The sequence below is a fragment of the Burkholderia sp. SR8 genome, from assembly GCF_052851275.1.
The window spans coordinates 1-54,860 of sequence record NZ_JAULUC010000021.1 but is presented as its reverse complement, the minus strand read 5'-3'; the positions used below and the strand labels follow the sequence as shown (position 1 = coordinate 54,860).

At 64.4% G+C, this 54,860-nt stretch carries 63 protein-coding genes (1 of these 63 running past the window's edge); 10 read left to right on the top strand and 53 right to left on the bottom strand.

The annotated features are described in order from the left end of the window. Positions 1-384, top strand: partial view of a DUF2242 domain-containing protein gene (locus tag Q3A80_RS23685; protein WP_446331300.1) — the final stretch only. 774 nt of this gene lie to the left of the window's left edge; only the last 384 of its 1,158 coding nucleotides appear in the window; the start codon falls outside the window, past its left edge; the stop codon is at positions 382-384. Between the two features lie 355 nt (positions 385-739). Here Q3A80_RS23685 and Q3A80_RS23680 read toward each other — a convergent pair whose 3' ends face one another. Beyond that, positions 740-1,660 (bottom strand): pyridoxal-phosphate dependent enzyme, encoded by a 921-nt coding sequence (locus Q3A80_RS23680; RefSeq protein WP_446331299.1) that lies wholly within the window; start codon positions 1,658-1,660, stop codon positions 740-742. Between the two features lie 165 nt (positions 1,661-1,825). Between Q3A80_RS23680 and Q3A80_RS23675 the strand changes: the two genes are divergently transcribed. The 3 genes from Q3A80_RS23675 to Q3A80_RS23665 all read left to right on the top strand — a co-directional run bounded on the left by Q3A80_RS23675 (position 1,826) and on the right by Q3A80_RS23665 (position 4,667). After that, positions 1,826-2,737, top strand: a complete 912-nt coding sequence (locus Q3A80_RS23675) for a LysR family transcriptional regulator (protein WP_446331298.1) — start codon at positions 1,826-1,828, stop codon at positions 2,735-2,737. 283 nt (positions 2,738-3,020) lie between these two features. Further along, positions 3,021-3,359 (top strand): hypothetical protein, encoded by a 339-nt coding sequence (locus Q3A80_RS23670; RefSeq protein WP_446331297.1) that lies wholly within the window; start codon positions 3,021-3,023, stop codon positions 3,357-3,359. 102 nt (positions 3,360-3,461) lie between these two features. Beyond that, positions 3,462-4,667, top strand: coding sequence for an MFS transporter (locus Q3A80_RS23665; RefSeq protein ID WP_446331296.1), 1,206 nt, complete (start codon positions 3,462-3,464; stop codon positions 4,665-4,667). A gap of 140 nt (positions 4,668-4,807) precedes the next feature. Here Q3A80_RS23665 and Q3A80_RS23660 read toward each other — a convergent pair whose 3' ends face one another. The 3 genes from Q3A80_RS23660 to Q3A80_RS23650 are packed head-to-tail and all read right to left on the bottom strand — an operon-like array spanning position 4,808 to position 8,482. After that, positions 4,808-5,830, bottom strand: a complete 1,023-nt coding sequence (locus tag Q3A80_RS23660) for a histone deacetylase family protein (RefSeq protein ID WP_446331295.1) — start codon at positions 5,828-5,830, stop codon at positions 4,808-4,810. Positions 5,831-5,855: 25 nt separating this feature from the next. Further along, positions 5,856-7,139 carry a Zn-dependent hydrolase gene (locus Q3A80_RS23655; protein WP_446331294.1) on the bottom strand — a complete coding sequence of 428 codons (1,284 nt, stop codon included), beginning with the start codon at positions 7,137-7,139 and terminating at the stop codon, positions 5,856-5,858. Positions 7,140-7,171: 32 nt separating this feature from the next. Further along, positions 7,172-8,482: an MFS transporter gene (locus Q3A80_RS23650; protein ID WP_446331293.1), complete on the bottom strand. Its 1,311-nt coding sequence runs from the start codon at positions 8,480-8,482 to the stop codon at positions 7,172-7,174. A gap of 182 nt (positions 8,483-8,664) precedes the next feature. Between Q3A80_RS23650 and Q3A80_RS23645 the strand changes: the two genes are divergently transcribed. Then, on the top strand, positions 8,665-9,621 hold the full coding sequence (locus Q3A80_RS23645) for a LysR family transcriptional regulator (protein WP_446331292.1): 957 nt from the start codon (positions 8,665-8,667) through the stop codon (positions 9,619-9,621). Positions 9,622-9,734: 113 nt separating this feature from the next. Here Q3A80_RS23645 and Q3A80_RS23640 read toward each other — a convergent pair whose 3' ends face one another. The 4 genes from Q3A80_RS23640 to speB form a co-directional block, all read right to left on the bottom strand. Further along, positions 9,735-10,805, bottom strand: a complete 1,071-nt coding sequence (locus tag Q3A80_RS23640) for a porin (protein ID WP_446331291.1) — start codon at positions 10,803-10,805, stop codon at positions 9,735-9,737. Positions 10,806-10,970: 165 nt separating this feature from the next. Continuing rightward, positions 10,971-12,401: a purine-cytosine permease family protein gene (locus Q3A80_RS23635; RefSeq protein ID WP_446331290.1), complete on the bottom strand. Its 1,431-nt coding sequence runs from the start codon at positions 12,399-12,401 to the stop codon at positions 10,971-10,973. A 304-nt stretch (positions 12,402-12,705) separates the two neighbouring features. Beyond that, the gene (locus Q3A80_RS23630; RefSeq protein ID WP_446331289.1) at positions 12,706-13,389 is read right to left on the bottom strand and encodes an SOS response-associated peptidase family protein; all 684 of its coding nucleotides are present in this window, start codon (positions 13,387-13,389) and stop codon (positions 12,706-12,708) included. Between the two features lie 108 nt (positions 13,390-13,497). Beyond that, a complete protein-coding gene (gene speB / locus Q3A80_RS23625; RefSeq protein ID WP_446331288.1) occupies positions 13,498-14,448 on the bottom strand; it encodes an agmatinase in 951 nt (316 codons plus the stop codon). A gap of 135 nt (positions 14,449-14,583) precedes the next feature. Between speB and Q3A80_RS23620 the strand changes: the two genes are divergently transcribed. Further along, a complete protein-coding gene (locus Q3A80_RS23620) occupies positions 14,584-15,501 on the top strand; it encodes a LysR family transcriptional regulator (protein WP_446331287.1) in 918 nt (305 codons plus the stop codon). A 69-nt stretch (positions 15,502-15,570) separates the two neighbouring features. Here Q3A80_RS23620 and Q3A80_RS23615 read toward each other — a convergent pair whose 3' ends face one another. The 5 genes from Q3A80_RS23615 to Q3A80_RS23595 form a co-directional block, all read right to left on the bottom strand. Continuing rightward, positions 15,571-16,200 (bottom strand): NAD(P)H-binding protein, encoded by a 630-nt coding sequence (locus Q3A80_RS23615; protein ID WP_446331286.1) that lies wholly within the window; start codon positions 16,198-16,200, stop codon positions 15,571-15,573. Positions 16,201-16,665: 465 nt separating this feature from the next. Continuing rightward, on the bottom strand, positions 16,666-18,057 hold the full coding sequence (lpdA, locus tag Q3A80_RS23610; RefSeq protein WP_446331285.1) for a dihydrolipoyl dehydrogenase: 1,392 nt from the start codon (positions 18,055-18,057) through the stop codon (positions 16,666-16,668). A gap of 5 nt (positions 18,058-18,062) precedes the next feature. Continuing rightward, a complete protein-coding gene (locus tag Q3A80_RS23605) occupies positions 18,063-19,427 on the bottom strand; it encodes a dihydrolipoamide acetyltransferase family protein (RefSeq protein WP_446331284.1) in 1,365 nt (454 codons plus the stop codon). Between the two features lies 1 nt (position 19,428). Next, complete coding sequence (locus Q3A80_RS23600) at positions 19,429-20,472, bottom strand: alpha-ketoacid dehydrogenase subunit beta (protein ID WP_446331283.1); 1,044 nt, start codon at positions 20,470-20,472, stop codon at positions 19,429-19,431. 2 nt (positions 20,473-20,474) lie between these two features. Further along, complete coding sequence (locus tag Q3A80_RS23595) at positions 20,475-21,707, bottom strand: thiamine pyrophosphate-dependent enzyme (protein WP_446331282.1); 1,233 nt, start codon at positions 21,705-21,707, stop codon at positions 20,475-20,477. Between the two features lie 131 nt (positions 21,708-21,838). On the opposite strand from Q3A80_RS23595, the gene Q3A80_RS23590 reads away from it, so the two are divergent. Beyond that, positions 21,839-22,048 (top strand): hypothetical protein, encoded by a 210-nt coding sequence (locus tag Q3A80_RS23590; RefSeq protein ID WP_446331281.1) that lies wholly within the window; start codon positions 21,839-21,841, stop codon positions 22,046-22,048. A gap of 68 nt (positions 22,049-22,116) precedes the next feature. Here the strand turns inward: Q3A80_RS23590 and Q3A80_RS23585 are convergent, their stop codons facing one another. Beyond that, a complete protein-coding gene (locus Q3A80_RS23585) occupies positions 22,117-22,743 on the bottom strand; it encodes a flavin reductase family protein (protein WP_446331280.1) in 627 nt (208 codons plus the stop codon). A 626-nt stretch (positions 22,744-23,369) separates the two neighbouring features. Between Q3A80_RS23585 and Q3A80_RS23580 the strand changes: the two genes are divergently transcribed. Continuing rightward, a complete protein-coding gene (locus Q3A80_RS23580; protein WP_446331279.1) occupies positions 23,370-24,182 on the top strand; it encodes a hypothetical protein in 813 nt (270 codons plus the stop codon). Here the strand turns inward: Q3A80_RS23580 and Q3A80_RS23575 are convergent. The 28 genes from Q3A80_RS23575 to Q3A80_RS23440 form a co-directional block, all read right to left on the bottom strand. Beyond that, complete coding sequence (locus Q3A80_RS23575) at positions 24,118-24,627, bottom strand: hypothetical protein (protein ID WP_446331278.1); 510 nt, start codon at positions 24,625-24,627, stop codon at positions 24,118-24,120. The genes Q3A80_RS23580 and Q3A80_RS23575 overlap by 65 nt on opposite strands. Positions 24,628-24,647: 20 nt before the next feature. Beyond that, positions 24,648-24,806, bottom strand: coding sequence for a hypothetical protein (locus tag Q3A80_RS23570; protein WP_446331277.1), 159 nt, complete (start codon positions 24,804-24,806; stop codon positions 24,648-24,650). A gap of 9 nt (positions 24,807-24,815) precedes the next feature. Beyond that, a complete protein-coding gene (locus tag Q3A80_RS23565; protein ID WP_446331276.1) occupies positions 24,816-26,159 on the bottom strand; it encodes a phosphoribosylglycinamide synthetase C domain-containing protein in 1,344 nt (447 codons plus the stop codon). Next, on the bottom strand, positions 26,156-27,715 hold the full coding sequence (locus Q3A80_RS23560) for a hypothetical protein (protein ID WP_446331275.1): 1,560 nt from the start codon (positions 27,713-27,715) through the stop codon (positions 26,156-26,158). Before Q3A80_RS23560 ends, Q3A80_RS23565 begins: the two co-directional genes overlap by 4 nt. After that, complete coding sequence (locus tag Q3A80_RS23555; RefSeq protein ID WP_446331274.1) at positions 27,715-29,205, bottom strand: hypothetical protein; 1,491 nt, start codon at positions 29,203-29,205, stop codon at positions 27,715-27,717. The genes Q3A80_RS23560 and Q3A80_RS23555 overlap by 1 nt, the downstream gene beginning before the upstream one ends. A gap of 8 nt (positions 29,206-29,213) precedes the next feature. Then, positions 29,214-30,248, bottom strand: a complete 1,035-nt coding sequence (locus Q3A80_RS23550; protein WP_446331273.1) for a hypothetical protein — start codon at positions 30,246-30,248, stop codon at positions 29,214-29,216. Positions 30,249-30,251: 3 nt separating this feature from the next. Next, positions 30,252-30,539 (bottom strand): cupin domain-containing protein, encoded by a 288-nt coding sequence (locus Q3A80_RS23545; protein WP_446331272.1) that lies wholly within the window; start codon positions 30,537-30,539, stop codon positions 30,252-30,254. Beyond that, positions 30,536-31,099 (bottom strand): aspartyl/asparaginyl beta-hydroxylase domain-containing protein, encoded by a 564-nt coding sequence (locus tag Q3A80_RS23540; RefSeq protein ID WP_446331271.1) that lies wholly within the window; start codon positions 31,097-31,099, stop codon positions 30,536-30,538. The genes Q3A80_RS23545 and Q3A80_RS23540 overlap by 4 nt, the downstream gene beginning before the upstream one ends. Further along, positions 31,096-31,494 carry a 3TM-type holin gene (locus tag Q3A80_RS23535; protein ID WP_446331270.1) on the bottom strand — a complete coding sequence of 133 codons (399 nt, stop codon included), beginning with the start codon at positions 31,492-31,494 and terminating at the stop codon, positions 31,096-31,098. The genes Q3A80_RS23540 and Q3A80_RS23535 overlap by 4 nt, the downstream gene beginning before the upstream one ends. Further along, complete coding sequence (locus Q3A80_RS23530) at positions 31,494-31,976, bottom strand: glycoside hydrolase family 108 protein (RefSeq protein ID WP_446331269.1); 483 nt, start codon at positions 31,974-31,976, stop codon at positions 31,494-31,496. The genes Q3A80_RS23535 and Q3A80_RS23530 overlap by 1 nt, the downstream gene beginning before the upstream one ends. After that, a complete protein-coding gene (locus tag Q3A80_RS23525) occupies positions 31,973-32,191 on the bottom strand; it encodes a hypothetical protein (protein ID WP_446331268.1) in 219 nt (72 codons plus the stop codon). Before Q3A80_RS23525 ends, Q3A80_RS23530 begins: the two co-directional genes overlap by 4 nt. A 9-nt stretch (positions 32,192-32,200) precedes the next feature. Beyond that, positions 32,201-32,389: a hypothetical protein gene (locus Q3A80_RS23520; RefSeq protein ID WP_175018503.1), complete on the bottom strand. Its 189-nt coding sequence runs from the start codon at positions 32,387-32,389 to the stop codon at positions 32,201-32,203. A gap of 48 nt (positions 32,390-32,437) precedes the next feature. Further along, entirely contained in the window at positions 32,438-32,902 is a 465-nt protein-coding gene (locus tag Q3A80_RS23515) for a hypothetical protein (protein ID WP_446331267.1), read from the bottom strand. Next, entirely contained in the window at positions 32,899-33,576 is a 678-nt protein-coding gene (locus Q3A80_RS23510) for a tail fiber domain-containing protein (protein WP_446331266.1), read from the bottom strand. Before Q3A80_RS23510 ends, Q3A80_RS23515 begins: the two co-directional genes overlap by 4 nt. A 3-nt stretch (positions 33,577-33,579) precedes the next feature. Continuing rightward, the gene (locus Q3A80_RS23505) at positions 33,580-35,196 is read right to left on the bottom strand and encodes a hypothetical protein (RefSeq protein ID WP_446331265.1); all 1,617 of its coding nucleotides are present in this window, start codon (positions 35,194-35,196) and stop codon (positions 33,580-33,582) included. A 7-nt stretch (positions 35,197-35,203) separates the two neighbouring features. Further along, positions 35,204-35,908: a hypothetical protein gene (locus Q3A80_RS23500; protein WP_446331264.1), complete on the bottom strand. Its 705-nt coding sequence runs from the start codon at positions 35,906-35,908 to the stop codon at positions 35,204-35,206. Position 35,909: 1 nt separating this feature from the next. Next, positions 35,910-36,335 (bottom strand): hypothetical protein, encoded by a 426-nt coding sequence (locus Q3A80_RS23495; RefSeq protein ID WP_446331263.1) that lies wholly within the window; start codon positions 36,333-36,335, stop codon positions 35,910-35,912. Between the two features lie 23 nt (positions 36,336-36,358). Further along, positions 36,359-36,874, bottom strand: a complete 516-nt coding sequence (locus tag Q3A80_RS23490) for a hypothetical protein (protein WP_446331262.1) — start codon at positions 36,872-36,874, stop codon at positions 36,359-36,361. 10 nt (positions 36,875-36,884) lie between these two features. Continuing rightward, positions 36,885-38,300, bottom strand: a complete 1,416-nt coding sequence (locus Q3A80_RS23485; protein WP_446331261.1) for a N4-gp56 family major capsid protein — start codon at positions 38,298-38,300, stop codon at positions 36,885-36,887. A gap of 16 nt (positions 38,301-38,316) precedes the next feature. Next, positions 38,317-39,075: a hypothetical protein gene (locus Q3A80_RS23480; RefSeq protein ID WP_446331260.1), complete on the bottom strand. Its 759-nt coding sequence runs from the start codon at positions 39,073-39,075 to the stop codon at positions 38,317-38,319. A gap of 8 nt (positions 39,076-39,083) precedes the next feature. After that, positions 39,084-39,602 (bottom strand): hypothetical protein, encoded by a 519-nt coding sequence (locus tag Q3A80_RS23475; RefSeq protein WP_446331259.1) that lies wholly within the window; start codon positions 39,600-39,602, stop codon positions 39,084-39,086. Between the two features lie 243 nt (positions 39,603-39,845). Beyond that, positions 39,846-41,258, bottom strand: a complete 1,413-nt coding sequence (locus Q3A80_RS23470) for a glycine-rich domain-containing protein (RefSeq protein WP_446331258.1) — start codon at positions 41,256-41,258, stop codon at positions 39,846-39,848. Then, entirely contained in the window at positions 41,251-41,595 is a 345-nt protein-coding gene (locus tag Q3A80_RS23465; RefSeq protein WP_446331257.1) for a hypothetical protein, read from the bottom strand. The genes Q3A80_RS23470 and Q3A80_RS23465 overlap by 8 nt, the downstream gene beginning before the upstream one ends. 3 nt (positions 41,596-41,598) lie before the next feature. Next, positions 41,599-42,234, bottom strand: a complete 636-nt coding sequence (locus Q3A80_RS23460; protein ID WP_446331256.1) for a hypothetical protein — start codon at positions 42,232-42,234, stop codon at positions 41,599-41,601. A 3-nt stretch (positions 42,235-42,237) separates the two neighbouring features. After that, positions 42,238-44,427 (bottom strand): hypothetical protein, encoded by a 2,190-nt coding sequence (locus tag Q3A80_RS23455; RefSeq protein ID WP_446331255.1) that lies wholly within the window; start codon positions 44,425-44,427, stop codon positions 42,238-42,240. Positions 44,428-44,434: 7 nt separating this feature from the next. Then, entirely contained in the window at positions 44,435-44,617 is a 183-nt protein-coding gene (locus Q3A80_RS23450) for a hypothetical protein (protein ID WP_446331254.1), read from the bottom strand. Next, positions 44,614-44,775, bottom strand: coding sequence for a hypothetical protein (locus Q3A80_RS23445; RefSeq protein ID WP_155624950.1), 162 nt, complete (start codon positions 44,773-44,775; stop codon positions 44,614-44,616). The genes Q3A80_RS23450 and Q3A80_RS23445 overlap by 4 nt, the downstream gene beginning before the upstream one ends. A gap of 2 nt (positions 44,776-44,777) precedes the next feature. Then, positions 44,778-46,781, bottom strand: coding sequence for a hypothetical protein (locus tag Q3A80_RS23440; RefSeq protein ID WP_446331253.1), 2,004 nt, complete (start codon positions 46,779-46,781; stop codon positions 44,778-44,780). A gap of 536 nt (positions 46,782-47,317) precedes the next feature. Between Q3A80_RS23440 and Q3A80_RS23435 the strand changes: the two genes are divergently transcribed. Next, entirely contained in the window at positions 47,318-47,593 is a 276-nt protein-coding gene (locus Q3A80_RS23435; RefSeq protein WP_446331252.1) for a hypothetical protein, read from the top strand. A 67-nt stretch (positions 47,594-47,660) separates the two neighbouring features. After that, positions 47,661-47,840: a hypothetical protein gene (locus tag Q3A80_RS23430; RefSeq protein ID WP_060010973.1), complete on the top strand. Its 180-nt coding sequence runs from the start codon at positions 47,661-47,663 to the stop codon at positions 47,838-47,840. A gap of 7 nt (positions 47,841-47,847) precedes the next feature. On the opposite strand, the gene Q3A80_RS23425 is transcribed toward Q3A80_RS23430, so the two are convergent. From Q3A80_RS23425 to Q3A80_RS23375, 11 genes are all read right to left on the bottom strand, one after another. Beyond that, positions 47,848-48,252 carry a hypothetical protein gene (locus Q3A80_RS23425; protein ID WP_446331251.1) on the bottom strand — a complete coding sequence of 135 codons (405 nt, stop codon included), beginning with the start codon at positions 48,250-48,252 and terminating at the stop codon, positions 47,848-47,850. Between the two features lie 322 nt (positions 48,253-48,574). Next, entirely contained in the window at positions 48,575-48,928 is a 354-nt protein-coding gene (locus Q3A80_RS23420) for a hypothetical protein (protein ID WP_446331250.1), read from the bottom strand. Next, entirely contained in the window at positions 48,925-49,278 is a 354-nt protein-coding gene (locus Q3A80_RS23415; RefSeq protein WP_446331249.1) for a MarR family transcriptional regulator, read from the bottom strand. The genes Q3A80_RS23420 and Q3A80_RS23415 overlap by 4 nt, the downstream gene beginning before the upstream one ends. Continuing rightward, positions 49,275-51,062 carry a toprim domain-containing protein gene (locus tag Q3A80_RS23410; RefSeq protein WP_446331248.1) on the bottom strand — a complete coding sequence of 596 codons (1,788 nt, stop codon included), beginning with the start codon at positions 51,060-51,062 and terminating at the stop codon, positions 49,275-49,277. The genes Q3A80_RS23415 and Q3A80_RS23410 overlap by 4 nt, the downstream gene beginning before the upstream one ends. Next, complete coding sequence (locus tag Q3A80_RS23405; protein WP_446331247.1) at positions 51,059-51,889, bottom strand: helix-turn-helix domain-containing protein; 831 nt, start codon at positions 51,887-51,889, stop codon at positions 51,059-51,061. The genes Q3A80_RS23410 and Q3A80_RS23405 overlap by 4 nt, the downstream gene beginning before the upstream one ends. Continuing rightward, on the bottom strand, positions 51,886-52,209 hold the full coding sequence (locus Q3A80_RS23400; RefSeq protein ID WP_446331246.1) for a hypothetical protein: 324 nt from the start codon (positions 52,207-52,209) through the stop codon (positions 51,886-51,888). Before Q3A80_RS23400 ends, Q3A80_RS23405 begins: the two co-directional genes overlap by 4 nt. 472 nt (positions 52,210-52,681) lie before the next feature. Next, a complete protein-coding gene (locus Q3A80_RS23395) occupies positions 52,682-52,948 on the bottom strand; it encodes a helix-turn-helix transcriptional regulator (protein ID WP_446331245.1) in 267 nt (88 codons plus the stop codon). 125 nt (positions 52,949-53,073) lie between these two features. Further along, on the bottom strand, positions 53,074-53,769 hold the full coding sequence (locus Q3A80_RS23390; RefSeq protein WP_446331244.1) for a hypothetical protein: 696 nt from the start codon (positions 53,767-53,769) through the stop codon (positions 53,074-53,076). Between the two features lie 95 nt (positions 53,770-53,864). After that, positions 53,865-54,149: a hypothetical protein gene (locus Q3A80_RS23385; protein ID WP_446331243.1), complete on the bottom strand. Its 285-nt coding sequence runs from the start codon at positions 54,147-54,149 to the stop codon at positions 53,865-53,867. Next, positions 54,142-54,429: a hypothetical protein gene (locus Q3A80_RS23380; protein ID WP_446331242.1), complete on the bottom strand. Its 288-nt coding sequence runs from the start codon at positions 54,427-54,429 to the stop codon at positions 54,142-54,144. The genes Q3A80_RS23385 and Q3A80_RS23380 overlap by 8 nt, the downstream gene beginning before the upstream one ends. Then, positions 54,422-54,860, bottom strand: a 439-nt coding sequence (locus Q3A80_RS23375; protein WP_446331241.1) for a hypothetical protein, incomplete at its 5' end; no start/stop codon positions are given. The genes Q3A80_RS23380 and Q3A80_RS23375, both read right to left, overlap by 8 nt.

The window sequence follows — 54,860 nt, the reverse complement described above, 5'->3', positions numbered from 1 at the left end:
GGTGTCGTGCCGCCGGCCGCGCCTGGCGCGGGTTCTGCGCCTGCTTCGGGTCCGGCGCCGGCTTCGGCTTCGATTCCCACGCCCGCTTCGATGCCGGCTCCTGCTTCGGCGCCCGGTTCCGCACCCGCTACCGCCCCGGCGGCGGCTTCCGCATCGGTCGCTGCTTCGGCATCAGCCGGTGCTTCGGCGCCGGCCGCATCGGCGCCCGCCGTCGCGGCGCCCGCATCTGCCGTCCCCTCGCCTGCGCGTGCCGCATCCGTGCCCGCGGCGCCTTCGAGCGCTGCGCCGGCTCCTGCGCCGGCGGACAAGGCTTCCGCGCCTGCGGCCGCCGATCCCGTCGCGTCGTCTGCGCCGGCTGGAGCAAGCGCGCCGGGCACGAACTGACTGCCCGAACGCCGTTCCGTCCCGCTCGGCGCTCGTGGGGTTCGTTGCGCTCGGCGCGTGCGGCGCGTGCGGCGCGCAATGTATCCCGTTCCCGCCCCAGTCGCTCTCCCGCGAGCCGGGCCGCACCTCCCGCCATCGGCTGCATGCGTTCACCTTGAAGTAACAAGCACTCTGGGGCAACGCGCCGCGCCCGCGGACAGCGCCGATTCCCGATTTCGCTGCCTACCGCGCGCCGTTCCGGCGCTCTGCCGACACCCGGCCGTCCCGACTCAGGTCATCGTTCCACGACATCGCCGGACACCGACTCCGCAGTCGATCGCCGCCACCCGCGCTCCGCGTCGCGCGCGTTGCCGCGCTACCGCAACGTCGCGTTCAGCGTCTGCAGCTGCTCGACCGTCGCCGTCACGCCGCCGCATACGATCACCGCGATATCGGACGCCGAGGCGAGCACCGGCACCGGCTGTTCGAGCGCGGCCAGCGCGGCGCCGCACGCAGGCTCGACGAGGATCCGGTGTTCGTCCAGAAACCGCAGCGATGCAGCCACCGCCTGCGCATCGGACACGACGACCGGATGGATCGCATGCCGCGTCGCCCAGTCGAGCGCCGCGTCGCACGGCCGCTTCGCGCCGAGCGACGTCGCGATGCTGGTAATCGCCGGCAATTCGATCGCGTGGCCCTGCGCGATCGAGCGCGCGTAGCTGTCGGCACCTTCGGTCTCGACCGCGACGACCGGCACGTCGTGCCAGCCGTTGCGCTCGAGCCCTTCGAGCACGCCGCACAGCAGCCCGCCGCCGCCGACCGCGAGCACGATCGCGTCGGGCTTGGGGCCGGTCGCCGCCATCTCGTCGACCATCGTCGCGTGTCCTTGCCACAGCACCGGGTCGTCGAACGGGTGCACGAATGCATCGTCCGCGCCGACGGCGGCCAACGCGAACGCGTTCGCCTCGGCCCAGCTCGCGCCGTGCACGACGACCTCGGCGCCCTCGACGCGAATCAGCTCGCGCGCGCGGGCCGACGCGCTTTCCGGCACGACGACGAGCACCGGCACGCCGAGCTCGCGGCCGCAATACGCGACCGCGATGCCCGCATTGCCGCCCGACGACGACACGAACCGGCGCGCACCAGCCGCATGGCGCGCTTCGCACGCCGCGCCGATGCCGCGCAATTTGAACGAACCGGACGGCTGCAGCGCGTCGAGCTTCAGCCGGATGTTCGCGCCAAGACGGCGCGACGCGATCTGCGAACGGAGATACGGAGTCTGGATATGAAGCGGCATGGCGCGGGACACGGGTGGGGACGGACGGAACGCACGCGGCCTGCGAACAGGCCCGGCAACGGCGACCATCGTACGGCACGCCGGCCATGCTTTCCAATACCATCGAATGGCGTTTGCTATGCTTTCTCGGCATATCCATCGCATCAATACCGGGATCGACATCGCATGCGCCAGATCGAACTGCGTCACCTGCGTTACTTCGTCGCGGTCGCGCAAGCCGGCAGCGTGATGGCCGGCGCTCGCGCGGCCGGCATCGTGCAGCCCGCGCTGTCGCGCCAGATCCGCGAGCTGGAGGACGCGATCGGCACGCCGCTGCTGATCCGCCGCGCGACGGGCGTCGCGCTGACGGCGGCCGGCGCGAGCTTCCTGCAGGATGCGACCGGGCTGCTCGCCGCGTTGCAGGACAGCCGCGAACGCGCGCTGCGCTGCGCGGCCGGCCAGCTCGGCGAATTGCGGCTCGGCGCGCTGCCGAACTGTCTGCCGCTGCCGGTCGTCGCGAACGTGCTGAAGGCATTTCGCGATGCGTGTCCGGACGTGAAACTGTCGATCGCGCCGATGCTGTCGGCCGAACAGGCGGCGGCGCTGACGCGCGGCCAGCTCGATGGCGGCATCATGGCGTGGCGCCGCGACGAGGCGCCGCATCTGTCCGGCGTTCGGCTGTTGAGCGACCGCTTCGTGCTCGCGATGCCCGCACCGCCGGGCGGCCGCTTTCACGCGCCGCGCACGCTCGCCGACGTCGCGCACGAACCGTTCGTCTGGTTCGACGCGCAGCGCTCCGCCGCGCACCACCGCTTCCTGATGACGCAGTGCGAGCGGGCCGGCTTCACGCCGCGTATCGCGCAGGTCGGCAGCGACATCCCGACGCTGATCGGGCTCGTCGCGGCTGGCATGGGCTGCGCGTTCATCCCCGAAAGCGCGTCGCCGACGTGCCCGCGCACGGTGCGGCTCATCGCGCTCGACGAGCTCGCGAGCCGCTTCGACATCGAATTCGTGTTCGACGGTGCGGCGGCGCCGGCGTCGCCCGTCGTCGCGCGGTTTCTCGATGCCGTGCGCGGCGCGGCCGGCCGCGCGGACTGATCGGCCGCCTGGTGCGCTTGCCCGATCGGGCAACGCGAACCGCGTCACCGGCCGGCCGCCCGGCCGTTCGCCTTCCGGGCGCATCGCCGCACGGCCGGTTTCGCCGTCATCCCGTCCGAAACATCCGCTCGCACGGACGAAAGGCCTTTGCAGGCGATGCGCGCCGACGCCGTCGCGCCGGTATTTTTAAATTGGCACCAAAAACGGCCGTTTAACGCCAGTTCGAATTGCCATGCCGCGAAATATACTGCGCGCGCATCCACACCCTCGTGCCAAAGAGAGGATGCCTTTCCGCCCCGGTCACGGTCCCCCTGTGACCGGGGCTTTTTTTCGCGCGCGCGCCGCCGTCGTGCCGCTCGTGCCGCTCGTGCCGCTCGTGCCGCTCGTGCCGCTCGTGCCGCTCGTGCCGCTCGTGCCGCTCGCGCTGCTCGCGCTGCTCGCGCTGCGCCGCAAGCCGGGTCGGCCGGGCGCGGCGCGAAACCGGGCCGTGCTTCGGCACGCGGACGCCGCTATCATCCCGCCCCGCGCGGCCGGCGGGCCGCCGCCACGTCGCCGAACCCGTCGCCCGAGGCAGCGCACGCATGCCGACCCACCGCGCATTGTTGACATGAAATCAAGATAATTTCGTCCGCATGCGGCTTTTTCCGCAAAAGTAATGCGGGCACACTTCACGCTGTCCGCAACGGCTCGATGCCGTTGCCTCATGCTTACAGGAGCGCATCGCGTGAACACCACGACTTCTTCTCCTTCCCGTCCGGGCGGCAGCGCCACACTGCCGCTGCTGGCGCTCGCCGCCGGCGCATTCGGCATCGGCACGACCGAGTTCTCGCCGATGGGCCTGTTGCCGGTGATCGCCGACGGCGTGCACGTGTCGATTCCGCAGGCCGGCATGCTGATCAGCGCGTACGCGATCGGCGTGATGGCCGGCGCACCGCTGATGACGCTGCTGCTCGCGCGCTGGTCGCGCCGCTCGGCGCTGATCGCGCTGATGTCGATCTTCACGATCGGCAACCTGCTGTCGGCCGTCGCGCCCGACTACACGACGCTGCTGCTCGCCCGGCTCGTCACGAGCCTCAACCACGGCGCATTCTTCGGCCTCGGGTCGGTGGTCGCGGCCAGCCTCGTGCCGCGCGACAGGCAGGCGAGCGCGGTGGCGACGATGTTCATGGGGCTCACGATCGCGAACGTCGGCGGCGTGCCGGCCGCGACGTGGCTCGGCCAGATGATCGGCTGGCGCATGTCGTTCGCGGCGACCGCGACGCTCGGCGTGATCGCGATCGCCGGCCTGTTCGCCGCGCTGCCGAAGGGCGAGCCCGGCAAGATGCCGAACCTGCGCGCCGAACTGGCGGTGCTGACGCGCCCCGTCGTGCTCGGCGCGCTCGCGACCACGGTGCTCGGCGCCGGCGCGATGTTCACGCTGTACACGTATGTGGCGCCGACGCTCGAACACGTGACCGGCGCAACGCCCGGTTTCGTGACCGCGATGCTCGTGCTGATCGGCGTCGGCTTCTCGATCGGCAACATCGCCGGCGGCCGCCTCGCCGACCGCTCGCTCGACGGCACGCTGATCGGCTTCCTCGTGCTGCTGATCGTGACGATGGCCGCATTCCCGCTACTCGCCCGCACGCACGCCGGGGCCGCGATCACGCTGCTGGTCTGGGGCGTCGCGACGTTCGCGGTGGTCCCGCCGCTGCAGATGCGCGTGATGCGCGCCGCGCACGAAGCGCCGGGCCTCGCGTCGGCCGTCAACATCGGCGCGTTCAACCTCGGCAATGCGGTCGGTGCCGCTGCCGGCGGCGCCGCGATCTCGGCCGGCTTCGGCTACGCGGCGGTGCCGCTCGTCGGCGGGCTGATCGCCGCGGCCGGGCTTGCGCTGGTCGCGCTGCAGATCATGCAGCGCCGCCGCGCGCCGGTGGCCGCGAGCTCGTAAGCGCGGCCATCCGGTTGGTGCCGATGCGCGGCACCGCAATCGAAAACGCCCGCGTCGGCATCCCGTCGCGGGCGTTTTCGTCGGCGTGTCGCGCAGCGCCGCCGTTGCTTCGACGGATGACGGATCGACGGACCGGCAGATCAGCGCACGGCGGCGAACCCGCCGAAGAACGCGCGCGCGTTCGCATCGAGGCTCTCGAGGTGGTAACCGCCCTCCTGCACGATCACCGTCGGCAAGCCGAGCGCGCCGAGCGCGCCGCCGAGCCGCCCGAACCCGTCGGTCGTGACGGCCACCTGCGACTGCGGATCGTCCTTGTAGATGTCGAAGCCGAGCGCGAGCACGAGCGCATCGGGCTGGAACCGCGCGAGCGCGCGCAGCGCGTCGTCGAGCCGCTCGAAGAACGCCGACTCGGACGCGCCGTGCGGCATCGGCAGGTTCAGGTTGTAGCCGGCGCCGGCGCCCGCGCCGGTCTCATCCTCGTAACCGGCGACGACCGGATAGAAATTGGTCGGGTCGCCATGAATCGATACGTACAGCACGTCGTCGCGGCCGTAGAAGATCTCCTGCACGCCCTGCCCGTGATGCATGTCGGTGTCGAGGATCGCGACGCGGCGATGGCGGCCGAGCAATGCCTGCGCGGCGATCGCCGCATTGTTCAGATAGCAGAAGCCGCCGGCCGCATCGCGCCGCGCGTGATGGCCGGGCGGCCGGCACAGCGCGTATGCGTCGCGCGCGCCGTCGTTCACGTCCGCCGCGGCCGCGAGCGCGCTCTGCGCGGACCAGTACGCGGCGCGCCACGTGTTCGCGCCGACCGGGCAGCTGCCGTCCGCGAGATAGCGCGCGGCCTTCGCGAGCACGCCGCGCAGCGGATTCGGGTCGCGCACGAACACGTTCGACATCACTTCGTCGCCCCAGTCGTCGGGCATCCGCTTCCAGTCGCGGTGCGCTTCTTCCAGGAAGCGCAGGTAGTTCATGTCGTGCACGGCAACGATAGGCGCGGTGCCGCGGTCGGCCGGTTCGCGCACGTCGAAGTCGAGCGCACGTACGGCCGCGACCAGCCGCGCCGCGCGCTCGGGCACTTCCTGCGGCTCGCGCATCTTACCGCGCGACAGGTAGGTGCGCGGATGGTGCAGCAACTGTTCGGGGTGGAAATAGGTTTTCATCGTTCGTTCTCGTCGGTTTGCCGCGTCATGCATCGTGTGCTGCAGTCGCCGCTGCAGTCGCCGCGACCGTGCGCGCTGCGACACCTGCACGCGCGAGCACCGCGTTGAGCAGCACGTTCGTGCCGCACGTCACGTCGTCGGGTAGCGCGTCCTCTGCCTCGTTGTGCGACAGCCCGTCGACGCACGGGATGAACACCATCGCGGTCGGCACGCGGCGCGCGAGCAGGATCGCGTCGTGACCGGCACCGCTGACGATCCGCTCGTTCGCGTAACCGAATACATCGGCGGCCTGTGCGACGAGCTCGACGCAAGCAGCGTCGAACGGCGTCGCGGGGCTGCGCCAGCAGGTGTCGATCGATACCTGCACGCCGCGTGCGGCCGCGACGCGCGCGCACGCGTCGCGCAGCGCGCGCTCCATCGCATCGACTTGCGCATCGTCGTGATGGCGCAGGTCGACGGTGAACGTCACGTCGCCGGCGATCGTGTTGCGCGACGCGTTGCGGATCCCGACCTGCCCGATCGTCGCGAGCCCGCGCGGCGCGTAGCCGGCGACGATCCGTTCCAGCTCGAGCGCCATCTGCGCGCTCGCGAAAAATGCATCCTTGCGATACGGCATCGGCGTCGTGCCCGCATGTGCGGCCACGCCCGTCACGCGCACGTCGAGCCAGTGGATCGCCTGCCCGCCCGTGACGACGCCGATCGTCGTGCCGTTCGCCTCGAGCACGGGCCCCTGTTCGATATGCGCTTCGAAATACGCGTCGACCGCGCCGCCCGGCGCGCGCGTGCCGCGATAACCGCATGCATCGAGCGCGGCGCCGAGCGTGATGCCGTCGGCGTCCTGCGTCGCGAGCGCGTGGTCGAGCGACAGTGCTCCCGTGAACACTGCGGAGCCGAGCATCGCCGGCGCGAAGCGCGCACCCTCTTCGTTGGTCCACGATACGATCTCGAGCGGCTTGCCGGTCGCGATGCCCGCATCGTTCAGCGTGCGCACGATCTCGAGCGCGGCGAGCACGCCATAGACGCCGTCGAAGCGGCCGCCTTCCGGCTGCGTGTCGAGATGGCTGCCGATCAGCACCGGCGCGGCCAGCGCATCGGTGCCGTCGCGCCGCGCGAACAGGTTGCCGACCGCGTCGACGCTCACCGCCATGCCCGCGTCGCGGCACCACTGCGCGAACAGGTCGCGCCCGCGCCGGTCGTCGTCGGTGAGCGCGAGGCGCCGCACGCCGCCGCGCGGCGTCGCGCCGATGCGCGCCATGTCCGCCAGGCTCTGCCACAGGCGGGCGCCGTCGATTTGCAACAGGTCTTTCATTCGAACTCCGATCGATTCATGCGTAGAGGGTGTCAATGCGAGCCGAGCGCTTCGGCGGCGGCCGGCTGGGCCGCGCGGCGCGCGTCGAGCGCGACGATGCAGAGCAGCGACAGGCCGGCGAGACCGGTGTAGAACACGGCAAGCGGCCACCACTGTCCGGCGAAGCGATGCGCGAGCCAGGTGCCGACGAGCGGCGTGAGGCCGCCCGCCAGTGCGCCGCAGATCTGGTACGCGAGCGAGATCGCCGAATAGCGCACGTGCGCGGGAAACACGCCGCTGACGAAGCCCGCGATCACCGAATAGAAGCCGGCCATGCACACGACCGCGAGCGCGATGCCGGCGATGAGCGACGCCGACGTACCGCCCTGCACGAGCATGAACATCGGATACGGCGACAGCATCGCGAGCAGTGCGGCGATCTTCAGGAAACGCGCGCCGCCGATGCGCTCGGCGATCCACGCGGCGATCGGTTGCGCGATGAACTGGATGATCGCCACTGCGAACAGGCTGTCGAGGATCAGCGAGCGCGACACGCCGACGTACTGCGTCGTGTACGAGATCATGAACGTGTTGGTGAAGTAGACGCCCGCGATCCCGATCGTGTTCGCGCCGATGCAGAGCAGCACGAGTCCCGACGCGGAGCGGAACACTTCGGCGACCGGCAGCTTCACGGTGCGGTTCGCTTCCTTCACGCGCGCGAATTCCGGCGACTCGTTCACGCCGAGCCGGATCAGGATGCCGACGACGAGCAGCACCGAACTCGCGAGAAACGGCAGACGCCAGCCCCATGCGAGGAAGTCGGCCTTGTCCATCGACGTGACCGCGCGGAACGCGATCAGCGACAGGATCAGCCCGGCCGGGCTGCCGAGTTGCGCGAACGATGCGAAGAACGTGCGGCGGCCCTGCGGCGCGTGTTCGCCCGCCATCAGCACCGCGCCACCCCATTCGCCGCCGACCGCGATCCCCTGCACGATGCGCAGCACGATCAGCAGCACCGGCGCGAGCATGCCGACCTTCGAATAGTCGGGCAGCAGCCCGACGCATACGGTGGCGACGCCCATCATCATCAGCGTGGTCATCAGCGCCTTCTTGCGGCCGATGCGGTCGCCGAGGTGGCCGAACACGATGCCGCCGAGCGGGCGCGCGAAGAAGCCGACCGCGAACGTCGCGAACGACGCCATCGTGCTGACGAAGCGGTCATGCGACGGGAAATAGAGTTCGCCGAACACGAGCGCGGCGGCGGTCGCGTAGATGTAGAAGTCGTACCACTCGATCATCGTGCCGATGAATGCGGCCGTCGCGGCACGCGCCGGCTGGCGGGCGGAAGGAAGGGACTCGGTCATGCTGGCTCCTGGCGCGTGCGGCGGCACGCGCAATATCGTGGTGACGGCCATCTGTCGCGGCCTCGCGCCGCACGGTGCGGCACCCCTCCTTTATCGGCGACCGCTCATCATTAGTCAAATTTCAAGTTATTATTCGAGATATAAATTCGACTAATGCCTATCCTGGCTGGCCCGGAGACCCGATGCGCACCGATCTCGCCCCCTTCCTGAACGACCGCCTCGACTGGAACCTGCTGCGCACCTACCTGGTGATCATGCAGGAGCGCAGCGTGAGCCGTGCTGCCGCGCGGCTGCATGTGACGCAGCCGGCCGTCAGCCAGGCATTACGCCGTCTGGAGGACACACTGGAGCGCAAGCTGATCGAGCGGCGCGGCGCGCACTTCGCGCCGACGCCGGCGGGCGAAGCCGTGTACCGGATCGCGAGCGACATCTATGGCGGCGTGTCGCGGCTCGAAACGGAGCTCGACGACAGTACGGCCGACCTCACCGGGTCGATCCGGCTGCTGACGGTCAGCCGCATCGAGTCGCCCGTCTACGACGAATTCCTCGCCGACTTTCATCGTGCGTATCCGCGCATCGATCTGCAGATCGAAGTGATGCGCTCGTCCGACATCCTGTCGTCGCTGCTGCAGAAGACGGCCACCGCCGGGCTCGGCCTGTGCCGCACGCCGCACGACAAGCTGCAGATGCGCTGCTTCCTGCGGCAGCGCTACGCGATCTACTGCGGCCGCCATCACCGGCTGTTCGGGCAGACGCAATTGCGGATGGACGATCTGCTCGCGGAGAACTTCGTGTCGTTCACGAGCGACCAGATCGGCGACAGCCTGTCGCCGCTCACCGTGTTCCGCGACCAGAAGGGTTTCACCGGCCGCATCGTCGCGTCGTCGCCGAGCCTCGAGGAAGTGCGGCGGCTGATCTTCGCCGGTTACGGGATCGGCTGCCTGCCGGAACATATCGTGCGCGACGACCTCGCGCAGCAACGGCTGTGGCGGCTGCCGCCCGACGAAGGCCTCGTCGACGTCGACGTGTTCCTGCTGTGGCATCGCGACCGCAAGATGAACGCGGCCGAACAGGCGTTTCTCGACGCGATGGAGCGCTGCATGCAGCGGCATTCGCTCGCGGAACGGCTCGGGATGTAAGCGCGCAGATCGCGAGCGCGCGCAGCGGCTCAGTTGCTCAGTCGCTCAGTCGCGCAGCTGGGAAAGGAAGGAAACAGGCGCCGGCCCGCAGGGCCGGGCGCCTTGGTGCATCGTCAGAAGCGATGCACGATGCCGAGCTGCACGCCGCGCGCATTCGCGCCCGGATACGCGAGCGGCAGGCCCGGGTTCGCCGCGCCGGCGAGCGTGTAGCCGGCCTGGCTGCGGTTGCGCAGGTACGACAGCGCGCCGTAGAAGCTCGTGCGCTTCGACAGGTCGTATTCGTACATCAGTCCGACCTGGTCCGCGTTGTCGCCCTGCGACGTCTGGTCGTGCAGGTACGCGTAGCCGAGCGCGACGTAGTTCGCCGGGTTGAGCTGGTACTTGACCGACAGCCCGTACACGCGCGAATCGATCCCGATATCGCGCCACTTCACCGCGGAGAAGCCGCCGTACACGGTTGCCTTGCCGATCGCGTACGACGCGCCGGCCATGATCGTGCGATCGGTCGTGCTCGCCGTCCGGTTCTTCAGCCACTGCCCGGCGACGAATGCCGCGAACGGCCCGTGCTCGTAAGTCACGTCGAACTGCTGGCTGGAGCCCGCGGAGCGCACGCCGCCGGCGTCGCCGAAGCCGAAGTACAGCCCGGCCTGGAACCCGGCAATCTCCGGGCTCTGGTACGACAGCGTATTGCTGGTGCGGAACGCGAACACGGTCAGGTTGTCCATGCCGGACGCCTGCGTGACACCGCCGAACGCGTCCTGCCCGCCCTGGTCGTTGAACAGCGGCGAATTCTGGCGGCCCGCGCGCACCTTGCCCCACTGCCCCGCGATGCCGACCCACGCCTGCCGGTTGAACATGCTGCCGGCACTGGCGAGCGATCCGTCGTTCGGGTTGAAGCCGTTCTCGAGCGCGAACTCGATCTTCTGGCCGCCGCCGATGTCCTCGCCGCCCTTCAACCCGAAGCGGCTGCCCCACTGGCCGCCCGAGCCGATCGCCGCGGTATAGCCGTTGCCGGTGTTCACGTATTGCGCGAATTCGTCGATCACGCCGTACAGCGTGACGCCGTCCTGCGCGAACGCGGCCCCCGAGCCGCCGATACATGCGGCCGCAACGGCCAGCTGAATACCGGCATGCGCCAGTCGCGCACGGGTGCGATTGCCGCGCGCAGTCATTTGTTTAGTCATGCTATTCGATCGAAGGAGAATGAAACGATGCCGGGCATGATGGTCTGCCATGCCGGCATCGCGGATAACGAAGGTGACGTGCAGGTACTGCTGGCGGCAGCGCCGGGTGGCGCTGCGGGGCCGCTCGGGCCGGCTGTTTGCCGGCCCGGCGGAAGACGCGATGCGTCAGTGCTGGACCTCGCCGCGTTCGAGCGGCAGGATCAGGCGTTCGGGGATGCTGCGCCGCGATGCGCGCGCGCCGATGTAATACAGCACGGCCGGCACGGCGAGCCCGAGGATCCACGAGATGTCGGTGCCGCCGAGCGCGTCGACGAGCGGGCCCGTGTAGATGTGCGTCGACATGAACGGCAACTGCACGAGGATGCCGACGACGTAGATCGTGATCGCCATCACGTTCCAGCGGCCATAGCGGCCATCGGGATCGGACAGCGCCGGCACGTCGTAGCGCGAGCGCGTGAAGCAGTAGTAGTCGACCAGGTTGATCGCGCTCCACGGCGTGAAGAACGCGAGCAGGAACAGGATGAACGCGGTGAATTCCTTGAGGAACGAATGGCGGCCGGCAAGTGCGATCAGCGTCGACACGCAGATCATCCCGAAGATGTAGACGAGCCGGCTCTTCGACGACACCGCGTGCTTGCCGCGAAAGCCGCTGACGATCGTCGCCATCGACATGAAGCTGCCGTATGCGTTGAGCGCGGTCACCGTCACCTTGCCGAACGCGATGCTGAAGTACAGCAGCGCCGCCACCGCGCCGGTCGAGCCGAGGCCGACGATATACGACACCTCGTGGTGCGCGAACTGGCTGCCGGCGAGCGCGGCCGCGAACACGCCGAACACCATCGCCGCCTGCGCGCCGAGCACCGAGCCGAGGCCGACCGCGAGAAACGTGGCGACCGACGACGTCGAGCGCGGCAGGTAGCGCGAATAGTCGGCGACGTACGGGCCAAACGCGATCTGCCACGACGCGGACAGCGACATCGACAGCAGGAAGCTCGCGAGCGAGAAGTGCTTGTTCGCGAGCAGCGCGCCGACGTCGTGGTTCGCGAACAGCTGCGCGAACATGTAGACGAACGCGACGATGCCGACCACGCTCGCGATCCGGCCGACGAAGTGGATCGCGCGATAGCCGAACACCGTCAGCACGACGATCACGGCCGCGAACAGCAGGATGCCGGCCGCGTCGTCGACGTGCAGCAGCTGCGCGACCGCCTGCCCGGCGAGCACCGAGCCGCTCGCGGAAAAGCCGATGTACATCAGGCACACGAGCACGATCGGGATCATGGCGCCGTACACGCCGAACTGCACGCGGCTCGAGATCATCTGCGGCAATCCGAGCTGCGGCCCCTGCGCGCCGTGCAGCGCCATCACCGCGCCGCCGACGAGCTGGCCGAGCAGCAGCGCGATCAGCGACCAGAACACGTCGCCGCCGAGCACGACCGCCAGCGCCCCCGTGACGATGGCCGTGATCTGCATGTTCGCCGACAGCCACAGCGTGAACTGGCTCAGCAGGCCGCCGTGGCGTTCGGCGTCGGGAATGAAATCGATCGAGCGTACCTCGATCAGACCGCCGGCTTTTCCACTGGGATTCGTTGACACGGGTAAATCTCCAAGATACTGAGGATCGCAAATGGTTGGGACGAAACGGGAAACGTGCCGAGCCGCCCTTTCGGCTCGCCGGATGCAGTGCGCCGGGGATCGCCGGCATGCGCCACGCACGCACGGTCTGCACGCTGGCGCGCAACCGGCACGACGTGTGCCGACATTGCCAGCGGATGATCTTGTATATACAACTTGCGTGATATCGGTGATTACCCGGTATCCGGCGATTTTCGAAACCGTCCGAAAAACCGGGCGCGTGCGACGGGTCGGGCCGTCGCTTGCGCGCGGGAAGCGTGAAAGATCAGGCGCCGGTGCGCGGCGCAGGCGCGGGCTCGGGGGCGGCGACCGTGTCGTCGGCCGGAAGGAGGTTCAGCATGCGGCGCGCGGCTTCGGCGTCGCGCGCGTGCAGCCATTCGTCGTGGTCGTCGCGGCGCAGGATCACGACGCCGCGCTTCTGGTCGCCGGGCCGGTGCATGCGCGCGAACACCGGATGATCGTCGGCATTGACGGTGAGCATCGCCATGCCGATCCGCTCGCGGCCGTCGGCCGTCTCGTAACGCCGCCAGATGCCGGCGACGCAGCATGGCTGCCAGCCGGCGGCGCCGATCCGGTGCCACACGTTGCGGCCCGTCTCGTAGCACGGCTCGACGATCCAGCGCACCGGAATCAGGCAGCGCTGGCCGTTGCGCCACGCGTCGCCGTAAAGCCGCGACGAACCGACCGTTTCCGCACGCGCATTCATCGTATCGAGCTTCCTGCGCTTGCGGCCATGCTCGTCGACACGCTCGGGCTGCATGAACTTCGGCCAGAAGCCGAACACCGCGCTGACGACCGCGAGACCGTCGCCGTCGGCGCGCGCGATGGGCGCCGCGTAGTCGGGATACACGTCGGGCGCCCAGGGATCGCGGCGATACAGGTCGCCGATGCCGATTCTCAACTCGCTGATGCCCGGGTCTTCATCGGGCGCGCGGTAATGGGTGCACACGCTGGGGCTCCGCAGACGATGGACACGATGTTCTCATCGTAGGTCACATGCACGCCGCGTTCCCGCTATCGGCTGGTATGACGAAACAGTCTTACGGCGACCTGTTCGTCATCGTGCGCCGCGCCGGCGCGATGCATGGAGGCAGATGAGTTCCAGCGCGATCGTCGCGCCGGCCAGCGACGTGATTTCCGCGTGATCGTACGGCGGCGACACTTCGACGACGTCCATCCCGACCAGATTGATGCCGTCCAGATGACGCAGGATCTCGAGCGCCTGATGGCTCGACAGGCCGCCCGCGACCGGCGTGCCGGTGCCCGGCGCGAACGCCGGATCGAGACAGTCGATGTCGAACGTCAGGTACACCGGATGGTCGCCGACGCGTTCGCGAATCCGCGCGGCCACCGCCGCGGGCGTCGACGCATGCACGCTGCGCGCGTCCTGGATCTCGAAGCCCATCGGCGCGTCGTTGGTCGTGCGGATGCCGATCTGCGCGGAGCGTTCGGGCACGACCCACCCTTCCCGCGCGGCGTGATAGAACATCGTGCCGTGATCGATGCGCTTCACGTCGCGATCGGGCCACGTATCGGTGTGCGCATCGAAGTGCACGAGCGACAGCGGGCCGTGCACCTTCGCATGCGCCTTCAGCAGCGGATACGTGATGAAGTGATCGCCGCCGAGCGTCAGCATCGCGCAGCCGCGCGCGAGGATCGCATCCGCATGCCGCTCGATCGCGCCCGGCACCGATTCGGGCTGGCCGAGATCGAACGCGCAGTCGCCGTAGTCGACCGCGGCCAGCACGTCGAACGGATCGAATGCCCACGGCCACGGGCGCTCCCACGCGATGCCGGTCGACGCGATGCGCAATCCTCGCGGGCCGAAGCGCGTGCCGGGCCGATGCGACGCGGCCGCATCGAACGGCACGCCGGTGATCGCGAGATCGACGCCGTCGAGATCGCGGCTGAAGCGCCGGCGCATGAAGCTCGTCGCGCCGGCGAAGCTCGGCTCGGCCTGCGTGCCGTAAAGGCTGTCGCGCGTGAACGCGAAATCGTTCTGGCTCATCGTCGGATTCCTGTCGGTCGGGAACACGGGAATACGGTCGCGCCGCCGCGACCTCGTGCCCGATTCTGACGTACCGCCATCCGACGAAACATATGAACTAACATAAGCCGACTTCACGAAACGCGACGTATCGTCATGCTGACTCGCTTGAGAGACATGGATGTGCAGCTGCTGCGGCTCTTCGTCACGATCGTCGAGAGCGGCGGCTTCAGCGCCGCGCAAGGCACGCTCGGGATGGCGCCGTCGACGATCAGCACGCAGATGGCCAAGCTCGAGACGCGCATCGGCTTCAGGCTGTGCGAGCGCGGCAAAAGCGGCTTCCGGCTCACGCCGAAGGGCGAGCGCGTGCTGCAGTCGACGCGGCGCCTGCTGCAGGCGATGGACGCGTTTACGCGCGATACGCAGCACGTGTCGGGCACGCTGCTCGGCGAACTGCGCATCGGCTTGTCCGAGCGGCTCGCGCCGGACGTCGTCGAATCGATCGCGGCGTCCGTCGGGCGCTTTCGCGCGCAGGCGCCCGACGTGCTGATCGAAATGCTCGCGGTCGCGCCCGACGAACTGGAGCGCAGGCTGCTGAAAGGCGAACTGCAGCTCGCGGTCGGTTATTTCTCGGGGCATCAGGCCGGGCTGAACCATGCGCCGCTGTTCGTCGAGCAGCAGTCGCTCTATTGCGGCGCGCGGCATCCGCTCGCCGCGAAAAAGACCGTGTCGATGAACGACGTCTCACGGGCGAGCAACGTCGCGCGGCTCTACAAGACCCACACCGCAGGCTCGACGCTGCGCAATGTGCAGCCCACCGCGTTCTCGGAAAACGTCGACGCCGACGTGATCTTCATCCTGTCCGGCGCACACGTCGGCTTCCTGCCCGACCATGTCGCGGCGCCGTGGGTCGCGGCCGGCAAGATGCGCAGGCTGCTCGCGAGCAAGCTGAGCCACACGGTCGGATTCCAGCTCGCGACGCCGCGCAACAGCGACGGCGGCGAAGTGCTGCACGCGTTCTGCGCTGCGCTCGCCGAACAGTTCCCGGCGCTCGACGGTTGCGTGCGCAACTAGCCGGCGCGTTGCGTCCGTTCGTTCATCGGAGCCGGTCAGCCGTGCCGCCGGCGCGCTGCACGTCGCGGTTCACGCGAGGCGCTCCGATCCGACGACATGCACGCCCGGGCGCGCCTCGAGCGCGGCATCGACCAGCGCGCCGGCAATGCGCGGCGCCGGATTCACGCGCCACCTGCGCGGCAACAGCGGCCCGGCGGCGCTCAGCGCAAGCACCAGCATCCGTTCGCCGAACCGGAATTCGTCGCGGCTGCCGCCGATCAGCCCCGGACGCACGCAGGTCAGCGACGCGAACCCGATGCCTGCGAGCGCACGCTCGACCTCGCCCTTCACGCGGTTGTAGAAGATGCGCGAGTCGGGATCCGCGCCGAGCGCGGAATTCAGCACGTAGGTCGGCGTGCCGGACCGGTGAGCGAGACGCGCGACCGCGAGCGGATAGTCGTGGTCGACGCGGCGAAATGCGGGCCGCGAGCCCGCGACCCGCATCGTGGTGCCGAGCGTGCAGATCACCGCGTCGGCGTGCCACCAGTCGGCCGATTCGGGCAAGCGCTCGAAGTCGACTTCCAGCGCGCGCATCTTCGGATGCGGCGACAACGGCCGGCGCGCGAGCACGATGACCTGGTCCACCCGCGCATCGGCCAGCGCGAGCTCGAGGACGTGGCGCCCGACGAGTCCGGTCGCGCCGACGAGCAACAGTTTCATGTCAGGTGGTTCCGTGTGGGTCCTGTGTAGACGAGCCGCGCGCGACAACCACGCGCATCCGGGCACTCGCAATGCCGCGCCGCGGCGAACCGGCCCGTGCGCCTGTGCGCGTCGCATCGCATCGCATCGCATCGCACCGAATACCGACACGATGAACGGTTCGCTCGCGACGGTCAACGGCCGACTTCGCCGCGCGCGAGCCGGGTGCGCATGCCGGCGCGCGCACGCGTATCGACTCCTTGCATGAACGAGGGCCTGAGTGGCAGCCGACGGTGCGGGCAACATGCCGACGCGGCGATGCGATCCGATCGGTTGCCGACGACGATGCGGCGTGTCCGTCGGCGCGGCTTCGTCGCGCCTGCGCCGTGCACGCCGCATCGCTTGCGTCGAGCGCCCTCGCTATCCGCGCAAACAAAAAGCCCCGCCGTAGCGGGGCTCCGTCCGGCCGTACCGCGCAGCAGGCGATTACACGTGCAACGCATGCCCCAGCGCCCGCAACGCGGCCTCCTGCATCGCCTCGCCGAGCGTCGGGTGTGCATGGATCGTGCCGCCGATGTCCTCGAGCCGCGCGCCCATCTCGAGCGACTGCGAAAACGCCGCGGCCAGCTCGGACACACCGCGCCCGACCGCCTGCCAGCCGACGATCAGGTGCGTGTCGCGCCGCGCGACGACGCGCACGAAACCGTCGGTCGCCTGCAGCGTCATCGCGCGGCCGTTCGCCGCGAACGGGAACGATGCGCTGATGCAGTCGACGCCGGCCGCCGTCGCATCGTCCGGCGACCAGCCGGACGTGACGACCTCGGGATCGGTGAAGCACACGGCGGGAATCGACGCGGGCGTGAACTTGCGGCGCCGTCCGGCGATCAGCTCGGCCACCATCTCGCCCTGCGCCATCGCGCGATGCGCGAGCATGGGCTCGCCGGCCACGTCGCCGATCGCCCATACGTTGCGCATCGACGTCCGGCATTCGTCGTCGATGCGCAGCGCGCGGCCGTTGCGATCGAGCGGCAGCGTTTCGAGCCCGAAGCCGTCGACGCGCGGCCGGCGCCCGACCGCGACCAGCACGCGATCGGCGGGCAGCGTCTTCTCCGCGCCGTCGGGCGCCTGCACGCGCACCGCACCGTCGCTCGCGAGGCCCAGCACCTTGTGGCCGAGCCGCAATCCGACACCGAGCCGGACGAGCGAATCGGCGACCGGCTTCGCGAGTTCCGCGTCGTACGCGGGCAGCACGCGCTCCGCCGCTTCGACGATGCTCACGTCGACGCCGAGCTTGCGATAGACGGTCCCGAGTTCGAGCCCGATGTACCCGGCGCCGACGACGACCAGCCGCTTCGGCAACGATGTCGGGGACAGCGCCTCGGTCGACGACACGACGTGACCGCCGAACGGCATCGACGGCAGCGCGACCGGCTCCGAACCCGTCGCGAGCAGCAGGTGCTCGCATGCGATGCGCGTCGTGCGGTCGCCGGCGACGACGTCGACCGTCTTGCCGTCGACGACGCGCGCGTCGCCGTGCAGCACGCGCACGCCATGCTTCTTCAGCAGCGCGCCGACGCCGCGCGTGAGCCGCTCGACGATGCCGTCCTTCCACGCGACGCTTGTCGCGATGTCGATTTCCGGCGTGCGCACGCGAATGCCGAGCATGCCTTCGCCGGCCTGTCCGCATGCCTGCTCGAACGCGTCTGCGACATGGATCAGCGCCTTCGACGGAATGCAGCCGATGTTCAGGCACGTGCCGCCGAGCCGTTCGCGCTCGACGAGCACCGTCGGAATGCCGAGCTGCCCCGCGCGAATCGCGGCGACGTAACCGCCCGGACCGCCGCCGATCACGAGCAATGTGGTGTGTTCGTTCGGCATCGCGCTCACTCCACGAACAGCAGTGCCGGCCGCTCGAGCAACCCGCGCACCGCCTGGATGAATTCGGCCGCGTCCGCGCCGTCGACGACGCGATGGTCGAACGACGACGACAGGTTCATCATCTTGCGCGCGACGATCGCGCCGTCGCGGATCATCGGCCGCTCGACGATCCGGTTCACGCCGACGATGCCGACCTCCGGATGATTGATGACCGGCGTCGACACGATCCCGCCGAGCGCGCCAAGGCTCGAGATCGTGATCGTCGAACCCGTCAGCTCGTCGCGTTGCGCGCGGTTCGTGCGCACCGCGTCGGCGAGCCGCGCGATTTCCGCCGAGATCGACCACACGTCGCGCGCTTCCGCATGACGCAGCACCGGCACCGTGAGGCCGCCGTCCGTCTGCGTCGCGACGCCCATGTGCACCGCACCGTATTGCGTGACGGCACCGGCCTCGTCGTCGTAACGCGCATTGATCTGCGGGAAGTCGCGCAGCGCGATCACCAGCGCGCGGATCAGCAGCGGCAGCGGCGTGAGCCGGCCGCGCGCGTCGCCGTAGCGGCGGTTCAGTTCCGTGCGCAGCGCTTCGAGCTCGGTGACGTCGATCTCCTCGACGTAGCTGAAGTGCGGAATCCGCCGCTTCGCTTCCTGCATCTTGCGCGCGATCGCACGCCGCAGACCGATCACCGGCACGTTGGTTTCGTCGTTGCGCTCCGCGTAGCCGTGCGCGTGCGACGCGCGTGCCGCCGCGCCAGCGCCGCTACGCGCATACGCATCGAGATCCGCATGCAGGATCCGCCCGGCTTCGCCGGTGCCGCGCACGTAACGCAGCTCGATGCCCATGTCCCATGCGCGCTGGCGCACCGCAGGCGACGCGAGCGGCCGCTCGCCGGGCGCGAGTGCCGCGCGCGGCTGCGCCGCATGCTCCGCGCGACGCGGCTCGGCCGGTGCGCGGCTCGCCGCGTCGGGCGCGGTGTGCGGCGTGGTGTGCGCCTTCGCCTGCGACGACGCATGCGTTTCGGATTCCTCTGCGACATGGGACGGCTTCTCACGCGTATCGGCCGGTGCCGGGCGCGGCGCCGCGTCCGCTGCCGCATCGCGCCCCTTCGCGCCCGGCTTCAGGTTGCCGTCGCCTTCGACTTCGAGACGGATCAGCTCGCTGCCGACCGCCATCATCTCGCCGATCCGGCCGCCGAGCTCCAGCACCTTCCCCGCGACCGGCGACGGAATCTCGACCGCCGCCTTGTCGGTCATCACGTCGGCGAGCGGCTGATCCTCGGCGATCGTCTGCCCCGGCTGCACGTGCCAGGCCACCAGCTCGACCTCGGCAATCCCTTCGCCGATATCCGGCATCTTGATGACATGAATCCCCATCTCACGCCTCCATCACGCGTCGCAACGCTTCGCCAACCCGGGCCGGGCCGGGGAAATACGCCCATTCCTGCGCGTGCGGATACGGCGTGTCCCAGCCCGTCGTCCGCTCGACCGGTGCTTCCAGGTGATAGAAGCAGTGCTCCTGCACGAGCGACACCAGCTCCGCGCCATAGCCGCACGTGCGCGTCGCTTCGTGCACGACCACGCAGCGGCCGGTCTTGCGCACCGACGCGACGATCGTGTCGAGATCGACCGGCCACAGCGTGCGCAGGTCGATCACTTCCGCGTCGATGCCGGTTTCTTCCGCCGCGGCGAGCGACACGTGAACGGTCGTGCCGTACGTCAGCACCGTCACGTCGTTGCCGGGCCGCACGATCGCGGCCGTATCGAGCGGCACCGTGTAATAACCGTCGGGCACCGCGCTGCCCGGATGCTTGAGCCACGACGTGACCGGACGCTCGTGATGGCCGTCGAACGGCCCGTTGTACAGGCGCTTCGGCTCGAGGAAGATCACCGGATCGTCGTTCTCGATCGATGCGATCAGCAGCCCTTTCGCGTCGTACGGATTCGACGGCATCACCGTGCGCAGCCCGCAGACCTGCGTGAACATCGCCTCCGGGCTCTGGCTGTGCGTCTGGCCGCCGTAGATGCCGCCGCCGCACGGCATGCGGATCGTCATCGGCGCGGTGAACTGGCCCGCGGACCGGTAGCGCAGCCGCGCGCCTTCCGACACGATCTGGTCGGACGCCGGGTAAAAGTAGTCGGCGAACTGGATCTCGCAGACGGGCCGCAACCCGTAGGCGCCCATCCCGACCGCCGCGCCGACGATCCCGCCTTCGGAGATCGGCGCGTCGAACACGCGCGACTTGCCGTACTTCGCCTGCAGCCCCTCGGTGCAGCGGAACACGCCGCCGAAGTAGCCGACGTCCTGCCCGAACACCACCACGTCGTCGTCGCGGCCGAGCATCACGTCCATTGCCGAGCGCAGCGCCTGGATCATCGTCATCGGCTGCGCCGATGCCGTCGTCGTTTCGTGTTGCGCCATGATCACGCTCCCAGTTCCTGGCGCTGACGGCGCAGATGCGCGGGCAGCTCCTTGTACACGTCGTCGAACATCGACGCGGGCGACGGAATGCGGTCGTCGGCCAGCGTCCCGAACTTCTCCGCTTCCTTCTGCGCGGCGACCACCTCGGCTTCGAGCTCGTCCGTCAGCGCGTCGTGCGCGCTGTCCGACCAGATGCCTTTCGCGATCAGGTGCTGCTTGAAGCGCGCGATCGGATCGCCGAGCGGGAAATGCGCCCAGTCGTCGGCCGGCCGGTATTTGGTCGGATCGTCCGACGTCGAATGCGCGCCCGCGCGGTAGGTGACCCACTCGATCAGCGTCGGGCCGAGATTGCGGCGGGCGCGCTCGGCGGCCCACGTCGACGCCGCGTAGATCGCGAGGAAGTCGTTGCCGTCGACGCGCAGCGAAGCGATGCCGCAGCCGACGCCGCGCCCGGCGAACGTCGTGCCCTCGCCGCCCGCGATCGCCTGGAACGTCGAGATCGCCCACTGGTTGTTGACCACGTTGAGCACGACCGGCGCGCGGTACACGTGCGCGAACGTCAGCGCGGTGTGGAAGTCGGCTTCCGCGGTCGCGCCGTCGCCGATCCACGCGGACGCGATCTTCGTGTCGCCCTTGATCGCCGACGCCATCGCCCAGCCGACCGCCTGGATGAACTGCGTCGCGAGATTGCCGGAGATCGAGAAGAAGCCCGCATCGCGATCCGAGTACATCACCGGGAGCTGACGGCCCTTCAGCGGATCGCCTTCGTTCGACATCAGCTGGCAGATCATTCGCTCGAGCGGCACGTCGCGCGCGATCAGGATGCTCTGCTGGCGGTAGGTCGGAAAGCACATGTCGCCGTGACGCAGCGCCATCGCGTGCGCGGCGCCGATCGCCTCTTCGCCGAGGCTCAGCATGTAGAACGAGATTTTCTTCTGACGCTGCGCGATCATCATCCGCGCGTCGAAGATGCGGGTCTTCAGCATCGCGCGCATCCCGGCGATCAGCCGCGCATCGTCGAGGTCCGGTGCCCAAGGGCCGACGGCTTCGCCGTGGTCGTCGAGCACGCGCACGAGGCTGCGGGCGAGATGGGCGGTGTCCGCCGGCGCAACGTCGATCGGCGGGCGGCGAACCGCGCCTGCCGGCGATAGATGCAGATAGGAAAAGTCCGTCTTGCAGCCCGGACGCCCGGTGGGCTCCGGCACATGCAGACGCAATGGCTCTGACAGGCTCATCGTGTCGTCTCCACGCTCGATTGTGTCTCACGCTGATAAAAGCGCGCGGCCGGTTGCCGGCTCACGCGCGGGCTGGCGCACGGATAAGCACGCCAACCTTGGAAATCTATGCCTTGCGGGGCCGGACGTCGATGACCAAGCCGCTCGTTTCCGGTGAGCAGATTTGCCATGGCGGCGGTCGGTGGCCGGTCGGCGCGGACGGCGCAGCGGGCGGATGCGGCAATTGCTGCGATGCGTTAACGGCTATGAAGAGACGAGATCGGGCGCCGGGAATGGCGCTGTGCGTGCCGGATCTGATCGGAGTCGAGAAACAAAGGAAGAAGACCCCGCGAAATCCGTGATTTCAGCGGGGTCTTTGCGGATGCGATGGATGCCGCTGGCGTGCCGGGTCGGGCCGGCACGCGACGCATCACGCGTCGGGTCGCGCGATGTCGAAGCGGCTGTCGGGCGTGACGTGCACGTACGCCGACGGGCCGCCCGCACGAAGAATGATGCCCGCGCCGAACGTATCGAAGATGCCGTCCTTCAGCAGGTCACGGCGGATATGCACCGCGACGACTTCGCCGAGCACCAGCGTGGCGGGCGTGTCGACCCCGTGGTGATCGCGCAGCCGGATCACGTCGGTCATCTTGCATTCGAAGTTGACGCCGCTTTCCGCGACGCGCGGCACGTCGACGAGACGCGACGGCGTCGCGGTCAGGCCGCCGAGCTCGAATTCGTTCACGCCGTACGGCACCGCGGCGCAAGTCTGGTTCATCCGGTCGGCCAGATCGCGCGTCGCGAGGTTCCACACGAACTCGCCGGTCTCCTGCACGTTGCGCAGGCTGTCCTTCGCGGCGGTGCTCGAAAAGCCGATGATCGGCGGACGATAGTTGAACGCGTTGAAGAAGCTGTACGGCGCGAGGTTCACCGTGCCGTCGCTGCCGCGCGACGAAATCCAGCCGATCGGGCGCGGGCCGATGATCGCGTTCAACGGGTCGTGCGGCAGGCCGTGGCCTTGCGAGGGTTCGTAATAGTGGTGGGTCGAGTCGGGCATGGGCGGGTGGTCGTGCGACAGGCGAAACTGCGTTGGGATGCGTCGGTGAGATGCGCGTACCGATGACGGCAAGGCAATCGGTGCGGCATGCGTTTCAAGTATCACATGGCGTCGTTTTCGTCGCAGTGACGCGCATCGCGTGCCGACGCATTCGCCGCGCCAAATAAAAAACCCGCGAGCGCATGGCTTCTCGCGGGTTTTCGGACCTTCGTCGAATCGCATCGAAGCGATCGATGGTGCGGGGACCGGAACCACATTAAAGGCGCCGATCCTTTATGTAACGGGCATTCTCCGAATTCAATTTTTCTGGATGCCCCCACATATGCCCCCTTGTGCAATTCCTGCCGGTTTTTCGTTGTTGCGACACAACAAACCGACGGATTCCATCATCGCGCAAGGAGATCGTCATGGCAAAGAACTTCCGTGAGGCATTTCGTCTTTCGTTGGCCGTTGCAGTACTGCTCGCATGCACTGCGTGCGGTGGCGGGGACGACCCCGGTCCTTTGGCAGCACGCAACGCGACGGCCGGTGGCCAGGTTGGCCCGGTGCTTCGGGCGTGTGAGGCACCCGAGGCGCCCTGCCCGGCGTCGCAAGCTCAAGGCGGCCTCCGGAAGTGACGACGCACCGTGAAGCTCTATTCGACTTCTGATACTGCCGGCTCGATCCGCAAGGCATTCGCCGATTTCACTCATGTGCTCGTGAACCGCGGATACACCACGATCAAGCCGGCATTCTTTAAGAGCGCGTTGATCTCCGACCTTCCCGTCTACATATGGGCATGGTGGGATCGCGCAAGCGACGGCCAACTGGCGAAATGGCAAGCCAACGGTGGTGTGTTGCTCGATCGATACACGTATTCGGATCGTGCCGGGGCAGCGGACGTGCTCGTCTTCGTGGAATGCCCGATGACCATGGACAGGCTGACCCGATCGCACGCCAACATTTCCGAATACACCGTGGTCCCGGTTCCGCACACATGGCGCGTGCACGAGGAATGCATTGATCTTCGCACGCCTCGCGTCGAAGATCTGCGTGCGATTTGGAGCGCATGCCGCGGGCAGCGATTGACAGACGAGCAACTCGAGTCAGAGACCGGAATCCCTCGCCAGCGGTTGACCTACATGCGCAGAAGCCTAAAGCCGGTCGAGGAATGGGATCTGCGCCCTCGATTAGAACCTGACACGCCAGGATTGCTGCCTGCTTGGGAATGGATAGGGTCCGGACGCACGGATCCGAAGAAGATGGCACGCGAAGAAGGCCACAAGGCCGCCATCAAGGAGATGGCGCGCCTCGGGCACATTTCCTTGACGAAGTGGCAGGTGTACCGAACCGATGAGCCAGATTGGGACCTGCTCGAACGAAAGCGCCTACGGGCTATTGCTGATCTTGCTGAAGTTCGATCACTCGTTGACTCGCTTCCCGACCATCTTCAAGCGTGACGACGGTCTGGCGGATCTCTTTGATGCGCGGGGCATTGGCGTGATATAGCTGGTTGAGCTCGGACAATGCATGCTCGATTTCTCGATCGCCAACGGCGCGCTGTTCTCCGCCGCGCAAGGCGATGGCAGCCTGCAGCTTGACCTTCGCCATTGCCGCACTGTCTCCATGATCCATCGTCGCAAGATCGTGCAGTTCCTCCAAGCCAACTACCTTGTATGCTCTTGTGAGATCCGCGACCCGAGCGTCGAACTGCTCGCTGCTCATGCGGGAGTATGACGGATCCACCTTGACCTTCTCGATTGCCGCAGCGAATCCCTGAAGCTCTGCCGATGCACGGATGTATCCGTCCAACTCGTGTGCGGTGCAGTCGAGCGTGGAGGCAGCCAGGAAGATGTCCCCCTTGGCTTCGGTCAGAGCGGTCTTGATCGATTCCTCGGAGATCAAACCGGCTCTCATAGCACGTCTCACTTCTTCCCCCGCTTCCGTTCCGGCAGATTCTTCACCGATTTACCGTGCTGTGCGCTGGTGAAGTCCTTCCCGACTTTCTTCGGGATACCGATCTTCGACCGGCCCTCGGCCGCAGCATGCATTGCGCGGTTCTGCGCTTTCGACTTCATCGGCATGGCATCCTCCTAGTACGAGAGCCCCTTCGCATAGCCCATCTGCTGCAGTTCGGGCAGTTGCTTCTTCAGTCGGCCGACACCTATGTCGGTTCGATAAAACGGGCTGTTCGGGATTTTCACCTTCTTGATCGCGCTATAGGCTGATCGGCGCGCGCCGGTGATCGTCTCGCCAGTTCCCGTCGCGATCAGCACATAGTCGCCGGCCGTCACCGGACCCGGCAGGTCGACCACCTTGCCGTTCACCTCGCGCGGCGCCGTGCCCATCATCACCTCGGAGAAGTGCAGGTGTTCCATGTCCTCGGCGCCGTAGATCGGGATCCCGCAAAGCTCCTTGTTCGTGATCTTCGAGTACGGGAAGTCGGGCAGCGCCATCAGAACCGAGATGCACACTTCGTCCATGCGGATGTTCAGCGTATCGCGGCCCTGGATTTTGTCGGCCATCCACTGCGCGGGGTCGCCCTCGATCAGCGCCGTCAGATTGTGGCGAATCGGCCAGCCATCGCGCATGGTCCACTCGAGCGGATACGGTCCCTTCCCGTCGGTCGGGATCATGCAGTTGACGTCGACGTAGCCGACATAGCCGATTCGCTTCAGGTGCTCGGTGGCCGGCTTCAGCACCTCGTCGGCGAGCTTCGACTGCCGGACGACGCGCACCGTGGTGCCCATCTCTCCGGTGTTCACGCCCAGGTCGCCGTTCATCAGTTTCTTGTTTTCCCAGTTCTCGACCCAGCCGCGCGACCAGCCGTCCGGGCCGAAGAAGCCGCCCACGGCCATCTCGATCCCGCTGATCTTCTCCTGCAGGATGAAGCCGTCCTTGCGCGCCGCGGACCGGTACTTGTCGATCTTGTTCCAGCGCCCGAGCATGTACACCATGTCGGCTGCGCTGTCCGCGACGTAGGACATCGCGCGCTCGCCGTCGCCGGACGGCTTCGACACGAACGCCTTACCCTGTTTCTTCACGTAGGCGATCGCTGAATCGTAGTCGTGAAACGTCTTGCCTGGGATGATGCGCATCCCGCACTCTTCCATGACCTGCTGTCCGGCCTCGCGGTCCAGTTCCCATTCGACTGCCGCCAGGTTGCAGCCATAGATCGGGTAGCCAATCCGGCGGTACGGCTCGAGCATCTCGAGATAGCTGACGTTGTCGGGCGTATAGATCAGGTCGGCCCATCCCAGCCACTTCCGGCGCAGCTCGTCGTAGTCTCGGATCTTCGGCACGATCCCTTCGCCCGCATGGCGATTAGTCCCGTCCGGGCGCGGTTTGTCGTACCAGAGGACCTGATGCCCCCACTCCTGGCAACGCATCAGCCAGTCGAGGCAGTTCGAACCGACGTCGATCGCGAGAATTCTCATGGAGTGGGCGGTCGCTGAAGGAGTTGTTCGGTGATGGTGGGCCCGGCGCGGTTGTACAGGTTCGCGGCAGCCCAAGGCACCGCGGCGGCGGCCGGGTTGACCCCGAAGCCGGCACCACCTAGCAGGCCTGCCACGATGCCGCGCTCCGCCGTGTTCGATGTGCCCGGCTCGCGCAGGAACAGCGAGCCGATGTCCGCCAGCTTACCGAGCTCGCCGCCCTGCCCCATCGCCATCGCCCGCTTGCCGAATGCATTCGACGTAGCCGCTCCCATCAACGCTTTTGGGCTGATGTTGCCTCCCGGAGACTTGGCAACGAGCGGTTCGATCGTCTTTCCGATCGCATACTGACGGCGCGCGGCCGCGTAACGCGCGGCTTCGTCGGGCGACAGCTGAGGCAGGAACGCGTCTTCGATCTCGCCCTGAAGGTCGCTCAGCGCGTGCCGGAGATCGCCGTTCGACGTGCTGCGAATAGTCGACTTCAGCTTCGTCAGGAACGGCCGCAGCTTCGCCCCGTCGAGCTGTCGCGCAGCCGACGTTGCTCCCCCACCGGCGAGCGTCTGACGGGGACCGGCCAGCGCCTCCAGGTCGTCGATGTACCCCTGGACGACCCCCTGCACTTCCGGCAATTGGTTTCCCTTCGCGCGTTGCAGGCGGTTCAAGAACGCGTTATCGACCGGGATACTGTGCGCGGCCGTGATCGCGTCGATCTCGGTCCCGGACTTCTTCATCGCGTTGGCGTACACCTGGCGCGTCAGCTTGTCGCCCTCACCCCCGATCGCCTGGATCAAGCGCTGATTGAACACGCGCTGATTCGCTCCCGACGTTTCTCCGGCGAACGGTACATCGGACGAAAGCTGCCCGGCGATGCGCCCGAACTTGTTCTCGTACATCTGGTCCGGACGGAACCGGAAGCCCATCTCGTGCGCCTCGCGCGCCAGACGCAGCGTCTCCGGATCAACTTCCGGCAGTGCTCGAGCAGCAGCGCGCGCCGCACCACGGCCAACGGCGTTCGCGCCAGCACGCGCGGCGCCGGCAGCGCCTTCACCGGTGGCGAGTACGCCGCGCGGCACTTCCGGAATCCGAGCGATCATCGGCGACTCGACCGGCATGCCCTGCAGTGCATGCATCAGCCCAGAATTCCCGAGTGCCTCGACGTCCGCCTGGCCGGCTTCAGTGCGAGGCTGATACGTCAGCTTGCTGGCCAGTGCGGCGCCCGCTCTATCGCCCGCCTCGATGCCCTGCTGCGTGCCGAACTTTCCGCTCGTAAGCGTCTTGCCGATGCCGTATGCGGCACCGATGGGCGCAGCCAGTGCGCCGGTTGCAGCCGACAGGCCGGCTTCGCCGAGTCCGACCGCGCTCTTTCCAAGACCGAGCAGGCGCTCTGCGATGGTATCGGCATGCTGCGGCATCGTGGACGCGGGGCTATCAGGCGGCAGGCGGTCGAGAGGTGCAACCGGGCCGCGCGGCGCCGCCGGCGCACCGCCGGAATACTTGTCCCACGGTCCGGTAGCAGACGCCGCAGTGTCCTGCGCGTATTTCTCCCAAGGGCCGGCCATTACATCTTCTCCCAGTTGCTCTGCTTCGATGGGTCGCCGCCCTTGAACCGGTATCCACCCTCAACCGTGCCAACGGCTGGCGCACCCTCTCCGCGTCCGGAAATGCGGGCCTTCTGCTGCGCCTGAACTTCGGTCGGCGCCTGGCGCGCCGCAGCCATTTCCTTTTCCATCATCCCGAGAACTGCATCGAGTTGCTCGGGTGTGCTTGCAGTGGAAAGCAGTTCTCGCGCATGCTCCTTGTCCGATACCGTCGGCACACCCGTAGGGCTGATCGCGCGGGCGTAAGCGTTGATCGACGTGTTCAATGCGGTGCCGAGTGCAACGACGCGCGGGTCGCCGGTGTTCGTCTGGGCAGCCTGAATCGCTCGGTTTGCCGGAACGAACTGCGAGCGCGGCAACGCGGCCGAAGCCTGACGCACCAGTGGGAAAGTCTTCTGCGCTTCGGCGACGGCCATGCCGATGTTCGCCGCACGCGTAGCGCCGGTACGTGCTGCCGCCTTCTCGCCCTGGAAACCGGCGTTCGCGGCTGCGATATCCGCGCCGGTCCCGCCTGCTTCGCGCTCCTGGCGCATCACTTCACGGCGCAGCGCGATAATGTTCTTCGCGCCCTGCGCTCCGCGGCCGAGGTTCTGATAGACCGACGTGTCGCCCGCACGAGCCTGTTCCGCCAGAAACTTCAGGTCCTCCGGCGAGAACTTTGCGTCATCCCCGTTCGCTAGCGCGATTGACTGCCGGCGGAGCGCAATTGACTCAGCACGCAGAGCATTCGATTCAGCGCGCGCCTGCGCGCGGTCCGCACGATCCAACGCGCGATCTTCTGATCTTTGGTTAGCTTCACGAATGCGCTCCTCGAGTGCAGCGTGCCGATCCTGTACGGCTTGCAGCTTCATTTCCTGCTCGAACCGCATCTGGATTTGCGCCGCCTGCGCCTTCGCCTGCGAGTCGAGAATCGGCGTGAGCTGCTGCAGCCCCAGCATCAGGTCTGCGCCCGATAGTCCCTGATCCTTAAGCACTTTGATCGCGCTATCAAGCGTGAGCGGACCGCTCGGTTGCTGTGCGGCGTTCGGCGCTGGGGGCGGTGCCGAGATCTGCGGCGTACCTTGCTGAGGGGCGCCAGTCGGCATCGGCTGGAACGGGGGCAGAGGCGGCTTTCCGGATAAGCCGGTAGCTGCAGCTACGCCCGGCGGCATTCCCGGTGGAAGTGGCGGCATCTGTCCCGGCGCAGCGCTCGGTTGCTGCATAGGTACCGACGGCTGTCCCGGATTCGGAGTCTGGGGCGGCGGGGGCATCTGCATGGGTTGCTGTTGCCCCGCTAGCAACATCGGAAGCGCGTTGCCTGCTGCCTCCTGCGCGGCTTGTTGACGCTGACGATCCTGCTGCGCTTGCTGGAACTGGGCGAGTTGAATCTGCGCATACTGACGCCGCATGGCGTCTTCATGAGCCTGCTGTTGGTACTGGAGGAAGTACGGAAGTCCCGCGAGACTGGCCATTTCTCACCTCACATCGTGAAGCCGTATGAGTTTCCGCCACCCGAGTAGTACGGACTTGACGAGAATGCGCCGCTGAAGTCGCCACTACTGAACGACCCGCTCGCCGGGCTGAAGAAGTTCGTGATGCCGTTCTGAATTTGCTGATTACCGAACAGTCCGGAGATGCCCTGAGATACCGCACTGCCGAGCGCGCCTGCGCCCTGCGCCTGACTCTGGAACGGCACGGATTGCGCACCGGAACCGTAGTTCATGTATGGAATGACGGATCCCATGAGACCCTCGGCGGGACCGTACAAATTCGAGTTCAGGTACGATCCGAAAGTACCAGCGAGTGAACCCGGTGTCGCTGCGATCGTCTGTCCCGTGCTGTACGGCGTCGAGCCGCTGAGCAGCGTATTGCCTGGCACAGCGCTGGCCTGAGACGTACCGAGCTCGCCGTACCGTCCGGCGGTGTTAGCTGCGCCGGCATAGCCCTGTAGACCTTGCATAGCGCGCGACAGTTGGTTGTTCTGCCAGTCGATGTTGAAGTTCGACAGAGCCTGGTTCGTCAGTCCGGCACCGGCCGCCGATGTGCCGAGCCCGTACATCGAATTCACCGCATTCGACTGGTCCGTGACCTGCTGCCGCGTCCGGTTGTACAACGCATTCTGCGGATCCATACCGAGGTTGTACAGATTCTGCCCGGCGTTCAGCAGGGAGTTCTGTGTGGCGAAGTTCTGGTTCGCGTTACCCTGCAGCAACGACGCAAGGCCCGCGTACTGGCTGCCGGCCGCGTTTGCTGCGTTTTGATAGCCGGCGCCGTACTGATTGTTGGCGTTCAAGCCTTGCGTCAATGACTGCTGCGCGAGCGGCGTCTGGTTGTTGTTCTGGTACGCGTTAAGACCATTCGCGAGGAGCCACTGCCACGAGTTGTCAGCGGTGCTCAGCCCAGTCGGTGTGTAGTAGGACGGGCCGCCACCGGAAACGCTTGGCGAGGAACCTCCGGAAACAAGGCCCCCAATTATCGGGGAAGCGATAGCGCCTACGGCTGCTGCGAATGGCATGGCTCACTCCTTCTTCAACGTCGTGGGATCCGCTACGCTTTCCGCATGGATGCATAGCCACGTCAGATCCGTCAGCGCTGTGATGCGATGCGCGCGCCCCGCTTTCACTTCGAGCATGCACGGCCCATGCAGAACCTGCAGATCGCCCTCGATGTCGATCATGGCCGTGCCGCTGGCGAGATAGCTCAGATGATCGTAGTCGTGCACGTGCTTCTGAACTTCCTCGCCTGCACGCAATGTCTGCTCGCGTGCGTACACGCCGCCAGCCGTGAAATGGTGTTTGATGGTCATTTCTCGCACCGGATCGACACAATCAGCGTGATTCGATCGTCGTCGCCATCGTTGACTACCTCGTGCTCCTTCGTGTTGTCGAAGTACCAGACGTCACCCGGCGCCATCACTACCACGTCTTCCTCAACACGATTCATGCACTTCGGATTCGTCTGCAGTGGCACGTACAACTTCGTGTTGTAGTGCCGCACGTGCCAGCTATCGTCGGCATGCGGCAGGATGCGCTTGCCGGGTGGCACCTTCGTGATCAGGATGCCACCCAAGCGCGTCCCTTCGACGCGCGCCATCAGACCGAACACGATCGGTCGTACCTGAGGCAATGCGTACCACTCGGGGTAGAAGATCGCGTCATGCGCGTCGTTGAACCCGGTGTAATCGTCCGCCGCCTTGTACGGCTTCTCGTCGTTGTAGCGCAACCAGATATCCGAGACGTCGGCGTGTGGACTACCTTCGCGCGTCGTGCGAAACGTGTGGCGATTCCACAATCCCGGCTGGCGTGCGATGGCGAGCAACAGAGGAGCTGTGTCGATGCCGGCAGCGATACGGACGAGATTGTTCATTTACCTTTGACCTGCTGATAGACGTGCATGCCGCCCAGGCCGAGCATGCCGATCGTGATAGTCGCGAGCTGCGTCAGATCCATTTCCGTCAGAACGATGTGATGCCCGAAAATCGCGGAAATGTCGCTGATGGCTGGCCGAAGCACAAAGTTCCACGCGTATCCAGCCACGCACACCCACCCCATACCGCCACGCCAGTGCTGCAACGGATCGCTGCTCTGTGCTTCGGCCTGGTTGATCTGCATCTGTCCGGTGATTTGCGCGAGCTCGCCCGTCTGCTGAAGCTGAAGCAGCTGAAGCTTCGCTGCAGCAGCTTGAGCCGGGTCGGGCCAGACTCGGTCGATGATCTTCCCTACGACATCGGAGACTGCGGAAATCGGATCGAGGAATCCCATCACGCGGCTCCCTTCAAAAGGTTGTTGGCGATGCGATTCGCCCATCCGTGGCTAAACGCCGGCCAGTTGTGCAGATCAGCCAGATACTTCAACCGATACGCGAGAAATCGCGCAACGATCCGCACGGGATCTGCCGCATTCACTGCAGCGATCGTCACCGGTCCGATTCGGCCGTCGGGCTTCACGCCGGCGGCTTCCTGTAGCCAGGTCACCGGCAGGCCACCGTTATACGCGGCGTCGAGCACCTGGAATGCTACGCGTGGGTCGAACTGGTCGCAGTAGTAAGGATCCCAGTAGACCCGCTTCGCGATCAGTTTCGCGATATCGCGCGGCATTGAGCGCATATCGCCGCCATACCCGTTCGCTCGCGCGACGCGAGCCGTGACGCCCCACATCGTTTCACCACCCGGGTCGGCGGGGTTGTTCGAGTACCCACCCTCATTGCCCATCAGGGCTGCGAAGGCATCGTCGAAACTGCTCACAGCTTGCCAACCGTGCGCAGGATCTGCTCGACCTTCTGCTCGGCGGTTGCCTCGGAATCATTGACGATCGTAGTCACTCGCGACTCCAGGTCGGACAGCTCATTCGCAGCATTGCCGAGTCCCACGATTTCCTCGACCTTGTCGACGAAGGCTCGGCCATCGCTCGCCAGCGCTTGGAAGCGTGCCTCGATTGCGGATTTGATCGATTCGAGCATGTCCATCTCCTAGAAGAACTTCTTGAGGCCGCCGCCCGCCCCGTAGGCTGCGACGGCAATCAGGGCGTATATGAAAACGCGCCATGCCAGACCGAGAATCCCTCGGCCTACATTCAGCTGGAAACGCTGGGTGATGCCGCTTTCTATCTGTTCGGCGATCGCCTTGACGTCATCCTCGGTGAGTGTCCGGTTTCCCATGTTTTCCCCGATAGTTGGTGCAGATGGTAGTTTTGTTTCCCGCCTTCGTTAATTCGACGGGGCAATGGTGAAATTGTCGGTAAATCCGGCTCGCAAGATGTTCCCCGGGTTGCTGTTTACCTGCCATGAAGTTGAACTGAACTTGGGAAGTACAATCGAGCCACCGGTCGTGTTGTTCTTCAGCAGGATGTTGCTGCTCCAGTTAGGCGCGGCCGAGAACTGAATGGAAACAGTCAACCCCGGAGCGCCCCCGTTCGTCGAGCCAAGTAGCGAAATCTGTCCGCGGAACCACGGCGATGAGAACGGTGCATTGACGCCGCCACCGCCCGATGTGGCAGTCGCATTTCCGGTCGCCGTGCCTGTCTGACCAAGGAGATTCGAGAAACTGACGGGAAGACCGGATTTCCCCGCCAATGCAATCACCCACGGGTGACTGATCGAGAGCGGAAGAGACAGACCGAGCTCAGCCGCGATCTGCGACATGGACATTGGGAAACTCGCCGGCAGCGTCATTTTTTCGGCTCCACAAGCGCGCGCAGACGAATCACCTCACGCGTCAATTCGACTACGATGGCAAGCGCCGCGCTCCCCTCTGCCACGCACAAGGTTTCGTCGCCGAAAACGGCTTCAGGGAGGATGCGTTGCAAAGACTGCGCACCGACGCCAACCCTCCGTTCCCCTGTATCGATACGCGTATAGGTACCGTGCCGAACTTGGGCAATGCTTTCGAGGAAATCCTCAGCAAGAGGTTTCCAGTCCTTTTTCAGGCGCTCGTCGGACGTACCGCGGATATCAGAGCCACTCACCGTGCCCGATGCGGTCAGATTCCCCGATACGGTCAGATTCCCGCTGTCATCGAGCGACATGAGAACGGACGAATACACACTGTTCAGAAACTGCAGCACCCCATTGATGACCCGAATGAATTTCGAGGGTGTTGTCGAGCCATTTCCGAGCAGCTGAATATTCGCTCCATTTGAGTCATTTGGGGCGTTGATAAGAAAGGTCGTTGTACCATTCGCCGGCTCATTCAGCGTCAGTCCTGTAAAAGACGGAGCCGCGGGCAGCAAGGGCTGCGCGTTGGCGTTGACCTGGTTGGTGATGTAGTTCAGATCGCCCATCACCTGAGTCGCATCTGCCGTCGTGCCGTTCTGCAGCGTGGTCGGCAAGTTTCCGATAATGGACATGAATCACCCCTGTGCGATGTACCCGGTATCCTGATACCGGGCGTAGAACGTGCCAATCTGAAATGGCGTACCGGAATTCGTGAAAATGTCGATCGCGATCTTGGCGAACACCAAAGTATTCGGCCAGCTGATCGGATTCACGTCCGGGACAGCTACCAACGCAGTCCAAGGAGCCGCGCCCCACACGAAACTTCCCCATACCGATCCGCCACCTACTTTGGTCAGAGACGTGGAGCCGAGTGCAGTGTTCTTTTCGTTCAGTGCGGTAATGCTGAAGTTCGTCGCCACCGAACCGGACGTGCTCAATTCGATGTTCGATTCGACAACCTGAAGTTGTGTCATCCGGTTATTTTTGGGGAAGGTCGATGACCGCATCCGGCATTGATACGATGCCCCCGCATCCATGTACGATGTGCTGGACGTCGGTAAGGTCGTACTGAGAAACAGCGCGGCGCCATGTCCGATACCCGAAATGACGAAGAAGGATCCGTATTGCGCCGCGCAGTCGTACGTGAACGAATGCGGGCCGTTCCAGCGCCGCCGGCGCATGTCGAACCAGTAATCGTTCGTCTGGTTCTGGCCTGATAACTGCGTCGGCACACACACGCGATAGATGCTGCCCGAGTAGGCCGCCGTCACCCGCGTCGGCTGCGTCGTGTTCAGGAACGGCGTCTGCACATCGGCGGTCGTTCGACCGTCCGGAACCAACTGTTGAACCGCACCGAGCTGTGTCACAACATATGGCGCATCCGAGCCCACGAAATGGGTGCCTAGCGGGCTCTGCGCGACGCTGCGCGGTGACGTGGTTCCGATCGTCAACGACAAATAGTTCACACCCAGGTTATTCGTCGCGGGGTCGCCCGTGACCTGCCAGATCTGCGATGCCTTGAACACGATCAGCGCGGCGGTGACGCCGCCCGACGTTGTCTGCACAGGCAGGCCGGCGAATACTGTGATCGGCGTCGTATCACCGAACGTAACCGATTGCGAGGCATTGGTTCGTGTCGTCGGAGCCAGCACATCGCTGTAGTGCGCGACGTTCCCGATCGCAAACCACGCGCGATTATTGAAGTTAGCAACGGACGTCGGCACGCCAGGGAGCGCATTCGTCGCGGTATTGGCAGCACTCCATGATGGCGCGGACGGATTGGAGATATTGATAACGCCGAAGAAGTTCGACCCTGAGCCCGAGAATCCTGGGTGCGTAACGACAACGTTCGGACCGACCACTGCCATCGTCGGCGGAGTCCACGCGCCGCTCGACGGTGGGGACGACGGGACATTCCCAGCCGTCACCCCAGAGATAGTGATGAATGAGTTCGTCGACAGGTTGTAAGCGAACGGCTCGTCAAACCCCGCGTTGCGGCCGGTCGATACCATCCCGTAGACAACATTGCCAATCACGATGTAGACCGATACGAACGTCGGCGACGTGAAGCCAGAGAAGGTCGTCAGCGCGGTTCCGACACCGGGCCGCGGAACAATCAACTCCGGATTGCCCTGATCGAAAACGAGATTGGCGAGCAGCGAGCATGCCCCCGGGAAAGCGTCGGTCGCGTCCAACGCGTCGCAAAGTCCTTTCGGTGTGAACCGGACCGGGTAACCGCCGCGAATGCCCATGGCGTCCTCAGTCCGTAATCTTCGTCGGTTTCAGCGTGCGGTTCGTGTGGAAGCGCCGCGGATCCAATCGCACCGACTTGACGACCTGTTGCTCGTCGCCTTCCATGATCAAGTGCGTGCGCAGCATTGCTTCGCATTGCGCGCGCCACACTTCCTGACGTGTGTCGTCCGTTTCACCCATCAGTTCCACCGCCGTCGCCTTGATCAAGTACTGCTGATCCGGAAACCACGGGATCACCGTCGACGTCTCAGGCGTGACGATATCCGGCTGCTTCACCATGTATCGGTGCGTAAGCGTGATCTGCCCGGACGATTGCGGGTAAATGAAGAGCTGGCCGGCCGACTGATTCGCCTGAGCGGTAGTCTCGTCGTACAGGATCGTCATGAACTCGTACGGATAGTTCGCGATCGACGGATCCTTGAATTCCTGGTCCCATTCCTCGGTGGAGATGGGGTGCAGGAAGTACGGCAGGTTGTTCTGTTGGAAGAACAGGTCGTACGGACGCAGATAATTCATCGGCAGCGCAAACGGGCCGTAGTTGTTCGCCTGCACGGTAACGAATTCGGTGACCCGATTGATCTTAAGGTCGCGATGCAACCATAGGTCCTCCAGGACCATGTTCAGATAGATGCCACCCTGCTGAATGAAGCCGGGGCATTTTGCGACGGCGCACGCACGCGCGACGATCTGCTGGGCCTGGAGGTAGGCCATTTCATGCTCCCGCGCGCGCGTCCGCGATCTTCTTGCGCGCCTTCTCGAGCTCGGCCTCGATGCCTTTCAGTTGCTGCGGCGCGTTCTTCAAGTTCGCCTGTTCCTGACTCGACAGCGCCTTCGCACCTGACTTGCCGGCCGTCTTCGCATTGTGTCGTTCGAGCAGATCCGCGTATGCGCGCGCGACGTCGTCACGTGCCTTTTCCCACTGTTCGATGTGGGCTTCAAGGACCGGGATTTCGAGCATGCGCTGCTGGCGCTGGAGCGCTTCGCGCACCAGATCCATACGGGTATCGAGCGAATCCTTCGATTCGCCCTCGACCAGGTAACCGCTGGCCGAGAGCTGCGCCTGATTCGGCGCCGGGAGAGTGATCGTGAAGTTGCCGATCACCGTTGCAGCCGTAACTTCCTGGGAGGCTTGCGACATGGTCTTCCTTTCGGGGTGGGGAATTACGATCGAGCCCAGGCCGGCACAGGGCCGCCTCCGAGCACCTTGTTCTGCGCCTGCCGGTACGGATTGAACGCGTGGCCGTTGATGTCGTTCTCGTGCACCCACGTGCGAGCGACCATTTCCTTGATCGAGCGCAGGGTGTCCGTGTCGAACTTGTATGTGTGGCCGTGCAGATACGGCGTCCCGTTGATCTTCAGATGCTCGCCGCCGCACGGTGCGAGGTCGATGCGATACCACCAGAGATCCGTCTCGCCATCCTCGGCCTTGCCGGCATAACGTTCGACGACGCCCGACGTCAGAAGAGCTGACTGCGCCTGAGCGGACAGACGCGCCGATTCTTCCTCGGCGATGTCCTTCGCGGCGCCCAGTTTGGCGTTCTCGGCTTCGAGCGCCTTGATGCGCTCGAGCAAAGCTTCTCGACTTTCGTCGACCGGCGCGCCACCGCCGAGCAATTCGTCGGCGTCAGCCGACTCCGGAGCCGGCTTTCCCGGCTCCTGCGAGTTACGTGCGGCCATCAGTTACTCCTTACGGGGTGGTCACGGTACCGCCCTGGTAGCCCGGAGCGAATGCGGAGCCGCATTCGACACGGGCCAGGAAGGCCGTATTGAGCAGGATCGAGCCGTAGAACACCTTCCACGACACGACCCGGGTCTGATTCAGCGGGTCCGACTTGTCGGCGCCGGTCAGGTAGTGGAACTCGGGATTCTCGAGCAACACCTGACCATAACTGTGGTTGCCGATGAAGATGACCGGGAACACCGATACGCCTGTCGCCGGTGCGGCCGGCGGCGTCTGCGTGACACCGATGCCCGTCAGCGTGACGGTCTGGTTCGGCTGCAGCTGCGTTGCCTGGCCGGCTAGGACGCCGGTCACCGGCACACCATTGCCGATCGCCGTGGCAAGGTTTGCCGGGTTCGCGGTCGTGCCGATATATACGTTGAACACGTAGTTCGGGAAAGACGGCAACGTGACCGAGATAGATCCCGTCGGGCCCGTGACGCTGATCGACGACGAAACCTGGTAGATGGTCTGCTCTACCGACGTCAGCGCCGGCGCAGCCGTAACCTGGAAGTAGTACGTGCCGGTCGCGAGCTGGCCGCCCGATGCCGATGCAGTTCCGTTGATCGCAGCTGCGCCCGTCCAGTACGGCATCATGTTCGTTTCGCAGAAACGGATGCCGCCGAAGTCGCCGAGCTCGTTGTTGTAGAGTCGGTTGACGTCGCTGTAGGCCCATGCTTGCTGCACCGACGCGTTCTCGCGCATGTCCTGCGCCGAGAACGGGCTAATCAATGCGACATAGTGCTGCTTGACGCGCGGCGTCTGCGACGGATCGCGGTATGCGCCCGCCTCGATCATCATGTCTTCGCGCTCGTCGCCGTTGAAGCGCGGCACGCCGTACGCGGCCATCGACGCGAACAGACGGTTCGATTCGTGCGGCGACATCACGTTGGATGCCGTTAGCGCGGCACGGTTTGCGGCACCGCCGGCATAGTTCACCTGCGGCGAGGACAGCAGCGTGTTCAGCGTGTTGCGCTCGAGCGTTTCCGGCATCTGCAGCGACACCAGTTCGCAGGCTTGCTGGAACAGCGGGTGCTTGATCGTGAGGTTCGCCACGTCGGTGATGATGACGCGGTCGCCCCACTGCTGCGCGGTGGCACTGACCTGTTGCAGCGTCATCGCTTCACCCGGAGGCGCAACGCCTTCCTGCAGCGGCGCGTACGGCAGCGGCAGGCGCTGGTAGCGCGATGCGGTGTACGTCGTGCCGCGGTTCGTGTCGAGCTTCAGCGGCTTGCCGAACTGGTATGCGACCAGTTGACGACGCGCGAGCGGCTCGACCTCTTCCTGAATGTACGCTTCGACGTCGGCCGTGAAGCTCGACGACTGGTTCGTCACCCCGGGGAACATGAGGCCCGTCAGGAGGGCCAGAATTTTAGTCAGCATGGTGTCCTCGTGCTGGTCAGATGTTCACGTCGGCCAGACGCGCGGCGCGCTTCTGGTGTTCGGTTTGCCCGCGCGCCGGCGGCACCGTCGAGCGCACTCCCGGCGTCTTGCCGCGCGGAACGTCAGCCGCGGGCGACTTGGCCTTGGCCTTCGGCTTCAGCTTGCCGTCCGCGATGTCCTTGCCAAGCATGTAGTAGTAGACGGCCTCGCGCGAGGCGTTGCGACCTGCTCTGCGTTCTTCCTGCACGGCCTGTTCGACTCGATCGCGATAGCGCGCGCGGTGCGGATCGCTGGCGATCTTCGATTCGAACAACGTCTGGTCTCGGAGATCCTGGGCCTGAAACAGCGCCGCTTGCGCAGCCTGTTGGCTCTGGCGCAACGTGCGGTTCGACTGGATCTGCCAGCGCTCCATCGGATCCAGGTTGGGATCGCGGAGACGCGCTTCCTCGGCTTCGAAATCGCGATCCGCGATAGGAGCCGGTGCAGGAGCACGCGACGCGTCGACCAAGCGCCCGCGGCGCTCTACTTCAGCTTCCAGCGCGGCGAGGCGGTCGGCCTCAGACGTCGTGCGTCGAGCGGGTGTCGGCTCGACAAAGTCGAACTCGAGATCGTCTTCCGGGATATCAGCAGAAGGATCGCCACCACCAGAATCACCGCCGCCAGCGACATCGCCGCCAGCGTCACCGTCCCCAGCATCGCCGCCAGGATCCGAAGGGTCAGCGCCGTCGACGCCGGGAAACAGAAATCCGAGAAGTCGCTGCAGGAGCTTGCTCATGGCCGCCCTTACGATTGAGTGCCCGTACCGACCGCCTGAAGCGTTGCGGTCGTCGAGCTAGTGATCGTGACGATGAAATCACGCCATGTGTTCTGCGCGATCGTCATGGTGCCGCCAAGGGTCCAGCCCGTGTTCGTCGTCACCGTCCAGGCGAACGCGCCACTCGAACTGTTGATGATGCGAAGCTGAAAGCTGAGGCCTACCGCAGCGCCCTGAACAACTTGCGGAAGCGCGGCAATCAGAGCAGCCGCAGTCGGCAGTTGTGCGTTCGCTCCTGCTGCGAGGGTGCCGGTGAGGTTCAGGAAGTTCTGCGCGGCGCCAGCGATCTGCGCAGCCGCGAGTGTGAAGCCAGACGTGTTCGTCGCGGAGTTGTAACTGGTTTCCTGGAACGGGTTCATGCCGAGAACCGCGTTGTAAAGGCCGATCTGATCGGGCATTGCGCCGTTATCCGGGATACTCGGCGGGTTGCCGGCGCCAATCGCCGGGAATACGAGGCCGACGAGACGGGCCAGAATGGTTTTGCGCACGATGATCTCCTGATCAGGGTTCCGCACTTTTTATTCCGGTTTCCCTGCTTCTCAAAGATCAAGGCCACTGCGGTTGGGGTGGTATGCCAAATACGCCATTGGCATAAGCCGAACCAACACCAGCGTACGTTCCATTGGGAATCGGAACTACGGAATCGCCGGTGGGTTGCGTCCATGTCGAAACGCCATCCCACTCCACCACATTGGAGACGACTCCGTTTTGGATTACCGCGTAGGTAGCCATCATGCGTACTCGAAAACAACGACGATCCCTGCCGTACCTGAACCGCCTGTTTGCGCTGCGCTGGAAGCGCCGTTGTAGCTTCCTCCACCACCTGCACCGCGCCCGCTTGCAGCGATACCCGCATTGGCAGTCGGGGTAGGTGCACCTCCGCCATAGATCGAACCCGGGCCAGGCCCTGCGATGGTCAATGCGTTGGTCACACTCACATAAAACGTGAATCCGGTTTGCCCATTTGCGCTGATGATGTTGCCGCCAGAAGCTGTACCTCCGACTCCACCAGCTCCGGCGACGAAACCACCTGCACTGATGGATGACGCGCCACCGCCGCCGCCGCCATTGGCAGTGAGGAACGCGCCGAAAGTCGTATTACCCCCAGCTGATCCAGCAGCTCCAGTACCGCCAGTACCCGCCGCTCCGATAGTGATGGCCGCACCGCTGAATCCGGAGGTAAGACGACTCTTGGCGTAACCTCCGGCACCACCCGAACCACCAACGGAGTTTTGGGATGCAGCCGTAGCGACCGCACCGGCTCCCCCACCTCCACCACCGATCGCTTCGACCACGATGCTGTTGGTTCCGGTAGTCGGCGTGTACGTCCCGCTGGACGTGAAGACTTGCACGTTGATGAGTGCGCCCGTCGGATAACCGAAGACCGGATCAGCCGAAGACCCCTGACTGATCAGTGCTTGGCCGGTCGTAGCGCTCGGCCCAACCGTCGCGACGTTTGCAGCTCCTTCGCCGACCATCACACCATGCGCAGTGATGGTCGTCAGGCCGGTCCCCCCCGCTGCCGGTGCCAGAGTCCCCCAGTTCGGATCAGCGGACGCACCGCCCGAAAGCAACGGTTGTCCTGCCGTGCCGGCAGTGGTCTGGTTGATCGCGGCCGTGCCTTCTCCAAGCAACACGCCGTGAGCGGTCAACGTGGTTCTGCCCGTCCCTCCACCCGCGACTGAAGCCGTGCCGAAAGACGGATCCACGGCTGAACCATTTGACACAAGCGGAATGCCAGTGGTCGCGCTGGGTGCGGCGAAATTGACCGGGCTCGATCCTTCTCCGATGAGCACCGAATTCGCATTCAGTGCGTTTCTGCCAGTACCACCACTCGTTGCCGAGATAGGCGACGATGTCGTCACGGTCACGCCTGAAATCGTACCGCCCGTGATATTCACGGCATTGGCGTTCTGGTTTGCCATCGTGCCGGCCGGCGAGCCATTCACCCCGGATACGGTCGGGTTCGGATAGCTTCCGCTCAGATCTCCACCTGCGGGCCCCGTCGGATCGGACGCCACGTTGTTCAGTGCGGCAGTCGTCTGGTTCGCGAGCGAATTGATCGCAGTCTGGATCTCATTAGGTGGGACGTCCTTGCCTTCCGCCCTGACCTGATAGGGAGTAATTCGAAATGCGTCAGACATGGAGCGCCTCCAGCCTTTCCTGTGAGCTCGGATGCAACGCGCTGCCCGGGTGTGGATGCCGTCTCAGGAACATACGGAGACCGGCAGCCAAACCCTGCTCTTTCACGTACCGATCGGCCGCCAGTTCCTGTTCTCGAACCCGCGCGAATACCCATTCCGGACGGATCAGAAGCTGCAGCGTGATAAGCCACCAGAGGCGGCGCCACGGATCGCGTCGGATCAGGTGCGCGCGCTCGTGCGCGATTACTGCATCCTTCTCGATCGCTGATAGGGAGCGGAAGAACATGCCGGTTTGGATAGTTCCCCACGGCGTGCAGCGGGCCACGAAGCGTTTCATTCGTCACCCCAGATACTCAAGACGGATGCGCACCGCGTACTTCATTGCGCCTGCCGTACCGGATGCATAGTTGCTCGTCTGATACGTAATATTCGTGTTGGCCTTCGCATAGAGGATTTGAATCCCTTGCCCGAAAGCGCCGGCTGCATTCGCAGTATTCGTCGGCGTGACGGTACCTGCCAGGAGCGCGATGCCCGAATCGCTGTCCGTCCAGCCGATGCCGATATTCGGCAGTGTGGATGACGCGCCGTCAGGCGTCGTCTCTACCGCATAGCACGACGCCCGGTACAATCCCGCACCGTTTGCCGGAACCGAGTAAAGCGTTGCTGATGCGATGTTCGCGTTCTGATTCACCGCACCCGTCAGCGCAGTTTCGATAGCGACACCGTTCGCTACCAAAGGGATGCCTGCGTACTGCGTGAGCGCATTGGTGATCTTCGCGACGGTCGGATTCGGGTACGTTCCGGCCAGGTCTCCACCGGCCGCGCCGCCCGGCGTCTGGGGCTGCGTCGATAACGTGTTCAACGCCGATTGCGTCTGGTTAGACAGACTGATGATCGCCTGCTTCAGCGATGCGGGATCCGCCATCCCACCCAAGATTTGCAGGATCGACTGCGCGAGCTGGAATTGATCCGACATGCTTTACCTCGGCCCCGCCATCGGCGATTGAATTTGGTCTGGATGGATCATGCCTGCCGGCCCTTGCGGCCGAGGCTGCCCCGGTTGTGCACCGGGGCGTGGCGTACCTGCAACGCCAGGACCTGCGCCGCCCGGCACACCCGGTTGCCCAGGCTGCGGTTTCGGTGCCTGTTGAGCCTGGAGCTTCGCCTGCATGGCTTGCTGGTGCTGCTGGATGTGCGCGCGGAACAGACCATGCGGATCGCCCGTGAGCTGCGCGGCTTGCAGGTGTGCAGCGATATGCGCGCGGTCGTCATCGGCCTGATGAATCTCAGCCGGTAGACCGTTGTGCATCATCAGGTTCTCGTCCTGCGGATCGAGGTGGAACAGGTTCCTCTCGTCGATCAGAATGCGCGGCGCGACCTCGGGCCCGAAGATCTGCTCGGTGCCGTATTCAAGGATCGGTCCGATGTTCAGACGTCGACCGTCAAGCTGCTGCGGCGGGATACCTCGCAGGACATTCATCCACGCGATCATCTGTTGCATGCGCTGCAGATTCTGCTGATACGACGTGCCGCACCAGCGGAAGAAGTAGCGCTCACCGAACGCCTGCGGCGGGATTACCTGCAGGTTCGCGCGTGCGCCAAGCTCGCCGAGCACTTCGACGGTCAGTTCTTCGGTGCGGAACTGCCGGTCGAGTTCGAACATCCATTCGACTAGCGGATTGAGGATCACTTCCTCGTACCGCTTCGCATTGTCGATGATGTTCGATTCCTGCTGCTGCGCCATGGCGGCCATCTGCGCCTGGTTCTTACGGCCGGACGGCATCTTCCCCAGCATGGCATCATTGACATCCATCGATTCGTTGATCTGCTGCTTCAGGTTCTCGCAGAGCGGAATCGCGTCCTTATAGATAGCCGGGAAGTTCGCAAACTTCGTCTTGCTCGGATCGGTCAGCCACACCGCGGCGAGTCCTACCACCATCGACTGGTAGTTCGGGTTCGACAGCGGGTCGACCATGGTGATCGGCAGCAGGCTGTACTGTGCCGAATCCTGTCCCATGTTCCAGAAATCGTTCAGGTTCCATTGCAGGAACTTGACCGGCTCGATCTTCGAGATGCCAAAGAAAGATCCAGTGATTCGCTCGATCGGTGCCGAAATGATCGGTCGCTTGCCGGACCAGAACGGGTTCCGGATGATCCCAAGGATCACGTCCTGACCAGCGAAGTACACGAAGCACGGCTCTTTGCCGTTGCCGAGATCCAGGTTCGTATGGACCTCGTAGACCAACGCATACTTGAACGTGCCTTCCGTGCGGATGCCGGCGTCGCCGGTGCGCTTTTTCGGCGGCACGTACTTCTCGCGTCCGCCATCCGGCTTCGCGAGGTTGTCGATCAGCTCCTTAGCCGATACGCCGACGAAGATGCCCTCGTCGACAAACCGCTCGACCGCGTCGATCGTCAGGCGCAGCCGGATCGCGGTCGCGGTGGCCTTCTCGATGTCATTGCAGGTCGGCGGATAAACAGCTAGGTCCTCGGTCGCGAATTGCACGATGTCCGGACCTTCGGTCGTGACTTCCTTCTCTTCCTTTTCCCAGTCCCAGTCGTCCTCGTCGGCGGTGACGTCTTCGACCTCCGCGCCGAGCTCGTGATCCTCGAGGATCGGCGGCTTCTTGATCAGCTCGGTGACCCGACGCTGCGTGCGCGTCCAGTCGACGTAAAGGTTCCACTGCCCGGTCACGTCGCCGGCGATCAGGTCCGCACGCACGACGTCCTTGATAGCGGCCGAGCGAATGTAATGCTCGAGCAGGCTGATCTGCGCGAACGGGATGTTGCCGTCCGGGCCGGTCGCGCCGACGTGCTTGTGGTTCACGGGAAAGAGTTGCGCGATCGTGCGCTTCACGCGCGCGTTGACCGCGTTTCGCACGGCGGGGATGTAGCATTGGGAGTTGCCGGAGTACTGCTGGTTCTCGTCCGGCTGGGCGTTGTAGATGGACCAGTACTCGGCGCAGCGGTCCATCTGCTCCTGCTTGTTCTCGTAGCACTTCGCGATCTTCGGGTACAACTTCGCCGCTTCGGTGTAAGCATCGGAATCGGGCTGGTCAGCCCAGTTCTCGACTTCTTCGCCCATTTTCTCAGCGTCAAGCGCCCGCGCGTCCAGTGTTTCGACCGCGGGCTTATCGTCCTGCTTCTTTGGCTTCTTCGATCGGGCCATGGAAGGATCAGCCGATCACCTTGCCGCGGAGCTTGCGCTCGAGCGACGTGCCAGTGCCTCGGTCGCTCGGCGTGCGCTTCGGCCGATCGTCTCGATTCGGTTTCTTCGCAGTCTTCTCGGCGAAGAAGTCACCGACCGGTCGCGACTCTGAGCGCGTACCCTGGAATTCGCGGCGCTTCTTCACGATCACAGACCCGGCTTCGACATCTTTTCGCGCATCGGTCCGCCCGACATGCGCTCGCCGACCTTTTCGGCCTTCCCGTACGCGCCGCCCTGCTGCTTGCCCTTGTAGAAATCCGATGGGCGCTGCGACGGCGCCTTGGGGGTGATTTTGCGATCGACAGCCATGGTCATCTCCGCGGCAAAGTGGTCAGATAGCTCACACCCTGCGGATTCACGCCCATGTTCACGCCTTCCGGCAGGACGTCCGCTTGCTGCGAGCAAATCACGTACACGGCCGCTTCGAGACCCTCGATGAGGGTACGGTGCGGACCAGTCTCGGGGAGCGTATTCCGGTTTCCCGCACGGTCGACTGGGTAGTTGTAACCGCCGGCCATCGCGTTGAGCGTGTGCTTCGCCCCTTCGTGGTCGACCTGGAACAGGCGGCGTGCCTTGGCCTCGGTGCGGATCAGCGGCGACAGCGCGCCGCGCGCGACGTTCACGTAGGCGCCGCGCATCGGGTACATGTTCGCGGCACGAAGGGCGGCCACGATCGGCATGCGGTCGGCCTGGTCGAGCACATCGGCCGGCAGCCATGTCGTCACGCGTGCGCGTGGAAAAGCGGCGCGCACGAGCTGCGTGATATCGGATACAGCTTCCTTGGGAGGTACTGGCGAGATCCAGTCAGCCACGACGACGATTCGCTGCCCCTCGATGCAAACCAGGGCCGCGGTTGTCTCCGTGCCGTTCGAATTGAACGTCAAGGCAAGGGGATGCTGCTGACTCGGCTGGTAATCGGACACGATGTTCCACTGCCCGAAATCCTCGTACACCGGAGAACCCGAGAACACGCGCTGGAAGTACGCGAGCGCGTTGAGGATGTCGCGCTTACCGCTGGGGAAGTTCAGTATCTCGGCGACAAGCTTCGGGTGCTGGCCTTGCCCGCCGACCAGCACGATGTCACCAGCCTCGAAGAACGGCTGCATGCCCATGATGAACTGCATCTTGTCCCGATCCTGTGGTGCAGTGAGCGGACGAAGCGCCAAGGTCACGCCGCGGCGAAGCATCTCGGCTCGCATTGGCTGCAGCAACCACTCGTCCAGGGAGTTCTTCTCGATCGCTACCGTGGCATCGCCATAACGAGCCGATGTCTTAAATGCGTCGTCTATCACTTCATCCGGCTTCCAGAATTCCCCGGAAGACGCGTGTACGTAGATCTTCGTGCCAAGGCGGCTGACCACCACGCGACCGGTACGGTCGCTCTTTTTCACGTCGGTGGTTCTGGCTGGATCGGTAATCACCACCTTCGGCAGCCACGGCGCCGGATCGACTGCACATTCCCGGATATGCTCACTCTCGAACGGCTTGTCCTGCGAGCCGATCGCCATGAGCATGTACTCCTGCATGAAGCCCCGGAGTTGCCCGGCCCGCTCCATCTCGTCGCGCTTCCGGCGGACCCAGTCCATCGGATAGCGTTCCGGCCACATCGCCTCCGTTTCCGGATCGTCGATGTCTCCCTTGCAGATCGGGTAACGACGGCTCGTCCAGTCCTGGTTTTCGCGCAGCCGGGTGATCATGCAGTCCTCGGCCAGCGGCGTACCAGTGACCCGGATCTTGCCCTTGACCTTGTCCATCGCCGGGATCAGCTCGAGATATAGCTTACGCATCGACGCGTCGACCGCCGTCTTGTCCTTGACCCGCTCCTTGTTCTCGATATCGTCGAGGTACGCTCGATCGGGGCGGATGTCGCGCCACTTGAAGCCGCGAAACTCCTCTTCCCAGCCGTGAGCCTCGAGCAGAACGCCGTTCGAAAGCTCCATCTGGTGCTCGTTCCAGACGCGCCCCGACTCCTTGAGGCGGCCAAAGAGACCCTGCAGCTTCGTGTTGCGGGTCGCCTCGAACTTGATCGCCTCGAGACGCTGGCAGGCCTTCGTGTACGTCTCGCCGATGATCAGGCAGTACCCGAAGTTGCCGAAACACGCCTCGATCAGCAGGTGCTCCTCCGACAGCGTCGACTTCGCTCCCTCCCGGAACGCCTCGATCAGCACCCACTCGTCCGCACACCGCCAGAGGTCCATGACCTCGACGTGGAACGCCGGAGACGCCTGAGGATGTCGATGCGGGAACAGCATCGCGGAACCGAGCGCACGATCATCCGAGATCGCTTTTAGCAACGCCGCATTGGTCAGGGCCATGACTTTCCTCCTCGCGGAGGATCATCAATGTTTTTCCCGCGTGCGGATCGGAGAGAGGGTTCGCGAAATTTCGTCACCCCCGTCCGTGGGGCCCAGGGTGGCCCCAGAGTTAGGATTTCGTAAGGAACGGATGAGAATCGCTCTCATTGGGCCGTGATAATGCCCTGTTTCGACTGATAGCGTCCATTATGTCAAATTGATGTGCAGTGCACCAACTCAATATAATCAATGACTTATGAAATTTCTGCGGCGGGCCAAGATGCGGTTCTCGACGAACGCACTGCAACATGAAAGGTTTCGAATGTGACAGAAAGGAAACTGAATGGATGGAGGCGAAGCGGGAAACGGGTATTTTTGAGGCACCCAGCACACCCTCTTCCTCCGTTTCCCACCCCTTTCCTCCTCCCCTGAGCCTTTCCTCGCGCGTACGTGCGCGCACGCGAGGGATTGAGCCCGCTCAGCCTGCGGACATTCGAAACCTGCTACCGTCTTGGCTGGCGGCCACGGGGTGTCGCCGAAACTACGGAGATAACAAGATGACGGACCAAAACTACGAGGAACTGCGAGCTCGCCTTGACGCATTGGAACTGGCGATCATGACGATTACGAAGGGAGATCGAAACGTGCTTTCCGAACTTCAGGCGGCCTTCACTGCGGAGTTCAATCTCGCTTTCAAGAAGGCCGCGGAAGTCGATACGATCGACATGGGCCAGGTGCGTATTGCACCGAAACCGACGCGTAATCGTGAGCGAGAACAAGCGAGGGTGAATGAGCTGCGCCGTCTCGGTCGTTTATTCGGAGCGGGACTCTAACCTCGTTTCACCCCATCAAGTCTCAACAGGGTAACGCCGTTAAGATGGGTAGAGACAGGAGGATCACATGCTCTACGCCATCTTGACGCCGGAAGACGAAGCACCGATTGGCTACTTCGATTCGTCCGCTGCACCGACAGTCGAAGAGTTGGCCGACTACTGCGCGGAGTTCGCAGGATTCGCGAATCGCGATGATTGGATGGAAGCGACCGGCGTCGACGCGATTGCGTATGCGCCGGTGCATTAGACTTCGGTCAGATCAGCTTTTCGGTCCTTGTCGCGGATACGATGATTTTCGAAAAGTAGTCACTGTCGTCCATCCCGGAAAGCGTGCCGTCGAACGTGCGGAGGGATTTTCCGACGGTGACATTCACGTCAATTCCAGCCGGCGCCTTCGCAAGAAGATCATTGAGCTTGTCCAAAGTCACGTTGACGTCTTGTACCCAAGCCGTTAGTTGCCCCTGTTTTTCTACATCGTTCGTCATTTGGTCTCCGTTTTTCCAAAATGCTCGCACTGCCACGAGCCGGAGCACCTTACTACAAGGATTTGACCTCCTGCAACGGGCGCAACCTCCCACCCGCTTTTTTTGAAGCGTTGCTAGGTCGCGGCGGGTATATCCGGCTTGGTCGACCTGCTGCGCCTTGGTGCGTTCAGCCATTCCGGTCGGTCCTGGCGGTGCATCTCCGCCATTCAGCCACGTTTATCGAGCTGGCGCGACACCAGTTGTTCGGGCCTGGGCTAATGGGCCCCCGTCGGACGTTTCTTCTATCCCGCGCTGCCTATTTGCGGCATCCGCTTCGTTGGCGATCTGGCATACGCGACACACCCATCTCCTGCCCTTCGCTTCACGCAGCATGGCGACGATGTCCAGTCGCCATAGGCGCTTGCATTGCGGGCAGATGGAGGATTCGAGGCGCATTCCAGAAAAAGACGCCCGGGCGTGCCGGGCAAATCACCGTAGTGAAGGAGACGAAACCACGTTAAAGCGGTTTCCCGCGCTGAACGATCCCGCACATGATCTGGTGAAGTTCCGCTGCAGTCAGTTCTTCTCGGTCTTCGCATGCGCTGGGCAGCGGCTTTTTCGTCCGGGCGTAGAGCAGGATTACGCCGCGTCTGATACCTCGTGCCCCGCTCGATTTGGCGTAGGAGATCGAGTTGGCGATGTACGTATAACCTTCGTCCGTCAGCGCCGTGAGGTATTTAGAGATCGTCCCCCGGGGCACACCGATCTGCAAACCGAGACTCGCTTGGGTAAGCATGCCCTGCTGCTCGAGCAGCTCGCAGATGCGGTGGCCGACGAGATCCGGATTGGACAGGTTGCGCAGCGAAATCATGCTTCTGCTCCAACCCAAGACAGCATCACACGATCTAGGTCCGTCGGCGCCGGAATACGGAATGGCACCGAAACACGCGCTGCGTCGCGCTGCCGGCTCTCCGCGATACGCGCAGACTTCGGCATAAGCGGCACGACGGGCGGTATCGGCTTCTGGGTACGCGTGTAGCGCTTGGGGCTACCCGACGCGGAAACGAATCCCGCTTCGGCCAATGCATCGAGCTGACGAGCCGTCGCCCGCGGATGGATGCCCCGCACCTCGGCGATCTCGTTGATCGTCATGGCGCCATTGCTCGCGAGGAGCAAACAAATCTGCCGCTGCGCCGATCCGTTCCGCTCGATCTGCTTCATGCCTCAGCCTCCAGCTCAACCCGGCTGAAGGGCAGATACACGTACGGCCGGCGACTCTCGCTTGGCCCGAACTGCATGCAATCCCGGTTGAAGAACAGCGCGAGCGACCGGCGCTGCGTCTCGCCGTTCCGCGCCTTCAACAGCGTCAGGAACGCGTCCGGCTCGTCGACACTCTCGTCGTCCTCATCCTTCTGAGCCGACCAGACCGAAAACACGTTGTCCGCGGCGTCCGTGATCTTTCCGCTGCCGCCGACGTCCATCTTTCCCGGGCTGCGCTTTTCGTCCTGGCCCTTGCGCGGGTGAGCGACGAGGTGCACGTGGACGTTGTACTGGCGCGCGAAGTTAGCGAGCAGGCGCATCGCCTCTTTCTGCGCCGTCATCGCGCCGTGTCCATCTTCCGGTACGTCGGTCATCATCAGGCTGTCGATCACGAAGTGGCGGATCCCGTAGCGCTTATAGCCGTACGTGAACACCGTCACCAGGCGCTCGATCGCCGCGACACCGACGAGATCGAATACCCACATCCGATCGCGCAGCCACGCGCCCATGTGATCGAGATACTCCGGTGCCGGGCGATCAAGGCCGCCCAGTTGCTTGGCGATCCGCTTGCCCTGCATCTCCGGCCGCATCTCGCCGGAAAATACGCATGCGCGCTCACCCTGACACATCAGGCCGATGAGCACCTGCCCGAGCAGCAGTGACTTGCCGTGCCCATTGATGCCCGTCCAGACTGTCACCTCGCCCGGTCGGAACTCGAACCAGAGTTCGTTGCGGCCGCAGAACGACAGGTACGGGGAACTCGAGTCCTCGTGCGCCGGGTAGAACATCGATTTGACGTTCGACCAGAAGCGTTCGATCGACTTGAGCTCGTCCGGATCGAAGCCCGATGCCTGATCGCAGCAGCCGAGAAAGTCCGCGGGTGTAGCGCCGGACAGCAGGTATTCGTTCGCATCCTTCGATTCGCCGAAGAACACGACGCGGCAACGCTCGATACCGAGGCGGTTTGCGACCTCCTGAGCGCCCTTCCGGCCGGCCTCGTCGTTGTCGTAGCAGAGCAGGATCTCGCTGAAACGCTCGAGGCGCTCCCAGTCGCTGTCGATCCATTGGTGGTTGCCGGCGCCGGCGTTCACCGAAAGCGCCGGTATTCCGACCTGATGTAACGTCATGGCGTCGATTTCGCCTTCGGAGATCGCAACGACGCGCTGGGCCGGGTCGATCAGGTTCCAGCCGAACAGGCACGGTTCAGCGCCGGCCTCCTGCCGCATGTCCTTCTTGTCCGCAATGTTCCGGTACTTGGCGTTGATCAACTCGCCGCCACGGAGGTACGGGAAAACGATGTGCGTCTTCGGCCCGTTGCTCTGCTCGGCGATCTGGAAGGCCTTCACGGTCTCGGGCGTGATGCCGCGGCCATCGAACCATTCGTCGAGCAAGCTGGTCGGGCGCGTGGCTTTCGGCCGGGCCGGACGCTGGTACGTCGGTGCCTGCCGCTTCGGCATGTCGTCCCGCACGCCGAGGAACTGCTTCGCCTCGCGCATCGCGTCGGCCACCGACAGCGATCGGCACGCACACCAAAGATCCAGCAGGTCACCCGCCTCGCCGCTGGCGAAATCCTTCCATACGCCCCGCTTGGCGCCGCTGAGGCACAGCGACAGGCTCTGGCCCTTCTCGCCCGCCGTACTGCCGGACTTCCATTCCTTGCCCGATTTGCGACCGTTGGGCAGCAGATGCTCAGCGACGGCTGACGCGTGCTGCGCCATCAGTTCGGCCAGTTCTCGCGCGTTCATGCCCGAGCCTCCTGGCGAACGCCATTGGCCCAGAGATGGGCAGACCGTTCGCTGCAGCCGGCGTTGATTGCCTGCCACTGGTACGTGAACCCTGCGGCTTTCCACCACGGCACTGCATCGCCGCCAGCGAAGAGATCGCTGCCTGCCGGCTGCGACTTCGCGAATTCCTCGAAGTGCCGATCACGACCGAAGAACGTCGACGCCTGCTTGACGTACCGGGTGCCGATGTTCCCTGCAGCCTTCATCGCCGTAGCGTAGGCAACCACCGCCGCGACCAGCACGTTCGGATCGATGCCTTCACGGATCCGAGCGTTCCATGCCCGCTGAGCTGCCTGCTTCGAATTCGAGCCTTCACGCTTCGGATACTGCTGCCACGCCTCATCGAATTTCGAATCGCACGAACGAGTAGGTTTACTTCCTGGTTTAACTTCCTGTTTTGTGGTGCTGTCAGCACCCACCCCTCCCTGCTGTGAGCACCTACCCCCGGTGCTGTCAGCACCCACCGTAGGTGCTTTGTGCACATACCCTTCGGTGCTAGCAGCACTTACTCCCCCCACGGATGACCCCACCCTCAGGACGTACTGATTTGGAAGATTGACGCCGTTTTGAGTCTGTCTGCGAATCTCTATCAAGCCCTTCTTCTCGATCTCCGCGATCGCTCGGCGAACGGAATCCCGGCTCATGCCGCATTCCTTGGCGAGGGTATCGTGTGACGGGTCGCAACGCCCCGTGTGCGCGTTGCAGCAGTTCGCCAGCATGAGCAGGACGAGCTTCTGGAGGGCCGGCAAGTCCTGCTCGACAGCCCACGTCATGGCCTGGAAGCTCATCGCAAGGACTCCTGGATCGCCAGTTCCATAACGAGCCGTTGGTCGGCGCTACGCGCACGAATCTCGCTGTACATCGAGTGCTTGCACACGCGCCGCCAGAGCGGCGTTGCGGCCGGCGATTCGAGCAACTTTCCAATCGCGCTGATGCGGAGCTCGCGCTCGTAGTCGGCGCGGGCCTGCCCGGTTACTTCGGTGACGTCCGCCTGCTCGATCGACCAACCGCCGAGATTCGGCACGCTGAATCGTCGCAGGCGCCGCGGCACCGAAAACGCCTGACACGGCGGAGTCGTAACGATCACATCATCTTCAATGGCTTTCATGCTTACCACCTCTGCCCAAAATCCAATAAGGATTCCTAACCCGCAATGAAAAAGCCCCGCCTTTGGGGAAAGCTGCCGGCGGCCAAGCCGGTTCGGTTTGCCGGAGGGTTCGGCTTACCTCAACTCTCCCCAAAAGCGGGGCCTCCCTCTTTCTCCGTCGATTGGCAGTCGACGGACATAGCCTACTGCGGTTTCCCGGCCATTTCTGGCGTACTCCGGGTACTCGTAGTCCTTCCAACGCCCGCAGACCCCGTCATGCCAAGCGAGAAATCGTTACAGCAGTGGCCGTGGATAATGCGCGAAGTGTGTCTGGATAAGGCCACCAGCCATTCACCGACGCGGTTTTTCAACATCGTGTCGTTGAACTTCTCGATCACGGAGACCGCCGTTTCGATCAGGATGTTTGGCTGCCGAATACGTCACCGAGATTGATGAGCTAGTCGTCGATGTTCGTGCGCATCTCGGATGGATTTCACGCCGCCTCCCGCCCTTCCTGAGGCGCCGCGGCATAACCGAGCGGATCGGCCAGCCACCGGTGCACTTCGGCGTTGCTGTAACAGGAATGCGTGCGGCTCATTCGGATCGGCTGCGGAGCCTTGCCGGCGATCCCTAACTTGCGCCAGGACTCGCGGCACATCGGAATAAAGGGCGCGATCTGTGCCCATTTGGAGAGGCCGACCCGCGGGAGGATCGGCTCGGTCGGCTTACCGGAATCGGCTGGCGCTGCTGTCTTCTTCACTTTCGCTCACCTTTGGCACGTTAGGCACGGCTGGTGAACTAATCATAAGAAGCACGCGAGTTTCGGCATAGGACGCATAGCTGCTTGGCGTCCCCGCCTTGCAGCAATACGACCCCGCATAGCAGCTATGCGTCCTTTTCGACGGCAGATTGCTGGCACGCAGAAGGCTCTCCGAACTTTAGGTCGGACTTCCTTAGCCATTGTGCGATCGTTTTTTCTGCCCGGTCTTTCGACAACCCCGTATTTGCAGCCTCAGGCATTGCCAAGATTGCGGCGCAGATCCGCTTAGCAGCGTGGTTGGCACTTCGATACTGCCCCTCGCTCGCAAGCCGAACCGCCGCTTGCTTCAGCGGGGCATATCTGTCGGCTTTGGCTTCACCACCTCTTCTCCCGCGTTCCCGAAGAATTTCTTCAACTGCTTTATTGGCTGCATCTTGACCGACATCCTTTCCGGACTTCATTCTCAAAATATATTTGAGACTTTCCGAACTCCTACCTAAGAACAATAAATCATATAGACTCCTTCCAATCGAATGACCGCGCCTCATATTTTCAATAGCGTCCTCCGATACCACAATCGATACGCGAAGCATTGCCAGAAACATCAGAACCGCATTATCCCGACCTATTTTCCTGAATTCTTGAAAGTCCTCGGGAGGTTCCTCCGCAATTGATACCATTTGCTCTATTTCATGGTCAGACACATCAGGAAACCAGGAACGAATCTCCTCGTATTCCGTCCTTAATTTTTTGAAATTATTTTCAGACATGTTGACAAGCATTGCCAAGTCAAAGTCTGTGAGCGTGTGCTTGTTCGCCATTTCTAGTACCTATATCGATTAATACAAATAGCCTAGCCAGACGCAGTGCATATCATTATCCCCCACGGGCCTCGCACGGCATGTTGCGGTGCAACTTACTGGTGAAGGAGCCAGTAGTCCGGATCCTCCAGTTCGAGGATCGGATCCCAGCTTTCGAAACACGGCCCGCATCCCTCGAACGCGCACATGTGAAAGAGCAGATGCAGAGCTTCGTCGAATCCGGTCCGCTCGTCGCCGTTCAGAGTTGCCGCGACCTCGCGGATCTTCGCTGCAGTCTGATGAGGATAGTTGTGCTCCGGATCGGCGCGCCACTCGCGCATCTTGGACACGAAAGTCTGTACGCCGGCCCGGTACGCCGGAGACAAATAGCGCTTAGTCATGACGCACCTCCTTGTCTCCCGCCTCGATGGCAGCAACAGCAGAATTCACCAGTCCGGCGGCTATGCCGGCCGACGTGAGGACGGCGTACAGCTGGCTCGTATATTCGGTGCTGTTGGAGGCAGCATCACGGAGCACGTCGAGCGCGACAGACAGGTGACTCGACGCGGACTCCAGAGCATCGAGTAACGGGAGGCCGCCCGTGACGGAAAGCATGCTGGTCATCACGCTGATGTTGGGAAGCGTCTCGGGCAGCGTTTTCAGTACGCGAATGTCAGTCATGGCGAACCTCCGCAGAATCCTGCGGGTCCGCGTAGATCTGTGCATCCCCATTCATTCGGTCCGCGATATCGGCGACGTATTTTCCGATGAGTTCTGCGGCGTCCAGCAAGCCGAGATGCGCCGAGTGTCCGAGCGGCTCGGCATCGTGCATCTCTGGCTCGCAAAGGCTGTTGTGAACAATTCTGGCAATCGTCTCTATGGCGTTCGACGCACGGCTGACATCAGCGATCAGACTACTAGGAATTTTCGACAACTCGGGAGTGTCATCGAGAGACCAATGGTCGCTCGTCAGCGCTCCGGAGAAAGCCGGATCGGTGTAGTCAGGTTGGGGAGTAGAAACTGCGGACGCGTTTGAACCAGGCATGTCGGCCTCCAATGTCAGAACCGAAGACCCGCATCCCGTCGCCAAACGGGGTGGGCGGGCACTGAGC

Bases quoted from the DNA above. Each gene is read 5' to 3' on its own strand.
- Q3A80_RS23535 (WP_446331270.1), bottom strand. From the start codon at position 31,494: ATGGGATTCCTCGATCCGATTTCCGCAGTCTCCGATGTCGTAGGGAAG.
- Q3A80_RS23465 (WP_446331257.1), bottom strand. From the start codon at position 41,595: ATGAAACGCTTCGTGGCCCGCTGCACGCCGTGGGGAACTATCCAAACC.
- Q3A80_RS23455 (WP_446331255.1), bottom strand. From the start codon at position 44,427: ATGGCCCGATCGAAGAAGCCAAAGAAGCAGGACGATAAGCCCGCGGTC.
- Q3A80_RS23430 (WP_060010973.1), top strand. From the start codon at position 47,661: ATGCTCTACGCCATCTTGACGCCGGAAGACGAAGCACCGATTGGCTAC.
- Q3A80_RS23555 (WP_446331274.1), bottom strand. From the start codon at position 29,205: ATGGCCAGTCTCGCGGGACTTCCGTACTTCCTCCAGTACCAACAGCAG.
- speB (WP_446331288.1), bottom strand. From the start codon at position 14,448: ATGAGCCAGAACGATTTCGCGTTCACGCGCGACAGCCTTTACGGCACG.
- Q3A80_RS23595 (WP_446331282.1), bottom strand. From the start codon at position 21,707: ATGAGCCTGTCAGAGCCATTGCGTCTGCATGTGCCGGAGCCCACCGGG.
- Q3A80_RS23415 (WP_446331249.1), bottom strand. From the start codon at position 49,278: ATGAAGCAGATCGAGCGGAACGGATCGGCGCAGCGGCAGATTTGTTTG.
- Q3A80_RS23470 (WP_446331258.1), bottom strand. From the start codon at position 41,258: ATGTCTGACGCATTTCGAATTACTCCCTATCAGGTCAGGGCGGAAGGC.
- Q3A80_RS23670 (WP_446331297.1), top strand. From the start codon at position 3,021: ATGCCTTTCCGCCCCGGTCACGGTCCCCCTGTGACCGGGGCTTTTTTT.
- Q3A80_RS23420 (WP_446331250.1), bottom strand. From the start codon at position 48,928: ATGATTTCGCTGCGCAACCTGTCCAATCCGGATCTCGTCGGCCACCGC.
- Q3A80_RS23510 (WP_446331266.1), bottom strand. From the start codon at position 33,576: ATGTCCATTATCGGAAACTTGCCGACCACGCTGCAGAACGGCACGACG.
- Q3A80_RS23435 (WP_446331252.1), top strand. From the start codon at position 47,318: ATGACGGACCAAAACTACGAGGAACTGCGAGCTCGCCTTGACGCATTG.
- Q3A80_RS23490 (WP_446331262.1), bottom strand. From the start codon at position 36,874: ATGGCCGCACGTAACTCGCAGGAGCCGGGAAAGCCGGCTCCGGAGTCG.
- Q3A80_RS23615 (WP_446331286.1), bottom strand. From the start codon at position 16,200: ATGAAACTGTTGCTCGTCGGCGCGACCGGACTCGTCGGGCGCCACGTC.
- Q3A80_RS23590 (WP_446331281.1), top strand. From the start codon at position 21,839: ATGACCAAGCCGCTCGTTTCCGGTGAGCAGATTTGCCATGGCGGCGGT.
- Q3A80_RS23605 (WP_446331284.1), bottom strand. From the start codon at position 19,427: ATGGGGATTCATGTCATCAAGATGCCGGATATCGGCGAAGGGATTGCC.
- Q3A80_RS23560 (WP_446331275.1), bottom strand. From the start codon at position 27,715: ATGGCCGGCCCTTGGGAGAAATACGCGCAGGACACTGCGGCGTCTGCT.
- Q3A80_RS23385 (WP_446331243.1), bottom strand. From the start codon at position 54,149: ATGACTAAGCGCTATTTGTCTCCGGCGTACCGGGCCGGCGTACAGACT.
- Q3A80_RS23460 (WP_446331256.1), bottom strand. From the start codon at position 42,234: ATGTCGGATCAATTCCAGCTCGCGCAGTCGATCCTGCAAATCTTGGGT.
- Q3A80_RS23640 (WP_446331291.1), bottom strand. From the start codon at position 10,805: ATGACTAAACAAATGACTGCGCGCGGCAATCGCACCCGTGCGCGACTG.
- Q3A80_RS23585 (WP_446331280.1), bottom strand. From the start codon at position 22,743: ATGCCCGACTCGACCCACCACTATTACGAACCCTCGCAAGGCCACGGC.
- Q3A80_RS23565 (WP_446331276.1), bottom strand. From the start codon at position 26,159: ATGAGAATTCTCGCGATCGACGTCGGTTCGAACTGCCTCGACTGGCTG.
- Q3A80_RS23440 (WP_446331253.1), bottom strand. From the start codon at position 46,781: ATGGCCCTGACCAATGCGGCGTTGCTAAAAGCGATCTCGGATGATCGT.
- Q3A80_RS23655 (WP_446331294.1), bottom strand. From the start codon at position 7,139: ATGAAAGACCTGTTGCAAATCGACGGCGCCCGCCTGTGGCAGAGCCTG.
- Q3A80_RS23505 (WP_446331265.1), bottom strand. From the start codon at position 35,196: ATGGGCATTCGCGGCGGTTACCCGGTCCGGTTCACACCGAAAGGACTT.
- Q3A80_RS23380 (WP_446331242.1), bottom strand. From the start codon at position 54,429: ATGACTGACATTCGCGTACTGAAAACGCTGCCCGAGACGCTTCCCAAC.
- Q3A80_RS23540 (WP_446331271.1), bottom strand. From the start codon at position 31,099: ATGAACAATCTCGTCCGTATCGCTGCCGGCATCGACACAGCTCCTCTG.
- Q3A80_RS23445 (WP_155624950.1), bottom strand. From the start codon at position 44,775: ATGGCTGTCGATCGCAAAATCACCCCCAAGGCGCCGTCGCAGCGCCCA.
- Q3A80_RS23515 (WP_446331267.1), bottom strand. From the start codon at position 32,902: ATGACGCTGCCGGCGAGTTTCCCAATGTCCATGTCGCAGATCGCGGCT.
- Q3A80_RS23675 (WP_446331298.1), top strand. From the start codon at position 1,826: ATGCGCCAGATCGAACTGCGTCACCTGCGTTACTTCGTCGCGGTCGCG.
- Q3A80_RS23480 (WP_446331260.1), bottom strand. From the start codon at position 39,075: ATGAGCAAGCTCCTGCAGCGACTTCTCGGATTTCTGTTTCCCGGCGTC.
- Q3A80_RS23570 (WP_446331277.1), bottom strand. From the start codon at position 24,806: ATGCCGATGAAGTCGAAAGCGCAGAACCGCGCAATGCATGCTGCGGCC.
- Q3A80_RS23400 (WP_446331246.1), bottom strand. From the start codon at position 52,209: ATGAAAGCCATTGAAGATGATGTGATCGTTACGACTCCGCCGTGTCAG.
- Q3A80_RS23425 (WP_446331251.1), bottom strand. From the start codon at position 48,252: ATGGCTGAACGCACCAAGGCGCAGCAGGTCGACCAAGCCGGATATACC.
- Q3A80_RS23410 (WP_446331248.1), bottom strand. From the start codon at position 51,062: ATGAACGCGCGAGAACTGGCCGAACTGATGGCGCAGCACGCGTCAGCC.
- Q3A80_RS23660 (WP_446331295.1), bottom strand. From the start codon at position 5,830: ATGAAAACCTATTTCCACCCCGAACAGTTGCTGCACCATCCGCGCACC.
- Q3A80_RS23550 (WP_446331273.1), bottom strand. From the start codon at position 30,248: ATGCCATTCGCAGCAGCCGTAGGCGCTATCGCTTCCCCGATAATTGGG.
- Q3A80_RS23495 (WP_446331263.1), bottom strand. From the start codon at position 36,335: ATGTCGCAAGCCTCCCAGGAAGTTACGGCTGCAACGGTGATCGGCAAC.
- Q3A80_RS23645 (WP_446331292.1), top strand. From the start codon at position 8,665: ATGCGCACCGATCTCGCCCCCTTCCTGAACGACCGCCTCGACTGGAAC.
- lpdA (WP_446331285.1), bottom strand. From the start codon at position 18,057: ATGCCGAACGAACACACCACATTGCTCGTGATCGGCGGCGGTCCGGGC.
- Q3A80_RS23390 (WP_446331244.1), bottom strand. From the start codon at position 53,769: ATGGCGAACAAGCACACGCTCACAGACTTTGACTTGGCAATGCTTGTC.
- Q3A80_RS23545 (WP_446331272.1), bottom strand. From the start codon at position 30,539: ATGACCATCAAACACCATTTCACGGCTGGCGGCGTGTACGCACGCGAG.
- Q3A80_RS23525 (WP_446331268.1), bottom strand. From the start codon at position 32,191: ATGCTCGAATCGATCAAATCCGCAATCGAGGCACGCTTCCAAGCGCTG.
- Q3A80_RS23520 (WP_175018503.1), bottom strand. From the start codon at position 32,389: ATGGGAAACCGGACACTCACCGAGGATGACGTCAAGGCGATCGCCGAA.
- Q3A80_RS23500 (WP_446331264.1), bottom strand. From the start codon at position 35,908: ATGGCCTACCTCCAGGCCCAGCAGATCGTCGCGCGTGCGTGCGCCGTC.
- Q3A80_RS23405 (WP_446331247.1), bottom strand. From the start codon at position 51,889: ATGAGCTTCCAGGCCATGACGTGGGCTGTCGAGCAGGACTTGCCGGCC.
- Q3A80_RS23650 (WP_446331293.1), bottom strand. From the start codon at position 8,482: ATGACCGAGTCCCTTCCTTCCGCCCGCCAGCCGGCGCGTGCCGCGACG.
- Q3A80_RS23485 (WP_446331261.1), bottom strand. From the start codon at position 38,300: ATGCTGACTAAAATTCTGGCCCTCCTGACGGGCCTCATGTTCCCCGGG.
- Q3A80_RS23680 (WP_446331299.1), bottom strand. From the start codon at position 1,660: ATGCCGCTTCATATCCAGACTCCGTATCTCCGTTCGCAGATCGCGTCG.
- Q3A80_RS23620 (WP_446331287.1), top strand. From the start codon at position 14,584: ATGCTGACTCGCTTGAGAGACATGGATGTGCAGCTGCTGCGGCTCTTC.
- Q3A80_RS23600 (WP_446331283.1), bottom strand. From the start codon at position 20,472: ATGGCGCAACACGAAACGACGACGGCATCGGCGCAGCCGATGACGATG.